The organism is Cobetia sp. SIMBA_158, from assembly GCF_046566945.1.
Classification (GTDB): domain Bacteria; phylum Pseudomonadota; class Gammaproteobacteria; order Pseudomonadales; family Halomonadaceae; genus Cobetia; species Cobetia amphilecti.
In genome coordinates, this window is sequence record NZ_JAWJYL010000004.1 from 57,672 (window position 1) to 115,342 (window position 57,671).

General features: G+C 61.0%; 45 protein-coding genes and 5 tRNA genes (1 of these 50 only partly in view). 23 read left to right on the forward strand and 27 right to left on the reverse strand.

Going from position 1 to position 57,671, the window contains the following annotated elements; translation table 11 throughout:
- Positions 1-221 precede the first annotated feature (221 nt).
- Both R2R70_RS08010 and R2R70_RS08015 read right to left on the reverse strand, forming a co-directional pair.
- The gene (locus tag R2R70_RS08010) at positions 222-1,289 is read right to left on the reverse strand and encodes a YeiH family protein (RefSeq protein ID WP_225347067.1); all 1,068 of its coding nucleotides are present in this window, start codon (positions 1,287-1,289) and stop codon (positions 222-224) included.
- A gap of 79 nt (positions 1,290-1,368) precedes the next feature.
- Positions 1,369-3,012: a GMC family oxidoreductase gene (locus R2R70_RS08015; protein WP_153636308.1), complete on the reverse strand. Its 1,644-nt coding sequence runs from the start codon at positions 3,010-3,012 to the stop codon at positions 1,369-1,371.
- 655 nt (positions 3,013-3,667) lie between these two features.
- Here R2R70_RS08015 and R2R70_RS08020 point away from each other — a divergent pair.
- The 4 genes from R2R70_RS08020 to R2R70_RS08035 all read left to right on the forward strand — a co-directional run bounded on the left by R2R70_RS08020 (position 3,668) and on the right by R2R70_RS08035 (position 7,693).
- On the forward strand, positions 3,668-4,894 hold the full coding sequence (locus R2R70_RS08020) for a TRAP transporter substrate-binding protein (RefSeq protein ID WP_172978708.1): 1,227 nt from the start codon (positions 3,668-3,670) through the stop codon (positions 4,892-4,894).
- Positions 4,894-5,475 (forward strand): TRAP transporter small permease, encoded by a 582-nt coding sequence (locus R2R70_RS08025; protein ID WP_410977760.1) that lies wholly within the window; start codon positions 4,894-4,896, stop codon positions 5,473-5,475. The genes R2R70_RS08020 and R2R70_RS08025 overlap by 1 nt, the downstream gene beginning before the upstream one ends.
- A gap of 10 nt (positions 5,476-5,485) precedes the next feature.
- Positions 5,486-6,763, forward strand: coding sequence for a TRAP transporter large permease (locus tag R2R70_RS08030; RefSeq protein WP_054555518.1), 1,278 nt, complete (start codon positions 5,486-5,488; stop codon positions 6,761-6,763).
- Positions 6,764-6,934: 171 nt separating this feature from the next.
- Positions 6,935-7,693 carry an IclR family transcriptional regulator gene (locus R2R70_RS08035; RefSeq protein ID WP_043331346.1) on the forward strand — a complete coding sequence of 253 codons (759 nt, stop codon included), beginning with the start codon at positions 6,935-6,937 and terminating at the stop codon, positions 7,691-7,693.
- 192 nt (positions 7,694-7,885) lie between these two features.
- Here R2R70_RS08035 and R2R70_RS08040 read toward each other — a convergent pair whose 3' ends face one another.
- The 4 genes from R2R70_RS08040 to R2R70_RS08055 all read right to left on the reverse strand — a co-directional run bounded on the left by R2R70_RS08040 (position 7,886) and on the right by R2R70_RS08055 (position 11,609).
- Entirely contained in the window at positions 7,886-8,362 is a 477-nt protein-coding gene (locus R2R70_RS08040) for a universal stress protein (protein ID WP_043331347.1), read from the reverse strand.
- A 45-nt stretch (positions 8,363-8,407) separates the two neighbouring features.
- The gene (locus R2R70_RS08045) at positions 8,408-9,751 is read right to left on the reverse strand and encodes a TRAP transporter large permease (protein ID WP_410977761.1); all 1,344 of its coding nucleotides are present in this window, start codon (positions 9,749-9,751) and stop codon (positions 8,408-8,410) included.
- Positions 9,748-10,356: a TRAP transporter small permease gene (locus R2R70_RS08050; protein WP_410977762.1), complete on the reverse strand. Its 609-nt coding sequence runs from the start codon at positions 10,354-10,356 to the stop codon at positions 9,748-9,750. Before R2R70_RS08050 ends, R2R70_RS08045 begins: the two co-directional genes overlap by 4 nt.
- Positions 10,357-10,517: 161 nt before the next feature.
- Positions 10,518-11,609, reverse strand: coding sequence for a TRAP transporter substrate-binding protein (locus R2R70_RS08055; RefSeq protein ID WP_410977763.1), 1,092 nt, complete (start codon positions 11,607-11,609; stop codon positions 10,518-10,520).
- Between the two features lie 487 nt (positions 11,610-12,096).
- Between R2R70_RS08055 and R2R70_RS08060 the strand changes: the two genes are divergently transcribed.
- Positions 12,097-13,746 carry a PLP-dependent aminotransferase family protein gene (locus R2R70_RS08060; RefSeq protein WP_410977764.1) on the forward strand — a complete coding sequence of 550 codons (1,650 nt, stop codon included), beginning with the start codon at positions 12,097-12,099 and terminating at the stop codon, positions 13,744-13,746.
- A gap of 225 nt (positions 13,747-13,971) precedes the next feature.
- On the opposite strand, the gene R2R70_RS08065 is transcribed toward R2R70_RS08060, so the two are convergent.
- From R2R70_RS08065 to thiO, 3 genes are all read right to left on the reverse strand, one after another.
- On the reverse strand, positions 13,972-15,435 hold the full coding sequence (locus R2R70_RS08065; protein ID WP_225347074.1) for an NAD(P)/FAD-dependent oxidoreductase: 1,464 nt from the start codon (positions 15,433-15,435) through the stop codon (positions 13,972-13,974).
- A gap of 116 nt (positions 15,436-15,551) precedes the next feature.
- A complete protein-coding gene (locus R2R70_RS08070; protein ID WP_410977765.1) occupies positions 15,552-15,938 on the reverse strand; it encodes a nuclear transport factor 2 family protein in 387 nt (128 codons plus the stop codon).
- A gap of 219 nt (positions 15,939-16,157) precedes the next feature.
- The gene (thiO, locus tag R2R70_RS08075; protein WP_410977766.1) at positions 16,158-17,297 is read right to left on the reverse strand and encodes a glycine oxidase ThiO; all 1,140 of its coding nucleotides are present in this window, start codon (positions 17,295-17,297) and stop codon (positions 16,158-16,160) included.
- 171 nt (positions 17,298-17,468) lie between these two features.
- Here thiO and R2R70_RS08080 point away from each other — a divergent pair, with 171 nt between their 5' ends.
- Positions 17,469-18,584: an AAA family ATPase gene (locus R2R70_RS08080; RefSeq protein WP_410977767.1), complete on the forward strand. Its 1,116-nt coding sequence runs from the start codon at positions 17,469-17,471 to the stop codon at positions 18,582-18,584.
- Entirely contained in the window at positions 18,581-20,344 is a 1,764-nt protein-coding gene (locus R2R70_RS08085) for a cobaltochelatase CobT-related protein (protein ID WP_410977768.1), read from the forward strand. Before R2R70_RS08080 ends, R2R70_RS08085 begins: the two co-directional genes overlap by 4 nt.
- 3 nt (positions 20,345-20,347) lie before the next feature.
- On the opposite strand, the gene R2R70_RS08090 is transcribed toward R2R70_RS08085, so the two are convergent.
- The 4 genes from R2R70_RS08090 to xsc all read right to left on the reverse strand — a co-directional run bounded on the left by R2R70_RS08090 (position 20,348) and on the right by xsc (position 27,500).
- Positions 20,348-22,132, reverse strand: coding sequence for a UvrD-helicase domain-containing protein (locus R2R70_RS08090; protein WP_410977769.1), 1,785 nt, complete (start codon positions 22,130-22,132; stop codon positions 20,348-20,350).
- Positions 22,132-24,270 carry an ATP-dependent nuclease gene (locus tag R2R70_RS08095; RefSeq protein WP_410977770.1) on the reverse strand — a complete coding sequence of 713 codons (2,139 nt, stop codon included), beginning with the start codon at positions 24,268-24,270 and terminating at the stop codon, positions 22,132-22,134. Before R2R70_RS08095 ends, R2R70_RS08090 begins: the two co-directional genes overlap by 1 nt.
- 225 nt (positions 24,271-24,495) lie before the next feature.
- On the reverse strand, positions 24,496-25,515 hold the full coding sequence (gene pta / locus R2R70_RS08100; RefSeq protein ID WP_410977771.1) for a phosphate acetyltransferase: 1,020 nt from the start codon (positions 25,513-25,515) through the stop codon (positions 24,496-24,498).
- Positions 25,516-25,679: 164 nt separating this feature from the next.
- Positions 25,680-27,500 carry a sulfoacetaldehyde acetyltransferase gene (gene xsc / locus R2R70_RS08105; protein ID WP_249330494.1) on the reverse strand — a complete coding sequence of 607 codons (1,821 nt, stop codon included), beginning with the start codon at positions 27,498-27,500 and terminating at the stop codon, positions 25,680-25,682.
- 253 nt (positions 27,501-27,753) lie between these two features.
- Between xsc and R2R70_RS08110 the strand changes: the two genes are divergently transcribed.
- Positions 27,754-28,605: an IclR family transcriptional regulator gene (locus tag R2R70_RS08110; RefSeq protein ID WP_084589193.1), complete on the forward strand. Its 852-nt coding sequence runs from the start codon at positions 27,754-27,756 to the stop codon at positions 28,603-28,605.
- Positions 28,606-28,726: 121 nt separating this feature from the next.
- Positions 28,727-29,611: a DMT family transporter gene (locus tag R2R70_RS08115; protein ID WP_410977772.1), complete on the forward strand. Its 885-nt coding sequence runs from the start codon at positions 28,727-28,729 to the stop codon at positions 29,609-29,611.
- Positions 29,612-29,764: 153 nt separating this feature from the next.
- On the opposite strand, the gene R2R70_RS08120 is transcribed toward R2R70_RS08115, so the two are convergent.
- The 5 genes from R2R70_RS08120 to R2R70_RS08140 form a co-directional block, all read right to left on the reverse strand.
- The gene (locus R2R70_RS08120) at positions 29,765-31,702 is read right to left on the reverse strand and encodes a dihydroxyacetone kinase subunit DhaK (protein ID WP_410977773.1); all 1,938 of its coding nucleotides are present in this window, start codon (positions 31,700-31,702) and stop codon (positions 29,765-29,767) included.
- 315 nt (positions 31,703-32,017) lie between these two features.
- A complete protein-coding gene (locus R2R70_RS08125; protein ID WP_410977774.1) occupies positions 32,018-33,253 on the reverse strand; it encodes a GGDEF domain-containing protein in 1,236 nt (411 codons plus the stop codon).
- 480 nt (positions 33,254-33,733) lie between these two features.
- Positions 33,734-34,438 carry a glutathione S-transferase gene (locus R2R70_RS08130; protein WP_410977775.1) on the reverse strand — a complete coding sequence of 235 codons (705 nt, stop codon included), beginning with the start codon at positions 34,436-34,438 and terminating at the stop codon, positions 33,734-33,736.
- A 52-nt stretch (positions 34,439-34,490) separates the two neighbouring features.
- Positions 34,491-34,778: an HlyU family transcriptional regulator gene (locus R2R70_RS08135; protein ID WP_306424366.1), complete on the reverse strand. Its 288-nt coding sequence runs from the start codon at positions 34,776-34,778 to the stop codon at positions 34,491-34,493.
- Positions 34,779-35,106: 328 nt separating this feature from the next.
- A complete protein-coding gene (locus R2R70_RS08140; protein WP_225348161.1) occupies positions 35,107-36,372 on the reverse strand; it encodes an argininosuccinate synthase in 1,266 nt (421 codons plus the stop codon).
- Between the two features lie 267 nt (positions 36,373-36,639).
- Here R2R70_RS08140 and rnt point away from each other — a divergent pair, with 267 nt between their 5' ends.
- On the forward strand, positions 36,640-37,335 hold the full coding sequence (gene rnt, locus R2R70_RS08145) for a ribonuclease T (RefSeq protein WP_410977776.1): 696 nt from the start codon (positions 36,640-36,642) through the stop codon (positions 37,333-37,335).
- Between the two features lie 168 nt (positions 37,336-37,503).
- Here the strand turns inward: rnt and grxD are convergent, their stop codons facing one another.
- Complete coding sequence (gene grxD / locus R2R70_RS08150; RefSeq protein ID WP_043331357.1) at positions 37,504-37,836, reverse strand: Grx4 family monothiol glutaredoxin; 333 nt, start codon at positions 37,834-37,836, stop codon at positions 37,504-37,506.
- 316 nt (positions 37,837-38,152) lie between these two features.
- Between grxD and argF the strand changes: the two genes are divergently transcribed.
- Both argF and R2R70_RS08160 read left to right on the forward strand, forming a co-directional pair.
- Entirely contained in the window at positions 38,153-39,070 is a 918-nt protein-coding gene (gene argF, locus R2R70_RS08155) for an ornithine carbamoyltransferase (protein WP_410977777.1), read from the forward strand.
- A gap of 146 nt (positions 39,071-39,216) precedes the next feature.
- Positions 39,217-40,296: an ABC transporter ATP-binding protein gene (locus R2R70_RS08160; protein WP_054555527.1), complete on the forward strand. Its 1,080-nt coding sequence runs from the start codon at positions 39,217-39,219 to the stop codon at positions 40,294-40,296.
- Positions 40,297-40,383: 87 nt separating this feature from the next.
- Here R2R70_RS08160 and R2R70_RS08165 read toward each other — a convergent pair whose 3' ends face one another.
- The 3 genes from R2R70_RS08165 to R2R70_RS08175 all read right to left on the reverse strand — a co-directional run bounded on the left by R2R70_RS08165 (position 40,384) and on the right by R2R70_RS08175 (position 41,744).
- Complete coding sequence (locus R2R70_RS08165) at positions 40,384-41,256, reverse strand: AraC family transcriptional regulator N-terminal domain-containing protein (RefSeq protein ID WP_410977778.1); 873 nt, start codon at positions 41,254-41,256, stop codon at positions 40,384-40,386.
- Between the two features lie 262 nt (positions 41,257-41,518).
- Positions 41,519-41,594: transfer RNA gene (locus R2R70_RS08170), tRNA-Ala, on the reverse strand.
- A gap of 74 nt (positions 41,595-41,668) precedes the next feature.
- Positions 41,669-41,744 (reverse strand) — tRNA-Ala (locus tag R2R70_RS08175).
- Between the two features lie 300 nt (positions 41,745-42,044).
- Here R2R70_RS08175 and uvrY point away from each other — a divergent pair.
- The 8 genes from uvrY to R2R70_RS08215 all read left to right on the forward strand — a co-directional run bounded on the left by uvrY (position 42,045) and on the right by R2R70_RS08215 (position 48,485).
- On the forward strand, positions 42,045-42,707 hold the full coding sequence (gene uvrY, locus R2R70_RS08180; RefSeq protein ID WP_043331360.1) for a UvrY/SirA/GacA family response regulator transcription factor: 663 nt from the start codon (positions 42,045-42,047) through the stop codon (positions 42,705-42,707).
- A 270-nt stretch (positions 42,708-42,977) separates the two neighbouring features.
- Positions 42,978-45,011 carry an excinuclease ABC subunit UvrC gene (uvrC, locus tag R2R70_RS08185; RefSeq protein ID WP_267895296.1) on the forward strand — a complete coding sequence of 678 codons (2,034 nt, stop codon included), beginning with the start codon at positions 42,978-42,980 and terminating at the stop codon, positions 45,009-45,011.
- A gap of 249 nt (positions 45,012-45,260) precedes the next feature.
- Complete coding sequence (gene pgsA / locus R2R70_RS08190; protein ID WP_410977779.1) at positions 45,261-45,809, forward strand: CDP-diacylglycerol--glycerol-3-phosphate 3-phosphatidyltransferase; 549 nt, start codon at positions 45,261-45,263, stop codon at positions 45,807-45,809.
- A 156-nt stretch (positions 45,810-45,965) separates the two neighbouring features.
- A tRNA-Gly gene (locus R2R70_RS08195) sits at positions 45,966-46,040 on the forward strand.
- Between the two features lie 112 nt (positions 46,041-46,152).
- Positions 46,153-46,226: transfer RNA gene (locus R2R70_RS08200), tRNA-Cys, on the forward strand.
- A 329-nt stretch (positions 46,227-46,555) separates the two neighbouring features.
- Positions 46,556-46,640: transfer RNA gene (locus R2R70_RS08205), tRNA-Leu, on the forward strand.
- A 481-nt stretch (positions 46,641-47,121) separates the two neighbouring features.
- Positions 47,122-47,949 carry a formate/nitrite transporter family protein gene (locus R2R70_RS08210; RefSeq protein WP_054555529.1) on the forward strand — a complete coding sequence of 276 codons (828 nt, stop codon included), beginning with the start codon at positions 47,122-47,124 and terminating at the stop codon, positions 47,947-47,949.
- Between the two features lie 83 nt (positions 47,950-48,032).
- Positions 48,033-48,485 (forward strand): STAS/SEC14 domain-containing protein, encoded by a 453-nt coding sequence (locus R2R70_RS08215; RefSeq protein WP_410977780.1) that lies wholly within the window; start codon positions 48,033-48,035, stop codon positions 48,483-48,485.
- A gap of 44 nt (positions 48,486-48,529) precedes the next feature.
- Here the strand turns inward: R2R70_RS08215 and R2R70_RS08220 are convergent, their stop codons facing one another.
- Complete coding sequence (locus R2R70_RS08220; RefSeq protein WP_410977781.1) at positions 48,530-49,963, reverse strand: hypothetical protein; 1,434 nt, start codon at positions 49,961-49,963, stop codon at positions 48,530-48,532.
- Positions 49,964-50,228: 265 nt separating this feature from the next.
- Here R2R70_RS08220 and R2R70_RS08225 point away from each other — a divergent pair, with 265 nt between their 5' ends.
- Positions 50,229-51,959 carry a proline--tRNA ligase gene (locus R2R70_RS08225; RefSeq protein ID WP_284892837.1) on the forward strand — a complete coding sequence of 577 codons (1,731 nt, stop codon included), beginning with the start codon at positions 50,229-50,231 and terminating at the stop codon, positions 51,957-51,959.
- Positions 51,960-52,134: 175 nt separating this feature from the next.
- On the forward strand, positions 52,135-52,977 hold the full coding sequence (locus R2R70_RS08230; RefSeq protein ID WP_410977782.1) for a lytic transglycosylase domain-containing protein: 843 nt from the start codon (positions 52,135-52,137) through the stop codon (positions 52,975-52,977).
- Positions 52,978-53,118: 141 nt separating this feature from the next.
- Here R2R70_RS08230 and R2R70_RS08235 read toward each other — a convergent pair whose 3' ends face one another.
- The 4 genes from R2R70_RS08235 to yrfG form a co-directional block, all read right to left on the reverse strand.
- The gene (locus tag R2R70_RS08235) at positions 53,119-54,678 is read right to left on the reverse strand and encodes a phosphoenolpyruvate carboxykinase (RefSeq protein ID WP_410977783.1); all 1,560 of its coding nucleotides are present in this window, start codon (positions 54,676-54,678) and stop codon (positions 53,119-53,121) included.
- A 309-nt stretch (positions 54,679-54,987) separates the two neighbouring features.
- Entirely contained in the window at positions 54,988-55,902 is a 915-nt protein-coding gene (gene hslO, locus R2R70_RS08240) for an Hsp33 family molecular chaperone HslO (RefSeq protein ID WP_052384283.1), read from the reverse strand.
- Between the two features lie 154 nt (positions 55,903-56,056).
- Positions 56,057-56,449, reverse strand: coding sequence for an RNA-binding S4 domain-containing protein (locus R2R70_RS08245; RefSeq protein WP_043331366.1), 393 nt, complete (start codon positions 56,447-56,449; stop codon positions 56,057-56,059).
- Complete coding sequence (yrfG, locus tag R2R70_RS08250; RefSeq protein ID WP_410977784.1) at positions 56,446-57,156, reverse strand: GMP/IMP nucleotidase; 711 nt, start codon at positions 57,154-57,156, stop codon at positions 56,446-56,448. Before yrfG ends, R2R70_RS08245 begins: the two co-directional genes overlap by 4 nt.
- A gap of 201 nt (positions 57,157-57,357) precedes the next feature.
- Here yrfG and nudE point away from each other — a divergent pair, with 201 nt between their 5' ends.
- Positions 57,358-57,671, forward strand: partial view of an ADP compounds hydrolase NudE gene (gene nudE / locus R2R70_RS08255; RefSeq protein ID WP_410977883.1) — the 5' portion only. The gene runs 283 nt beyond the window's last position; the window shows 314 of its 597 coding nt (coding positions 1-314); it begins with the start codon at positions 57,358-57,360; the stop codon falls past the right edge of the window.

A 57,671-nucleotide genomic window follows, 5' to 3' on the forward strand; every position in this document is an offset into this window, starting at 1 on the left:
CGCCACGTGACGGTCAACCGTCAGACGCGTACCGATAAGCGCAGATCATACGACTCGTGGGCCAGGAAGCAATTGAGCCACCTTATCGCCCTGATTGGCTGGCTGTATGAGCCCGCCTGATCTGAACGAACTGAACGAATTGAACGCCCGCCTGCCCTCAACCTGAAGGGCCCCACCAGTCACGGCGGGGCCCTTCGCGCTTGAGCACACCCAAGCGTCGCTCAGATGCTGGCCAGCCCGAACTTGATGCACAGCGTCACCAGCACCAGCAGGAAGAGGGTTTCCACCACCATCAGGATCACCGGCTTCCAGCCCACCACCGCCAGCTTCTGGAACGACGTCTTGACGCCCAGCGCGGCAATCGCCGCCACCAGACACCAGCGCGACAGGTCGGTGAAGCCTTCCACGGCGACGCTTGGCACCCAGCCGAGACTGTTGATCAGCACCAGTGCCACGAAGGCGATCAGGAAGGTGGGGAACATCGGCACCTTGCCGCCTTCATCGCCATTGGCCTGGCGCGCACTGCGGAACAGCAGCATGAAGACCATCACCGCCGGCACCAGCATCGCCACGCGCAGCAACTTGACGAAGGTCGAGACATCCCCGGTGTGCTCGGAAATGATGTAGCCCGCGCCCACCACCTGAGCCACATCATGGATGGTGCCGCCGAGGAAGATGCCGGCCTCGGCATCATCCAGCCCCAGCAGCCTGACGATCAGCGGATAGGTGATCATCGCCACGGTCGAGAGGGTCGTCACCCCGACCACGGTCATGATGGTGTGCCGCTCGCTGGTGGCGTTGCGCGGCATCACCGCCGACAGCGCCAGTGCCGCCGAGGCACCGCAGATGGCCACCGAGCCACCGGTCAGCAGCCCCATGTCGCGGTCCAGCCCCATCACGCGGGCCAGCAGCGCTCCGAACAGGATGGTCGCCACCACCCCGAGCACCACCGTGATCACCGGGCCGAGGCCGAGACTCGCGACCTGCTCCAGCGTGATGCGCACGCCCAGCAGAGCCACGCCGAGGCGCAGTACCGTCTTGGAGGCGAACTCGATGCCCGCCTTGCACGGCCCCTCCTCGGAGAGAAAGTGCAGCGACATGCCGAACAGCAGCGCATAGAGCAGCGTCGGGCCGCCGTAATGGTCGGCGATGAAGGTGGTCGCCAGCGCGATGATGATGCAGATCAACAGGCCCGGCATGATGGTGCGCACGCGCCCTTCCAGGGTCCGCCACAGGCTGGTGGGCGGGGTGGGTGTGTCGTGCAGTGATGAACTGTTGTCAGTGGCCACGCGGATTCCTCATCAAGACCAGCAAGCGGTGACGGGCAAGCAGCCCCGCCGCGATGTGTCGTTCAGGCACGAAGGCCTGCTAGCTGGCCTGGGCCATGTTCACCTGGGCGGCCTTGATCATGTCGGCGGCCTTTTCGGCGATCATGATGGTCGGCGCATTGGTATTGCCGGACACGATCACCGGCATGATCGAGGCATCCACCACGCGCAAGCCGTGCAGGCCATGGACACGCAGCTCGTCATCCACTACCGCCAGCGCATCGTGACCCATCTTGCAGGTGCCCGCCGGGTGATAGATGGTCTGGCTGAACTGACGCGCGGCTTCCAGCAACTCCTCATCGCTCTGGTAGTGCGCGCCCGGCACGTACTCCTCGCTGATCACCGAAGCCAGCGGCGCTGCCTGGGCGATGCGCCGCGCCACCTTGATGGCATCGACCACCACGCGGCGGTCTTCCTCGGCGCTCAGATAGTTGGGCTGGATGGAAGGATAGATGCTGGCGTCGGCGCTGGTGATGCGCACCTGGCCGCGACTGTGCGGGCGCAGCTGACACACCGAGGACGTGAACGCCGAGAACGGATGTACGCCATCGGCGGGCTTGTCGGCACTCAACGGCTGCATGTGGAACTGGATATCGGGGCGCGTCAGCCCCTCGCGCGACTGGGTAAAGGCACACACCTGACTGGCCGCCAGCGTCAGCGGACCGGTACGCGTGAAGAGGTACTGGGTGCCGACCGCCAGCTTCTTGAGCGGATGACGCACCTCGTCATTGAGGGTGCGGCACTGGGTCTTGAACACCAGCCGTACCTGCAGGTGGTCCTGCAGGTTTTCCCCGACTCCCGGCAGCGCGTGCAGGCATTCGACGCCGACACTGGCCAGATGCTCGGGCTCACCGATACCGGAGCACTGCAGAATCTGCGGGCTGCCGATGGCGCCGCTGGACAGCAGCACCTCGCGCTCGGCGCGCGCCGTGTGGATCGTGCCCTTCACCTCGTATTCCACTCCCACCGCACGCTTGCCTTCCAGCAACACGCGGCGACAGTGCGCATGCTTGACCAGCGTCAGATTGCTGCGCGTGAGCGCCGGACGCAGGAAAGCCCTGGCCGTGCTGCAGCGCAGGCCCTTGTAGGTGGTCTGCTGGAAATAGCCGACCCCTTCCTGGCGCTCGCCATTGACGTCCTGGTTGAGCGGAATCCCCGCCTCCACCGCCGCCTCGATGAAGCGCTCGGCGATCTCGCGCTTGAGGCGCAGGTCAGAGACATGCAGCGGCCCATCGGTGCCGTGCCATTGGTTGGCGCCACGCGCCTGACACTCCGACTTGCGGAAGTACGGCAGCACTGACGCGTAGTCCCAACCCTGATTGCCCGCGGCCGCCCAGTCGTCGTAGTCCTCGTGCTGGCCACGGATATACAGCAGCCCATTGAGCGAGCTGGAACCGCCCAGCACCTTGCCCCGCGGCCACTGCAGCCGACGACCATTGATGCCCTTGTCAGGGTCGGTGAGATAGCACCAGTCGGTGGCAGGGTTATGCATCGTCTTGAAATAACCGACCGGCACATGAATCCACGGATTCCAGTCCGAGCCGCCGGCCTCCAGCAGCAAGACCTTGATGGAGGGGTCTTCGGTTAGACGATTGGCTAGCACGCAACCGGCTGACCCCGCTCCGATCACGATGTAGTCATAGGCGGCTGATGCGTCGGCATTGGCGTAACGTGTTGTTTTCATTATTTTATATACCATATCGAGACATATTGTCTCATAATCATGGTATCAAAATCTGGATTCGTCAAATACGAAACGTATTGTCTCAATATCTTTGCCAAAGCTGAAAAAGTGCCCTACATTGAGATTTGAAACGCCGGTAACGGTACTTTTCGTCTCGTTATACGACCAACTATGTAAGACGAACTAGCGAGAACGACACAGACTGCCATCAATGGCAGCCACTAGAGAGGCCAGAAGCAGGGCTCATGGGCTCCGGAGAGGTGTTTGAGGAGAGCCTGAAGAGGGCTTGAAGAGACTCTGAAAAGACTTTGGAGTGGCTTTGAAGAAATAGCGGATATGTCTGACAAGCGCCCCGACCCGCTCTAAAAAGACACTCTCTAAAAAGACACTCTCTAAAAAGACACGCTCTGAACAAGCACTGCGAAAACGCCTGACAAATAAAGATGGGCAAATCAGTACAGCAAATAAGGACGGATAAACAAGCACTTGGCTAAAGAAGTAATCAACGAACGGCTTGCCAGACAAACAGCGGAAGCAAGCCCCGCACCGCAAGACCCATAACAACGCCAACACAGGGCGAGTGATACGACATCACTTCCCGGCCGCCAGGCCTGCATCCCACCACAAAAGCAAACACAATACCGGGAGCACTACCATGCCATCGCCACTCAGCAAGCTGTCACGCCGTGACTTCCTCGACATCTCGGGTCGCTTCGGTCTGACCTCGACCCTGCTGGCCGCCACCGGCCTCGGCGCAGGTCTCACCGCGTCCACGCTGGCGCGCGCCGCCGACCAGGAGCAGCAGAAACGCTACAAGACAGCGCCCAAGTTCCAGCTGCGCTTCGGTGCTTCGGGCTTCAATGAGCGCAATCTCGATATCCAGAAATCCGGTCAGCTGTTCTTCGCGCGCGACCTGGAAGAGCGCACCAACGGCGCGATTCGCGTCGAGTTCATGGGCAGCAACGAGGTCTGCAACCAGCTGGACTGCGTCGGCAAGACCCAGCAGGGCATCGTCGATATCTACTCGGCCTCCACCCAGAATTCCTCGGGCAGCGCGCCGTATCTGAACGTGCTCGATTTCGCCTACCTGTTCCCCACCGTCGCCTCGATGTTCCACTTCTTCTATCACAAGAAGAGTGAGCAGCTGCTGCGCGAACCGCTGCGCCAGCGCCACAACCTGCAGTTCCTGTTCACCCACTGTGACCTGCGCGGCATCATGCTCGGCCTCAAGTGGCAGGACAAACCGCTGGTCACCAGCATCGATGATCTCAAGGGCACCAAGAATCGCGTCACCGGCACCCAGATGGGACGCATCGCGATGGAGCAGCTGGGCCTGAACCCGGTGCCGGTCGCCTGGGAAGAGACCCTCGATGGCCTGCGTCAGGGCCTGCTGGATGGCGCCGAGACCTGGATGAGCGCCGTGGCCTACGCCGGCATGGCACCAGTGGTGTCCCAGGCGGTCGACCTGCGCTTCTTCGCCGGTACCGAACACACCGGCATGAGCCTGCCCAAGTTCGACAGCCTCGGTTCCGAGCTGCAGGACCAGGTGATGGAGTCCGCCTACTGCGCGCAGATCTTCACCCAGGGCATGAACGAGGCCGGGCGCTTCGAGATCGTCGGTGCCACCGAGCACCCCGCCGCCGGTACCGTCTTCGCCGAGAACAACGTGCGCGTGGCGCCGCTGTCGGACGCCGAACGCTCACGCGCCGAGCAGATGTGCTCGCCGGAATTCAATCCCGAGCCGTGGGAGCAGTGGCGCGAACGCCTCAACAAGTGGTCCGGCGGTCTCGATATCTATCAGGAAATCCATGATGTCGCGCGCGAGATTCCGCGTGATGTCGCCGCCGTCAACGTCAAGCCGCAGCGCTGGTGGAGGGGGTAATGGGCGATACCACCATCTTCAGCCAACCGTCGAAGCAACCTGCCCTCAAGAAGGCTGCGCCCTGGGCGCGTCCCTTCCTGTGGCTGGACGCCCATCTGGAACAGGTCGTCATTCTGATCGCCTATTCCGGCATGGCCGGCATCATCTTCGTCGAAGTCATCCGGCGCTTCTTCTTCGGCCTGCAGGCCCCCTGGAGCACCAGCATTCCCGTGCTGCTGTTTCTGTGGCTGACCTGGTTCGGAGCCTCGCTCAACGTCAAGAAGCGCACCCATCTGAGCCTCAACGAGATACGCATGAAGCTGCCGCGCGGCGGCCAGTTCGCCTGCCTGATCCTCGATGCCGTGCTATGGATCGGCTTCGGGCTGATGGTGATCTACTTCACCACCACCCAGGTGACGCTGGCCTACGACAACTACGCCATCGTGCCGGGCACCGACAACGTCATGCAGTGGTGGTTCTACCTCGCCACGCCGCTGGCGTGGGTGATGATCATCTATCGCGTACTGCAGAACCTCTACGCCGACTGGGCGCGCTATCGCCGCGGCGATTCCTTCAACCTGCAACCGTCCATCATGGACTGAGGAGGTCAGCATGACAGACGGTATCTGGATCTCCCTGATCACGGCGGGCGTGACCGCCTTCTTCCTGCTCGGCGTGCCCATCTTCCTCGTCATCGGCCTGTGGGTGGTCGGCACCAGTCTGGTGATCGACTTCACGCTGGCCAATGTCGGCGTCACCCTCTTCCAGGGGCTGAGCTTCTTCGGCCTGCTGGCGTTGCCGCTGTTCATCCTCACGGGGGACCTGATCAACGCGGCGGGCATCGCCAAGCGACTCTCCGACTTCGCCTACTCGACGCTGAGCTGGATGCGCGGCGGGATGGGCATGTCGACCCTCGGCGCCTGCGGGCTGTTCGCGGCGATTTCCGGCTCCAACGCCGGTACCACCGCCACCATCGGTTCGATCATGCAGCCCGAGATGGTTAAGAACGGCTATGACGAACGCTTCGCCGCCGCCACGGCGGCCTCCGGCGGCACCGTGGGCATCATCATTCCGCCCAGCATCATCTTCATCGTCTACGGCTTCATGATGAACCTGTCGATCAGTGACCTGTTCATCGCCGGCATGGTGCCGGGCGCCTTGATGGTGGTCGCGATGATGGGGGCCTGCTATCTGGTGGCGCGCAAGAATGGCTGGGGTCAGCTGCAGCCCTTCAAGGCCGGTGTCAGCGCCAGGCTGGCGCGCAAGGCCTATCTGGGCTTCGCGACCATCGGCGTGGTGGTCTACGGCATCTACTCGGGCAAGTTCTCACCGACCGAAGCCGCCGCCATCACCGTGGGCTTCACCATGATCGCGGGGCTGTTGATCACCCGCGAGATCAGTCTCAGGAAGCTGCCGACCATCATGCTGCGCTCGGGTCAGATCGCCGGCATGCTGGCACCGCTGATCGCCATCTCGGTGGTCATGCAGCAGCTGCTGTCGGTGTTGGGTGCCGGTCAGGCGCTGAGCGAGATGCTCAGCGGCATCGACAACTACTACCTGACGCTGGGCACCTGCATGCTGATCATCCTGCTGGCGGGCATGATTCTGGAAAGCCTGCCGGTGACGATCATCCTGGCGCCGATTCTCGCGCCCATCGCCCAGCAGGCCGGGGTCGATCCGATCCACTTCTCGGTCATCTTCCTGGTCGGTGCCGCCATCGGCTTCGTCACGCCACCCTTCGGGCTCAACCTGTATGTGGCCAGCAGCATCACCGGCATTTCCTACGTCAGACTGGTCAAGTACGTGATTCCCTACTTCATCGCGCTGATCGCCTGCTGGCTGGCCATCTGCCTGGTGCCTTCCCTTTCCCTGTTCCTGGTAAACCTGTAACACTAGCCTCATCGACAGCCCCGCGAGGGGCTGTCTTCGTCTCATCATGGCAGCCTTCGCCAAGGGGCCCACTGCCGTGATGAATCGATGCACTGACGCCTTGCCACCCTGCCCCTGTCGGCCCCGGTCATCCCGAGTGACATGCGCCCGACAGCAGGATGAGGACACTAGATGAGCAAAGACACGCCCACCAATTCGACGCTCTTTCGCGCACTCGGCCTGCTGGAAGAAATCGTCACCACCCAGCACGCCGTCAGCGCTGCCGACCTCGAGAAGCGCTTCGACATCCCCAAGCCGACCGTCCATCGCCTGCTCAAGCAGCTGGAAGAACAGCAACTGATCAGCCGTGATCTGGATGGCCGTCACCTGCTGCCCGGCCCGCGCTTTCGGCGCATGTCGCTGGGTGCACTGGCCAATGAAGGCCTCAAGGTGCCGCGCCGCGTCCTGCTGGAACGGCTGGCGAAGGAAGTCGGCGAGACCTGCAACCTGACGCTGCTCGATGGCCACGAGGTGATGTATTACGACCGCGTGGAAACCAACTGGCCGGTGCGCATCCAGCTGGCGCCCGGTTCACGCCTGCCGCTGCACTGCACCGCGAGCGGCAAGCTGTTTCTGGCGCTGATGCCGCTGCATCGCCGCCGCGCCCTGCTCGCCCATCTGGCGCTGGAAGCGCACACGCCCTGCACCCTGACCTCGCGGGCCACGCTGGAAGAGGCACTCGACACCGTGGCGCGCAATCAGTTGAGCACCGATGATGAGGAGTTCATCCAGGGCATGGTCGCCATCGCGGTGCCGGTCTTCGATGAGGTCGGCCAGATCCAGGCGACATTGGCGATCCACGCGCCGCGCCTGCGCCACTCCATCGACTCCCTCTTGGAGTGGGCACCGTTGATGCGCCAGATCGCCACTGAGCTGGAAGGCACGCTCTGAGGCGCGCGCCTTGTGCGCACATGACGCATGAGGTGATCCCGTCCAGCCCCGGGTGACACCTGAGCCACGCTGACGATGGGCCATGATCCAAAACGCTCGCCCCCGCAGACAGTGATTGTCTGCGGGGGCGAGCGTTTTTCATGTGCCAACTTGCTGAGTACCGCTATCCCTCAAGCGTTTCTCTCCACCGGCTCAGGGCGTCGGTACCACCACCACCGGAATGCTGGCGCGCTTGATCACCCCCTTGGTGACCTTGCCCGCATAGGAGGCCACGAAGCCGCGCTTGTTGGTGGCCATGATGATCATGTCGCAGTCATGGCGCGTGGCGTAGCGGATGATCTCCGAGGCCGGATAGCCCTCCACCACATTCAGTCCGGCGATCACCGGGCGCGGGTCGCCGTTGTCATGGGTGCTCCAGAAGTCCTCCAGCATCTTTTCCAGGCTCTCTTTCGCCTGATCGAGCCGCTGCTGCATCAGGCCCTCCAGCGTCGGCTTGTGGCGGATGTTGACCTTGAGGGTGTTCATCACGTCATCCGACAATGACTTGACGGTGTGCAGCACATGCAACTCGGCACCCGTCGCGCCCGCCAACCACACCGAGCGCGCCAGTACCCGCTCACAGTCTCCGCGCAGGCCTACACAACACAGAATTCGTTTGACTGCCGGCATCGTCCTTCTCCTCGTTCATTGCAGAGCTAGCGTTCAGATGGCGCTTCAGTACCCCATCACCCTGGGTAGCCACAGCGAGATTTCAGGCACATAGGCGATCAGGAAGATGGCCGCCACCGAGCCCGCCGCGAACGGCAATGCCTTCAGGGAAATCTCCTCGATCGAGGCCCCGCCTATCCCCGAGGCCACGAAGAGGTTCTCCCCCAATGGCGGCGTCTGGAAGCCGATGGCCAGCGCGCAGACCACCACGATGCCGACGTGCACCGGGTCCATGCCCAACATGTACATGATCGGCAGCAGCACCGGGGTGAGAATCATGATCGCGGCCAGCGTCTCCATGAACATGCCGACGAACAGCAGGAAGAAGATGATCATCGCCCAGATCAGGTAGAGGTTGTCGGTCATCGCCAGCATACCCTCGGCGATATGGGCCGGCACGCGTTGCTCAACCAGCAGCCGCCCAAAGACCGTCGCCGTGAACAGGATCAGCAGCACGCGACCGGTGATCCAGGTGGTGGTCTCCAGGGTGCGCAGCGTCGGCTTCCACTTGAGTTCCTTGTGCAGGAAGATGCCGACGATCAGGGTGTAGACGATGGCGACGATGGCGGATTCGGTCGGCGTGAAGAGGCCGCTGTAGATGCCGCCCAGGATGATGAAGGGTGCCAGCATCGACCAGATACCCTTCTTCAAGGTGGCGCGAATATGGGGCCACGACCAGCTGTTGGTCAGCCCGCGATAGCCGCGTTTCTTCGAGATCACGTAGTTGATCATCAGCAGGAAGCCGGCGATCACCACGCCGGGCATGACGCCAGCGATGAACAGTTTCGGGATCGACAGTGTCTGGAAGTCACCGTGCATGGCCACCGCTTCGGGCGGCGGCTGCAGACCCATGCCGGAAATCCCGAAGATCACCATCGGGATCGATGGTGGAATCACCACCCCCAGCCCACCGGAAGAGGCCGTGATCGCCGAGGCATATCCACGGTCGTAACCGCGCTTGGCCATCGCCGGAATCATCAGCATGCCGACCGCCGCCGTGGTGGCCGGCCCTGAGCCGGAAATCGCACCGAAGAACATGCAGGCAAATACCGTAGCGGCGGCAAGTCCGCCCGTCACCGGCCCGGCGAAGGCCTCGGCGATATCGACCAGCCTTCGCGAGATGCCGGCTGCCTCCATCAGCGCCCCGGCCAGAATGAAGGCCGGCAAGGCCATCAGCGGGAAGGAGCCCACCGAGGTAAAGGCGATCTGCACGAACGCCATCGGGTTTTCATCGATGCTCAGATAGGTCGCCAGCGCCGCGACACCCAGCGAGACGGTGATCGGTGCGCCCAGTACCAACAGTAGGAAGAAGACGCCAAACAGGATGTAGATGATGGTGGAATCGATCATGACTTGCCGCCCTCCTGTCTGTCACTGGGCTGTCCATCACTGCCCTGTGCGTCACTGGCCTGTGGATCACTGGCCTGGCCGTCACCGCCCTGCTTCAATTCCTCCATTGCCTGGGAATCCGGGTCCACGATGTCTTCCTTGCGCACGAACTTGAGATAATTGGTCTGGATGATGCGCACCGTCATGGCGGTAAAGGCCAGCGGCAGAATCAGATAGAAGTACTTCATCGGCACACCCAGCGTCTGTGACTTCCAGAACAGATTCATCTTGTTGAACACGAAGTCGTAGCTGTAATAGATGAACACCGCATTGAAGGCGATCCAGATGATATCGGTCAGCACTCCGCAGAGGGTTTCCACCCAACGCGGCAGGAATCGAAACTGGAAGGTCACGCGGTTATGCGCCGACATGCGTGTGGCGTAGACGGCGCCTAGATAGGCAAACCACACGAAGGCATAGGTCGCCAACTCGTCTCCCCAGGGAATCGAGTAGCTGAAAAGGTTACGCAGCATGATCTGCGTGAAGAGAATGATGACGAACACCACCAGCAGAAACTGGCAGAGATAGTTCTCGATATTATCCAGAAACTTCAACAATACCCGCATGGATACACATCCCCCGACATCGCCAGCGATGACCACTTGACGCCACGTCTCCCCTGCCAGCGATCACATGTCGACGACATGCTCTTGGCATGCTCATGACAGGTGCCGGCAGGCAGGGGAATCCGGGCGGGCCTTGAAAGCCTCAGCCGTTCAGGAGGTCTTCAGGGCGCCGTGGACGGATCACGTCCGAGGGTCTCGAGCACCTCGACCAGCTTGTCGCGGCCGCCGATGCTGTCATAGAAATCCGGCCAGATGCTGGAGGCCTTGGCGATCCATTCCTTCTCGTCATTGGCGGGCTGGGTGATGGTCATGCCGTGCTCTTCCACCAGTGATTTCTTGATGGAATCCTCGGTGGCCAGCAGGTAGTCATAGCTGTGGGACGTCGCTTCTTCACCGGCCGCCAGCACCAGTTGCTGGTTCTCTTCGCTGAGGCTCTGGAAGGTGCCTTCGCCCATGATCAGCGGTTCCATCGAGAACACGTAACAGCTGTCGGTGACGTGGTTCTGCACCTCATAGAACTTCATGGCATCGATGGTGATGTAGGGATTGTCCTGACCATCGACGACGCCCTGTTGCAGGGCGGTGAAGGTCTCGGACCACGCCAGCGGGTTGGGGTTGACGCCCCAGGACTGGTAGGAGGAGATCATGATCTCGTTCTTGGGCACGCGAATGACCATGCCTTCCAGGTCTGCCGGTGATGCCACCGCCTGCTTGGAATTGGTCAGACGACGACAGCCGGAATAGGCCCAGCCCAGAATGCGGATACCGGAATCGCGCAGGGTGTTCTCGCGCAGCTCATCGCCGATCTTGCCTTGCGTCAGCGCCTTGGCATCGTCCGGGCCGTGGATGACATACGGCAGGGTCAGCACGCCGACGGTCGGCGAGAATGGCGTCAGGTTGTTGATCGCCACCACGGACAGGTCAACGAGGCCCATGCTGGCGTTGTTGACGGTATCCTGCTCGCTGCCCAGCTGGCCGTTGGGGAACAAGTCCACCTTGATGTCGCCACCGGATTTCTCTTCCACCAGGCTTGCGAAGGTCTTGCCCAGTTCATACTGGGTGCCACCGGCGGCATCGCCCAGGGCCATCTTCCAGGTCGCGGCATTGGCGCCAGCGGCCATGCCCAGACTCGCGGCAGTCACCACGATGGCCAGCGAGGACTTGAAGGCGCTGGCGCGAGATACGCTGGTGTGAGATACGCCAGTGCGAGTCAGCAAGCGGAGGTCTGAAAGGGTCTGTGTCGAGTCGATCATCTTGTCTGTCCCGTCGTTATTGTTGTTGCGGGCTCCTGACGGCTGCGCGTGATAGCGAGCGGGGTACTGCACCTCATATCGTCAATGACTTCGCGTCTGCACCACTATCTTGCAGCGCCTCATGTCATTCACGATTGCCATCACCTGCTCATCTACAGCCCCAGGAAAGGGAGTGTGAAGTCGCGTCGTGCTTGAACTGTGCTTTCGTTGTACCTGCCAGATCACTTTCTCCCCGTGCGCCATTCCTCGATAGAACCAGTCCGTCGGCATCGATGGGGCCAGTCCCGGCTGGCTATTGCTCTCCCGACGGGGGTCTGCCTCAATGAAGCCGTACCGGTGGCTGCCACCTCAGGGCAGGCAGCGCCCCGCGCGCCACTCACTGACGGCGCACCGCAGGGCAATCAGGTACAGAAAATGCATATAAAACGGGCACTTCCGCTGGAAAGTCCTCGTGACGACACGCTCGCGAAAACAATAGAGAACACGCATGAGCCACCCGCTGTTTCACCTCGATTCCTCGCGCAAGGAAAGCCTGCAATTCCAGATTCGCGAGCAGATTTCCCAGGCGATTCTCGAAGGCCATCTGCCACGTGATGTCGCGCTGCCCTCCAGTCGCAAGCTGGCCCGCGAGCTGAATGTCGCGCGCAATACCGTGATGCTGGCCTATGAGCAGCTGCTGGAAGACGGCTTTCTGATCGCCCGCGAGCGCAGCGGTTACTTCATCAATCCCGAGATTCTCAAGGGCCGCGCCGACACGCCGGTGCGCCTCAATGATATCGATGCCGACAGCCTCGACTGGGATGAGCGGCTGGCCTTCAAGCCCTCTGTGCAGCGCGCCATCGAGAAGCCCGGCGACTGGCACAAGTACGACTACCCCTTCCTCTATGGCCAGCTGGACCCGGAATTCTTCCCCACCCAGCACTGGCGCGAGTGCAGCCGCGACTCGATGAGCGTGCCGTCGATTCGCAGCTGGTCGGTGGACCATCTCAACAATGACGACCCGCTGCTGATCGAGCAGATCCACCAGCGGTTGCTGCCCCGTCGCGGCGTCTGGGCAAGCCCGGAGGAAATCCTTATCACCGTGGGCACGCAGCAGGCGCTGTGGATCAGCTGCATGCTGCTGCTCAAGCAGGGCCAGCGTTTCGCGATGGAGAACCCCGGCTATGTCGACATGTACAACATCGCCAGCACCTTCACCGATGACATCCAGCTGCTGCCCATCGACGACAAGGGCATGCAGCCGCTGGAATCGCTCAAGGACTGCCGCCTGGTGTATGTCACGCCCAGCCACCAGTCGCCGACGACCATCACCCTGCCGCTGGAGCGTCGCCGCCAGCTGCTGGACATGGCCGAGACCGGCAACTTCCTGATCATCGAGGACGACTACGAGAGCGAGAGCAACTACGCCGACAACCCGACACCCGCGCTCAAGAGCCTCGACCGCCACAAGCGCGTCATCTATGTCGGCAGCCTCTCCAAGACCCTCGCCCCCGGTCTGCGCCTGGGCTACATGGTCGCGCACCCGACCCTGATTCGAGAGGCCCGCGCCCTGCGCCGCCTGATGCTGCGCCATCCGCCGACCAACAATCAGCGTGCGGTAGGACTCTTCATCGCGCGGGGCTATCACGACAGCCTGATCAATCAGATGCACCAGGTGATGCAGCGGCGCTTCCTGCTGATGCGTGACGCCATCCAGCGCCATCTGCCGATGATGAGCACGCCGGCCACCTACGGCGGCTCCTGCTTCTGGATGCACGGCCCGAAGAATCTGAATGCCCACCGCCTGGCCGCCCTCGCCCGCGAGCAGAGCATCCTGATCGAGGTCGGTGACCTGCACTTCTTCTGCGATCGCGACAGCCACCGCCACTACTTCCGGCTTGGCTTCTCGGCGATTCCGGAAGCGCGCATCGAGGCCGGCATCCTCAAGCTGGCCGCGCTGGTGCCGCTGGCGATGGAGGAGGCGCCGTCAGTTGCGGTTGCAGAGACTGAAGCACCGGAGACAGAAGCACCGGAGACAGAAGCACCGGAGACGGACGCAACGAAGACGGACGCACCGGAAGCACAAGCACAGCCGTTACCCCCTCAGCCCGCCCTGCCTACGCCCCACGGCGCATCACGTCGGCAGCGCGCCAGCTAGCCTGATCCTTGCGAGGAGATGAAAGGCGAGGAGATGAAAGGCAAGGAGAAAAAAGGCGAGGCGAGCCGCCGTATCGGCCATGGCTGAGGCAAACCCTCACCCCTCCCAAGCAACGACATCCCGAAATAATTATCTTCCGGATAACAAAGATGCTCCCGAACTGATCATGAAATCGATCAATGCGGGAGCATCCGGGTCATCGTGGCATCAGTGGCGAGTCACATTCTATTGCGCTTCATCCTTCATCGCGTACCAGCGATACAGGCAACGCTGGCCGGTGCGGCGGAACGGTGCGAACAGCGGGGATTCGACCTTGTTGAGCACATTGGGATACGGCAGGCGTGACTGGAAGATCGGCAGCACGAGATCCGCCGCGTCCTTGGCGATCCACTGGGCTAGGCGCTTGCCCGCCTGGGCGGAATACATCACGCCGTTGCCGCCATAGCCCATGGCGTAATAGATGCTCTGCTTCGGGTCCGGCTGATGGATGCGCGGCATCATGTCGTGGCTGACATCCACCCAGCCCCACCAGGAGTAATCGACCTCGATGCCGCTCAGCGCGGGGAACTTGCGATGCATGTCGGCGATCAGCAGCTGCTCGTATTGCGCCTTGGGCGCGTCACGCCCCGAGACGGCACTGCGACTGCCGATCTGCAGGCGGTTGTCCGGCAGCAGGCGATAGTAGTGGCGCAGCACGCGGGTGTCGGTGAGCACCTGATGGGTATGGAAGCGGGTCGCCTCGATTTCCTGCGCCGTCAGCGGGCGCGTCACCAGCGAGTTGGAGAGCACCGGCATCAGGCGCTTGTCGAGCTCCGGATGCAGCTTGCCGGAGGTGTAGCCGCCAGTCGCCATGCCCACCGAGCGCGCCTTGACCACGCCACCCGGCGTCGTCAGGTAGTGCACGCCATCGCGGGTCTCCCAGCTCTCCACCGGACTTGCCGGGTGCACCTTGACGCCCAGGCGGCGCGCCTTGCGCAGATAGCCGAAGGCCAACTTGCCCGGGTGCACGCCGATGCCTTCCGGTTCGTGCATCGCGCCGCAGGCCTCTTCATCACCGACCCACTCATTGCGCACCGTGGCGCCATCGATGATGCGGGCATCGTAGTTGAAGGTCTCGCGCAACAGGCGCGCTTCCTTCTCCAGCCCCGGCATCATGCGCTCGCGGTGGGCGATATACAGATGGCCGCCCGGCTGCGGATCGCAGTCGATGTCCTTGATCAGCTCCTTGAAATTCTCCATGCCCTCGACGCACTCGCGGTGCAGGCCGTGGGCGGCCTCGAGGCCGTAACGCTCGATCCACTGCGAGCGCTTGAGGCGACCGGTGGCACACTGCGCCTGCCCGCCATTGCGGGTCGAACAGCCCCAGCTGACCCGATTGGCCTCCAGCACGGTGGCCTTGATGCCGTACTTCTCGGCCAGCACGATGGCGGCGGTCAGCCCCGTAAAGCCGGAGCCGACGATCACCACATCGGCGTCGATATCGCCCATCACCGGGCCATCGTCTGCCGGCGGCTCGCCGGCGGTGGCGACCCAGTAGGTCGGCGCGTAGTCGCGCCCTTCGCCGGGGGTGGCGCTCACCAGCGGGTCATAGGCCGGGTCATACGGCCGCGAGGCCTGAGTGGCCGGGCGCTGCTCTGATTCGTTGCCCATGTCCGACGGCCGGGCGCCGTGCTGCACGATAGTTTCCATCTCGATCACCTCCTCTCACCCACGGGGCGCACGCCATGACCTGACGCCATGACGTGCTGCCCCCGAGGCAAAGACAGCTTCAGAAACCTCTTCCCTGATCGGTGCGCCGCTGGCGCTCAGACGTTGACGGGCGGACGGTTCTTGCGGAAGGCGTTCTTGATCGCGATCTTGCCGTCACGCAGCGTGAAGGCGTCGATCATGCGCGCTTCGCTGCGCGCGCCATCGGCGGTGGCACCGGTGTAGGTGCTGATGACGAAGCCACGCTCGCCATCGGCGAAGATTTCCGCGTCGATCCACTGGGCATCCGGCGCGTTCTGCCAGGCGGCGGAGAGGCCCGCACGCACGGCGTCCTGACCGGCGAAGGTCTTGCCTTCGAGTTCCAGCCCGGCGATGGCGAGGAATTCGCAGTCATCGGTCATCATCGACAGGCAGTCGTCGATGTCGTGACGGTTGAGGGCGTCGCAGAAGGCGGTCAGCAGTTCGATGGTGGCTTGGTGAGTCATGGGTCGGGCTCCGCAGTCTTGTTGTTGGGCTTGTTGTTGAGCTTTTGGCTGAGCTTGTTGTTGAGCTGATGAGCGGCAGCAAGCGCTGCGCCATGACCCGAGACTACGCCGACACTCGCACCGCCCTTTAGCACCAGTTGGCAGCCACCGATTGGGCCAGTTGGCACCAGCGGGGCTGCCTTGGTACCAACTGGTCCCATTGCGCCGCCTTGGGACGACTCAAACTGCAAGGGCCGTGGGCGCTGCCACACCCGGTGGCATGAAGGCCTCCGCTGACATGAAGCTCTCGCGCCCGAGCAGGATGTCACTGAGCAGGCGCGTGGCGGCGGGCGCCAGCACCAGGCCATTGCGGTAGTGACCGGCATTCACGTAGAGGCCATCAAGCCCCGGCACCGCGCCGATGAAGGGCGTGCCATCCGGCGTGCCCGGACGCAGGCCGGCCCAGTGATGCTCCGGCGCCAGCTCACCCAGCGCCGGCAGAATGCTCGCGGCGCTGGCATGCAGCGACTCGCGCGCCTGCGCGGTGGTGGACTTGTCGAAATCCTGATGCTCCAGGGTCGAGCCGATCAGAATCCGCCCATCGGCGCGCGGAATCACGTAGCGGCCATCGCACAGCACCACCCGCGACAGCAGCGGCGCATCCACACTGCAAAGCCCCGCCGCCACCGGATTGAACACCATCATCTGACCCTTCACCGGGCGCACCGGCAGCAGCACACCGGCGGCGGCGAGCAACTTGCCACTCCAGGCGCCGCCACACACCACGACGTTATCTGCGCTGACGGTCTCATCAACAAGCCGAACGCCTGTGACACGCGACGGCGTGGCAAACACCAGCTGGGTGACCTCGCACTCTTCACGCACCCGGATACGCGGATGCGCCAGCAGACGCGCACGCAGCGCCTGACCGAGACGCGGATTGCGGATGCTGCCGAGCGTCGGCATCCACAGCGCCTGTTGATGGCCACTGGCCAGATGCGGCTCGCGCGCGTAGAGCGCCTCACGCTCGATCACCTCCAGCGGCTTGTGCTGGGTGCGTGCCCAGTCCAGCGCCAGCGCCTCATCCTCGACCCGCAGGTAGATCAGGCCCTTCTGGCGGTATTCGGGGTCGATGCCGGTGGCGTCCTTGAGCGCCTCGGCAAGCCTGGGGTATTCGCCTTCTGACCAGCGTGACAGTGACGAGATGGCGCTCGAATAGCGCCACGGATACAGCGGCGAGACGATGCCGCCACCGGCCCACGATGCCTCGCGTCCGCACTGACCGCGCTCCAGCAGCGTGACCGTCTGGCCGGCCTCGGCCAGCTGCCACGCCATCATCATGCCCATCACGCCGCCACCAATGATCAGGGTATCGCTCATCTGCCTTGCTCCTGCGGGGAATGAACAATCACAAATCTCATATTTCGATACGATTTGCATTATTTTTAGAAACAAAGCTATATTCACAGCATTGCCGCCGCCCGGCCTGCCTGTCTCCCCGCGACAGGTCCACCGGGCAGCCACCAACAAGAATGACGAGGGAGACACCCCGTGAGCGACGCCACCTTGACGCCTTCCAGCAGTGATGAAAGCTCTGCCAATGATGCAAGCCCTGCCAGCGATGCAGGCCCCGCCGCCTCTGCCGAGCAGCCGCTGCCCGCCGGTCAGTTGCAGCCCACTGAGCTGCGCGGCGTGCGCGAGCTGTTCGGCATCGACAGTGACCTCAAGGTGCCGGTATTTGTGGAGCGCGACGCCCACGTGCCGGAAATCGATCACGCCTATCGCTTCAATCCCGATGTCACCCTCGCCATTCTCGCCGGCTTCACCAACAACCGCCGCGTGATGGTTCAGGGCCTGCACGGCACCGGCAAATCGACCCATATCGAGCAGATCGCCGCGCGCCTCAACTGGCCGTGCCTGCGCGTCAATCTCGATGGCCATGTCAGCCGGCTGGACCTGGTCGGCAAGGACGCCATCGTGATTCGCGACGGCGTGCAGGTCACCGAATTCCAGGAAGGCATCGTGCCCTGGTCGCTGACCCGCCCCATCGCGCTGATCTTCGATGAGTACGATGCCGGCCGTCCGGACGTGATGTTCGTCATCCAGCGCATTCTGGAGCGCGACGGCCACTTCACGCTGCTCGACCAGAACCGCGTGATTCGCCCGCATCCGCAGTTCCGGCTGTTCGCTACCGCCAATACCGTCGGGCTTGGCAATCAGGATGGGCTCTATCACGGCACCCAGCTGCTCAACCATGCGCAGATCGACCGCTGGAACATCGTCGCCAAGCTGGATTACCTGCCGCGTGAGGAAGAGGTGAAGATCGTGCTGGCGCGTGTGCCCGCCAAGGACAACGAGCGTGGCCGCGCCCTGATTCGCGCGATGGTCGCGGTGGCCGACCTCACCCGCAAGGGCTTCGCCAATGGCGACCTGTCGAGCCTGATGTCGCCGCGTACCGTGATCACCTGGGCGGAGAACTGCGAGATCTTCCGCAACCCGGCGCTGGCCTTCCGTCTCTCCTATCTCAACAAGTGCGATGAGCATGAGCGCCCGCTGGTCGCCGAGTTCTATCAGCGCTGTTTCGCCAAGGAACTGGAGGAATCCGCGGCGCTGATGGAAAGCGACCTGATGGATGAACAGGACAGCGACAAGGGAGCCCGGGCATGAGTGCGGCCCAGCAGGTACGCCGTCGTCAGCAGTATCTCGAGGAGCTTTCGGCGGCGAGTCTCGGGGCGCTCAGCGGTCAGGCCGGCTGGGCCTATCGGGGGCGGCGTCTGAGTCGGCATGCTCAGGCGTTGCCATTGCGCACGCCGCATCTGCGCCTTGAGGAAGATGACTGCACGCTCGACAACTATCGCGCGGTCAGCGATGCCATCGCGCTGCGCTTGATCCACACCGACGAGGCGCTGCATCTGGCGGCGCGTCCGGCGTTGCCGGAAACCCGCCTGATCTATGACCTGCTGGAGCAGCTGCGCGTCGAGGCGCTGGTCGACCCCGACATGCCCGGCGTGAAGGAGAATCTGGCGCGGCGCTTCACCGACTGGTGCCTGGCCTTCTATCACGCGGGCCTGACCGAGACGAGCAGCGGCATCCTCATCTATAGCGTCATCCAGTCGTGCTGGTCGCGCCTGATGGCCTGTGCGGTGATCCACGAGACGGAGGATTACATCGAGACGACGCGCGCCTCCTTCTATCAGGCGCTGGGCGCTGACATGGCGGGGCTGAGACGCACACGTTTCGATCAGGCGGCCTATCAGCAGCATGCGCTGAACATCAGCCTGTGGCTGGAGCAGGAACTGGCCGAGTCGCTTGAGGAGCAGGACGGCGAAGAGGATGACGAGTCTGAGGCCAGCCAGCGCTTCGCGCTGTTTCTGGAAAACGAGGATGAAGAAGCGAGTCTGCTCGAGGAGCAGGCGGCGTCGCAGCTGCCGAGCCATCGGCGTGGCGCGCCGGAGGAATTGCTGCCCTATCAGGTGTTCACCACGGCCTATGACCGCGAGCTGGAACCGGCCAGGCGCATGCGCGCGGCCCTGCTCGATGAGTATCGGCAGGCGCTGGATACGCGTCTGGCGGAGCAGAAGATCAACGTGCGGCGCCTGGCACGTCAGCTGGCGCGCCATTTCAGCTCGCCGCAGCGTGAGGGCTGGCACTTCGGGGAGGAGGAAGGGATTATCGATGGGCGGCGGCTGAGTCAGGTGATTTCCTCGCCGGCCGAGCGGCGGGTCTTCCAGCGCGAGCGCTGGGTGCCCGAGGCCAGTGCCCAGGTCAGTTTCCTGATCGACTGCTCCGGTTCGATGAAGGTGCATGGCGAGGCGGTGGCGATGCTGATCGAGATACTCACCCGCGCGCTCGACATGGCCGGTGTGCCCACCGAGGTGCTCGGCTTCACCACTGGCGCCTGGAATGGCGGCCGTGCCCTGAAGGACTGGCGACGCGCCGGCAAGCCCGCGCGTCCGGGTCGCCTGAATGAAGTGCAGTATCTGATCTTCAAGCCCGCCTCACTGGCGTGGCGACGTGCGCGCCGCAACTTCGGCGCCCTGCTCAAGGCCGATCTCTACCGCGAAGGCGTGGATGGCGAAGCCGTGCAATGGGCCTGCTCACGTCTGGCCGATAACACTACTGCCGACGAAGGCGCGCGCCGTCTGCTGATCGTCATCTCCGATGGCAGCCCCTGTGACAGCGCCACCAACATGGCCAATGATGAACAGTACCTCGACAGCCACCTCAAGCAGGTGGTCGCGCAACAGACCCGCTCCGGCCGCCAGGCCATCCTCGGCCTCGGCGTCGGGCTGGACCTCAGCGCCTACTACCCCAACCAGCTGATCATCGATCTTGAACGCACCCTCGACAACGCCCTCGCCGATGAAATCGTGTATCACATGGCGCTGGCGTGTCGGCATCAGGCTCGAAATAAAACATCAAAATAATCATTAATTGTATTCATAATTAATTTTCTTCAAAACTTCTGTTGGAGGGTAAAATCCAAATTTTCTTTTACGCCCAGCCTCAGAATACAAATATAAATATTTGCGAGCGCGTGAACCTATAACATATAGCAACTTCTTTGAACTTAAATCTTTTTCCTTTTCAGTAAAATGAGGAACCATTCCATCTAATAAACCAAAGGCTATAACCACATCATACTCTCCACCTTTTACACCATGGATTGTAGAGACATTGATGCCTTTATTGGCATCAAAGAAGCTCTTAAAGTATTCAATACCATCTGCACCCTCTATATCCTCTTTTTGCAAACGCTCTATACGTAACCAAGAGCTTTCTAAGAAATATTTTTTCTTGTCAAGAAGGTATTGAAAATCAGCTATATCGATATCGCAAGCACTGAGCGCTTTATCAAAGAAATCTTGCAGATATTCCAGTCCATTAGTTTGCATTATATTTAGCGCATTACAACAACGCAAAAACTTTCTCTCGTTTATTTCTCCTAAATATACACCACACTCGCTTAATTCCGCTAGGATTTCTTTAGCCCATCTCATTCTACGCATATACATTTGGGGTGAAGGATTAGTTAAGGCAATCCTTGACAATTTGTACCAAAAGTTTTCTACATCTCTGGCAATTGGAGACAAACCAGGCCCATTAAACTTATACATTGGCAATTTAGAGGCTAGCTTTCGTGTTATTGATGCTAGATAAAACCACTGTGGGGCAATGATACAAATTTGATCCGGTGAAATATTATGGTCGTCTACACTAGCAACAACTTTTGATGCTATTTCATCCACGATATTATCACTATCTATCTCCTTATTATATCGAACTACACTAGGATATTCCTTGTTATGTCCTTTAGGTATAATATTTGAGCCAAAAACTTTAAAGCATTGATAATAATCAATAATCCTAGAAGAAGATCTATAATTAAAGTCGAGTGAAAATTGTTCGATTTCCATATCCGTAATATGTCGTAATTCTTCAATGGTAATTGGGTACCCCCCCAAAGAACCATATATCGCCTGATTAGGGTCTCCCACTAAAAAAAGTCGTGTTTTATCTTTAGCAGAGCTCAATATTGTCGCTATTATAGAATATTGAATTTCCTTTGTATCTTGAAATTCATCTATCAAAACTATTTCAAATAGTGATGAAAGATGACGAGGTATTTTAGAGTTACTTGCAATAAGATCGTGTGATATCTTAAGCAGCAACTCAAAATCAATCAAATTGCAAGACCTTAAATAATCAAAATATCTTTCTAGAGCTAGTGAGATATTGTCATGTTTCTTTTCATCCTTACATGCTAGAATTATTTCTTTGCTTGTATAGTAATAATCACAATCAAAATTATTTATTTTGGGTGCTTTGAGTTCATTGCACAAACGCTTTAGCAGCTCCTCACGCTGATGCATATCGATAATATTGCAACCGCTACTTATTCTTTCATCATAAATACAATAAGGCTTGAGAATCCACTCCAAACAAAAAGCATGAATTGTACCTATCCATAACCTTACTGTATTAATGCCTAACCCTTCAATACGTTCGCGAATTTCATCTGCGGCTCTATGTGTATAAGTTATAGCAACAACTTTTCTGTTATTTATCGAAGGGCATGACAGCTCGTAAGCAATTTTGTATGTTAACGTTTTTGTTTTACCACTCCCTGGACATGCAACAAGGAAAATATTCCTATTATCTTTTACTGCTCTTGATTGAGCTTCATTTAAATCTTCATCTGACCAAGTGAACATCAATTAATCTCCTCGAGAATTTCATTTATTTGGTCATCTTTTAAATAAAACCTCATTAACTCCTTAAGATTTTTTAAAGTTATACGTCTAGACTTGTAGCTTTCTATATAACTCATTGCTTCACAATATTTATCTTCCTCAACAATGTGGTCAGCATGAAGCTTTTTTAATCTGTAATTATAAATGCTTGCGTATTGCTCAATTGTTAAGCTTTTCTGAGAAGCTAGAATAGCTTTCCAGATATACGCTGGAATTACTGTTCTATAATCAATTTTGCTTCCAAGCAAAATTGCAAACCAACCTTTACCTAAATTTTCTGCCATTGTTAATACTCTCTGCCCGTACAGTTCAATATTGCCTGAAGATATCTCCTGCCTAGATGAGTCAATGGTTGCCTGACTTGTATAAACATCTTCAATAATTTTATCAATATACCTATCATTGCCAGATTTAATGAAATCAACTTCAAAAGTATGTTCAGCATAAAACACTGACAACCAATTGTTACCAGAAACAAAGCCATCTAAATCCTCTTGCCTGCTGGCCCCCTTAGACTGAGAACCTGCATATTTTGATTTTCTTTTTCTTAACGAAGACGTATCGCTTCCACTATACGTAGTATCAATAAAAGCAGCATCTAAATCTGTAACAATACTGCAATATTTTTTTATTCTACAATCATTAAACAGTATAGCAACATTTTTAAATCCAGTACTCCTAATATTTATCAAGCTTATCCCGAGTTCATCCAATGATAAACCAGTGACCTGTTTAAACATTATAGGTATTAAAATCTCTTCTGCATCACCTTCAATAAGAATTGTGCTTTTTGCAAATAACAAGTTGCTGCGCACAGCATCTAGATATCGTTGTAAGTTACGTATTTCACTAGCACTGAGATCATTCGCAGGTTGGTATACCTCACACCCCTTATTTCCTTTGGCTATAATGTTAATATTTTTTATATTAGAGACTTCAGATAGATGTGTAGAATGTGTAGAATATATAATTTGAGTATTATGGTAACCAATTCGATCAAAAAGAGTTTTCTGGATATGTGTATGTATATGTGCTTCAGGTTCTTCAATAATTAAAAATTTGGCTATCGCATCTTCCTCTTTCTTATACTTAAACTCTAACAACTTAAGTGTTAGGAAGATTAAGTTAGCTCCACCAAGACTTAACTCACTAATATTATCTTCGTAGTCGTCTTCTGATTCACCAACAAAGAGCTTTAGCGACTTAAACAACTTGTCAGCTTCTTCAGGTAAATCAGATTTAACAGATAGTGATCGAGGAGCATAAGTTTCTCCTGCAGCATCTTTTATTGTACTAAGTATGTCAGACCTTACTGATTGCACCTCATCCAGCGATTCAATTGATTCATTTAGCTCAAGTACCTTATCAACTATAGGTTGCATAGTTACTTCTGAAATATCACCACTTTTCACCTTCAAAAGTGCTAACAAGGGATTAGTCCTATTGTTTCTGAATTCAGAAACCACATCCCTGAGTGCTTGTATGTATGTGAAAGATATATCTCTCGAAAGGGATAGGTAGCGGGGTAATTTAACACCAGCTAACGAATTTTCAACAACTCCCTTGAACTTACAATTATTAAAGTCTCCTACAAGCATTTTGTAATTAAGTGGATTTGTGAAGTCAATCGAACTTCTCCCTGTATATTCTGTCTCATAATCTTCTATCGTTATACTTTCACGTATTCTTTTTAGTTCTTCAAAATCCCCATCATCGATTTTTGCTAACTTATCTCTGATTGATGCTTTAGGCCTAAAGATCAGATTATATACGGCAGTGTCAGAATCATCCTGGTCTATAACTGCGGCAGAATGATTAAATAGAGCCTGAATAGGCTCATCGTTGGACAACTCACTAAATTCCGCACTGATAATAATCCAATGACCTCTCCAATCTCCTAATCCACGATAGAAGTCTGTGTCATTGAGTTTATGAGCTGCTCGAATAAGGTTATCGTCTAATAACAACCTAATAGCTCGAAATAAATTGGTTTTACCACCGCCGTTCTCGCCAATAATAGTATTAACCCCTTTATGAAAGGTAAAGCTTGAACTATTAAAATTCCGATAATTGACTATTTTTAATGAAGATATATACAATTCAGTCCCCTTAACCTAATACTAGCCAGCATATAAAATAACATGCTAACATTTAGCATGCATATTATTTTCAGTATCTAAATTTTCAACTCAATATTAGATAAAAAATAACTAATCTGTCCAGATAAAAGGGCATAACTGTGCTGGTAATTGTCTTTTATAAGGCAGGCATGCGCCTGCCTAGACATTAATTCATATAAAAACCATAAAAAAGAATTACCAAAATCAGCATTTCAAGATGCGCTGTTGTGCCTGAACAACAGTCACCGCAATGACATTGAGGATGTCGGCGGTGGAGCAGCCGCGCGAGAGGTCGTTGGCGGGTTTGGCGAGGCCCTGGAGCAGCGGGCCGATGGCTTCTGCGCCGCCGATGCGTTCGGCGAGCTTGTAGCCGATATTGCCGGCTTCCAGATTGGGGAACACCAGCACGTTGGAGGTGCCTTTGACGCGGGAGGTGGGCAGCTTGCGCTCGGCGATTTCCGCCACGATGGCGGCGTCGAGCTGCACGTCTTCATCGATGGCAATATCCGGACGTTGCTCGCGTACCCGATGCGCGGCCTGCACCACCTTGTCCACCGAGGCGTGATGCGCGCTGCCATTGGTGGAGAACGACAGCATCGCCACCCGTGGGTCTTCCCCGAGCAGAGCCTGGGCGCTGTCGGCGGCGGCCAGCGCGATCTGCGACAGCTCCTCGGCATCGGGGTCGATCACCAGCCCGCAGTCCGAGAAGATCATGCCGCCCTTCAGATTGTGGAACGGCTTGCACAGCATCATCAGAAAGAAGCTGGAGACCAGCTTGCTGCCCGGCGCCAGCCCCAGCAGTTGAATGGCGGTGCGCACCACATCGGCAGTGGTGAGCACGGCGCCGGCCACCGAGCCATCCGCCAGCCCTTCGCGCACCAGCATGTTGGCGAACGTCAGCGGATCACGAATCTTCTCGGCAGCCTGCTCCGCCGTCATGCCCTTGGCCGCGCGATGCGCGTGCAGCGCCTCGGCAAGCCTGGCGGTGTGCTCGGAGGTGGCGGGGTCGATCAGCTCGAGCCGTGCCAGCGCCTGATCCTCAAGCCCGACTTCTCTGGCGGTGGCGGCGATGACGATGGGGTCACCGACCACCATCACCTGCGCCAGGCCCTGCTCCGCCGCGCTGACCGCCGCCTGCACCACCCGCATGTCCTGCCCTTCACAGAGCACGATACGACGCGGGTCTGCCTTGGCCCGCGCCAGAATGTTGTTGAGTGCCTTCATGTCTGTCTCCTCGCTGCCCTTGCAGGCAGCCGACACATCCAAAAAGCCCCGGACATCTGAAATGGCCGGGGCAAGGGAGAGTTCCAGTCCTGCTTGCGCGTCGCGCTACACCCGCTTCATCGCGCTGCCATCCATGACCTGCACAGCGCGATCAGCGATGGGCGTTACACGTAATCCTGATACTTCTCGAGCAGACGCACCGGCTTCTTGAGGGCGTCGCGGCGGAACGGGTCGCCCAGTTCACGAGTACACATCACCTCGATGACGCAGGTCTTGCCTTCGTTCATCTGCATGTCGATGGCCTTCTTGAGGGCCGGGCCCACGTCTTCCAGACGGTCGACGGTGATGCCTTCGGCCCCCATGGAGCGCGCGATCTCGGCGAAGCTTTCGTTGTCCAGCTCACCGGCGACGAAGCGACGGTTGTAGAACTCGACCTGGTTCTTCTTCTCGGCGCCCCACTGACGGTTGTGGAAGACGACGGCCGTGACCGGAATGTCGTGACGCACGGCGGTCATGATTTCCATCAGACTCATGCCCCAGGCGCCGTCACCGGCGTAGGCGATGGCCGGACGTTCCGGCGCGGCAGTCTTGGCACCCATGATGGTCGGCAGCGCGTAGCCGCAGTTGCCGAAGCTCATCGGGGCGAAGAAGCTGCGCGGACGATCGAAGCGCAGGTAGCTGTGGGCCACGGAATTGATGTTGCCGATGTCGGTGGACACCATGACATCTTCCGGCATGGCCTTTTCCAGCTCGCGCAGTACCTGACGCGGGTGCAGGTATTCGCCGCCGGAGAACGGCTTCTCGTCCTTGGCTTCTTCGATGGCGTCGAGGCTGAAGGCGTCCTTCTCGTGGGTCCAGGCATCCAGCTCGGCTTCCCAGGCGGCCTTCTCTTCACGAATCTGGGTCAGACGCGAATCCTTGGAGGCATCGCATTCCAGATTGCGACCGGACAGGCGCTCGGTCAGGGCGATGGCCGCTTCACGCGCATCGCCGCAGATGCCGACGGAGATCTTCTTCACCAGGCCCAGCATCTTGTGGTCGGCGTCGATCTGGATGATCTTCGCGTCCTTCGGCCAGTAGTCCATGCCGTGCTGCGGCAGGGTACCGAACGGCCCGAGGCGCGTGCCCAGCGCGATGACGACATCGGCCTGGGAGATCAGCTTCATGCCCGCCTTGGAGCCCTGATAACCGAGCGGACCACACCACAGCGGGTGGCTGGCCGGGAAGGAATCGTTGTGCTGGTAGCTGTTGACCACCGGCGCGCCGAGACGCTCTGCCAGTGCCTTGCACTCCTCGACGCCATCGGCCATCACCACACCGCCACCGGAAACGATGACCGGGAACCTGGCGCTGGCCAGCAGCTCGGCTGCCTCATCCAGGCTCTTGCTGCCACCCGGGCCGCGGTCGACACGTGCCGGCAGCGGAATCTCGCATTCGATCTCGCCGTAGAAGTAGTCACGCGGAATGTTGAGCTGGGTCGGGCCCATCTCGGACATGGCGCGGTCGAAGCAGCGACCGGTGTATTCCGCCATGCGCGACGGGTGGGTCACGTGACCCTGGTACTTGGTGAATTCCTGGAACATCGGCAGCTGCTTGCATTCCTGGAAGCCGCCCAGGCCGATGCCGGTGGTGCCGGCTTCCGGCGTGACGATGACCACCGGGCTGTGCGCCCAGTAAGCGGCCGCGATGCCGGTGACGCAGTTGGAGATGCCCGGGCCGTTCTGGCCGATGACCATGCCGTGACGGCCGGAGACGCGAGCATAGCCGTCGGCCATGTGGGCAGCGCCCTGCTCATGCACCACCGGAATGAGGCGAATGCCGGCCGGGGCGAAGATGTCCATCGCATCCATGAAGGCGGAGCCCATGATGCCGAACATGTCGGTGACGCCATTGGCGACCATGGTTTCCACGAAGGCCTCGGAAGGGGTCATCTTCTGCTTGCCCTGCACGACCTTGCGATTGTCTGCGCTGTCTTGAGTGCTCATGGCGTCTCCAACTCTAAATTTTATGTTTATTGATACATTTAGTTCCGATTACCGAAACATGTGACCAAAATTAGCCCTCGCCGCGCGGTCCGTCAAGCCCGATTTCGAAAAATGATCAAAAACACTCCTTTTTTAGAAACTTCTTTCGATGAATGGAGTACTGTTAAAGTAGGCACAGCAACGCAAGGCACTGACGGGCCGAGCGTTTCGGCGCCACACTGCCCAGCGCACGGATTGAAGGAGGGAATAGCCCATGAACAGTGCCACCCAGCCCCAGGCAAGCCTGCCGCGTGACCGCAAGGACGCCGACAGGGACACCGGCAAGGAAGGCAGCAAGATAGAAGGCGATACGCCCGCCCAGCGTCTGCTGGCGCTGCTGGAAGTGATCGCCGCCAAGGACCAGTTCTTCACCCTGCAGGGACTGGTGGAAGAGACCGGCCTACCCAAGCCGACGCTGCACCGCATGCTGCAGCAGCTGGAAGGCAGCGGCATGCTGCAGCGCGAGGCGGACAACCGTCATTACAGCAAGGGCAGTCGCCTGCGCCGTCTGGCGGAGAACCTGCTGCTCAACGACACCGTGCAGGGCGCACGCCACGGCGTGCTCAACCGGCTGATGGAAGAGGTCGGCGAGAGCTGCAACATCACGGCGCTGTCCGGCAGCGAGGTGCTGTATCTGGACCGCGTCGAGACCCAGGCCCCGCTGCGCTTCTATCTGCACCCCGGTTCACGGGTGCCGGTGCATTGCTCCGCCAGCGGCAAGCTGTTTCTGGCCCAGATGCCGCCCGCCCAGCGCCGCCGCCTGCTGACAGGCACGCCGCTGAACGCGATGACGCGCAATACCCTGACTGACATCGAGTCCGTCGAGGCCGAGATCGAGCAGGTCCGCCAGCAGGGCTTCGCGCTGGATGATGAGGAATTCCTGCCCGGCCTGGTGTGCATCGCGGTGCTGGCGCCCAATCCCGATGGGCCTTCCAACATCGGCGTGGCGATCCAGGCACCGGTGATGCGCCAGTCGCGCGAGGACATGCTCAAGCATCTGCCGGCACTCGAGCGCGCCGCGCGCGATATCGCCGCCATCCAGCGCGGTGCGATACCCTCCGCCTGAGGCCAGCGGGCCGGGGCTGGGACTGGGAAAGAAGAGCGACAGGCACAAGGTCGTGCTTCCCGTGACGCGCATGAGGGGCTAGCCTAGCGGACTGCCTTTCACACGCCACGTCGAGAACACCATGTCCGCCAGCGATGCCTTGCGTCTTGTCCTGCTATCCACCCTGTGGGGCATGTCTTTCATCTTCATGCGCGTGGCCGCGCCGGAATTCGGCCCGACCACGCTGATACTGCTGCGCATGGGCATCGGTGCGCTGGTACTCGCCCCGCTGCTGCTGGGCGCGGGACGCCTCAGGATGCTATGGGAGCACAAGGGCCCGCTTGCGGTGCTGGGGCTGACCAGTCAGGCGCTGCCCTTCTGCCTGCTGGCGCTGGCCACCACCCAGCTGGAGGCCGGTTTCACCTCGCTGATCAATGCCACCACGCCGCTGTTCACCGCCTTGCTGGGCATGGCGCTGTTCGCCACGCCGATCCAGAAGCAGCAGTATCTCGGCCTGGCCATAGCCTTCAGCGGTGTTTATGTGCTGTCGAGTGATCGCCTCGACTTCCAGCTCGGCGGTGACGGCTGGTTCATTCTCGCCGCCCTCGGCGCGACCTTCTGCTACGGCTTCGCCTCCAACTTCTCGCGCCAGCGCCTGAATCACCTGCCGGCGCCGGTACTGGCCGCGGGCAGCTCGCTGATGTCGTCCCTGCTGTTGCTGATTCCGGGCCTGTGGATGTGGCCGACGACCAGCGTCAGCCTGGAAGCCTGGGGCAGCGCCATCGCGCTGGCGGTGCTCAGCACCAGCCTCGCCTTCCTGATCTTCTTCCGCCTGCTGGCCAGTGCCGGCGCCACCGCGACCACCTCGGTGACCTTCCTGGTACCGGTCAGCGCGCTGCTGTGGGGCAACATGCTGCTCGATGAGGTGATCGATGCGCGCATCCTCACCGGCATGGGCATCACCCTGCTGGGCACCGCCATCGCCACCCGTCTGATTCGCCTGCCGACACATCAGAAAGTCGCCTGACCGCTTGCCGCATGATGCAAAAAGGCCCGCCCCTGAACACGAGGTTCATGGGGCGGGCCTTTTGCTTTATGGGGCTTTGGTTTTAGAGCTTTTTGGGGCTGGAAAGCTCAGACACGAGTCATTCGGGTCAACCAGCTCAGCCGGTCAATCACATCAACCCGCCGCTTCCTCGGCGGCATCGGCCAGCGCTTCGAAGACACGCGCCACGGCTTCCGCGCCCGGGTCGCTGTTGCCGACCAGATGGGCGGAAGGCACGTAGGCGGAGCGTCCGGCCCGCGCCTTGGCCATCTCGGCGGTGGCATCCGCGCCCTGACGGGCGGCGCGCGCCATCGCGGCCCAGTCGACCCGCCCGGCGCGTATCTCCTGCTGGCTCTGGGCTGCCGAGGTTTTCTGATCAGGCTGCTTCTCACCCTGCTGATCAGGCTGCACCGATGCCTGCTTTTCAGACTGCACCGATTCCTGCAACGCCTCCAGTGCCGGCAACAGCGCATCCAGCAGGCTGCGGTCGCCGCGTGAGGCGCCACCGTAGTGCTGCATGCGGGCGACACCGTGACTCAGGGCGTCGTGCCAGCGCTGGCCCAGCGGTGCCTGGCCATGCGCGTCCGACTGCTCCTTCCAGCGGGTGGCGGCGGCGGTGAACAGCGTCGAGAGCAGCACACCACTGGAGCCGCCCATGCCGTGGGCCAGCTGCTTGCCGATGGTAGACATCAGCTCACCGGAATCGCCACACGCCAGCTCGCAGTCTTCCAGCGCCTCGATCACCGCGCGCGCACCGCTGGCGAAGGTGCTGCCGGTATCGCCGTCACCGCTGATGGCATCGAGACGGTCAAGGTCCGCCTCACTGGCGAGCAGGATTTCCAGCGCCGCGCGCAGGCGTTGCTCGACCTGCGGATCGCCCGGCAGGCCGGCACGCGATTTCACGCCACGGGCGGCACGCTCCTGGCAGTCAGCCTTGGCCTGAGCACGTCTCGCATCCGAGGCCTCATCACTGGCCGTTCTGACGGCGTCCTGACTCGGCGTGAAGTGCGTCAGTGGCGTCACCGGCTGCACGCCCGGCCAGGCGACCGGCGCGCAGCTGGCGCTGAGCGCCTCTTCCAGCAGGCTATCCAGCGGCAGCAGCGTCAGCGAGAAACCGTGCATGTCCAGCGAGGTCATCAGCGGTTGCGGGCCGACCACGGCATGGATGCCCAGCGCCTGCAGCGACGGATGGGTCAGCGCTTCTTCCAGCAGCAGGCTGCGTTCCAGCGCCGAGCAACCGCCCAGATCATTGATCAACAGCAGATGGCCGCTGGCCGGCAGGTCGCCGCCGACATCCTTGCGCGAATGGCCCTGCACCAGCGCCGTGACCACGGTGTCCATGACCGCATGCACGCCGTGGGTGTCCGAGTCGCTGCCAAGCTCCAGCGCCATGGCGCCGGGCTCGCCGTGAATGCCCAGCCCCAGTTCCGGTGCGCGCTGCTCACGCGGCTTGCCGGGATGGCGGCCGACATTGAAGGCCACGCCCAGGGTCGAGCAGCTGTCGGCGACGCGACGCGCGATGGCGGTGATTTCCTTGAGGCCCGCCCCACGTGCCGCCAGCGCACCGGTGACCTTGTGCACCAGCAGCGTGCCGGCCAGCCCGCGCGGCTGCGGGTTGTCGGGCAGCGCCACATCATCGGCGACGATGACCATCTCGACCTTGAAGCCTTCCTGGCGCGCCCGCTCGGCCGCCAGCCCGAAGTTGAGGCGATCGCCGGTGTAGTTCTTGACGATCAGCAAGGCCCCGGCCTCACCGGTCACTTCGCGGATCGCCGCCAGCACGGCATCCACCGTCGGAGAGGCGAACAGCTCACCACACACGGCGGCCGTCAGCATACCCGCGCCGACGAAACCTGCGTGCGCGGGTTCGTGCCCCGAGCCACCACCGGAAATCAGCGCGACCTGATCACGCGCCCAGTCATCGCGTACCACCAGGCGCATGCCACTGGCGGGGTCTGACAGCCGCACGCCACTGCCATCCGGGTGGCGCAGTCGTGCGCAGCCTTCCAGCGCCTCGCCGACGACCTGGCGTGGCTGATTGATGAACTGTCGGCCAGACTCGCTGCTACTCATCCTTCTCTCCTTGAGGACACTCGCCCTGCTGATAAAGGCGGCACTTGAAGCCGCCGTTCATGCCTGTCTTGTGCCACGACGCTTCCCTGACGCTCGGGGGCCTCGACTCATCCTGCCTTGCCGTTCCTCCCCAGCGTCGTTCGCGACTTTGCCGGATGCAATAGTCATATCAGAAAATGATGGCATTCGCGCTGCAGCGTTGTGCCACGCCCATCAGTCGAGTGGCCTGAAAGACAAAAGCCCCCCGACGCCTGCGCGTGCGGGGGGCTTGGAATGTCGGGAGCCAGGAGGAAGCGGGCTTGCTTGTCATGCGAGTCACTTTTCCTCCTTGGCCCTGGCATCGGCAGACTCGGAATCAGCAGACACGCTATCGCCACGCTCGGTATCGGCAGGCTCGGTACCGGCAGACTCAGCACTGGCAGGCTCGGTACCGGCAGAAGCTGCCTGCTGCCTCGGCGGCGACTGGGAGGCTGGCGCGGGCTTTGATGTCGGCGCGGGCTGTGGGTGCAGCCAGGAAGGCAGGCGACTGGCCGAGGCTTCCAGATTCGAGGCCTGGTATTCGCAGGAAGAGTACTCCACCGGCGCGTGCACCCTGAAGCCGTGCTTGCCGTGGTGCTTGACCCGGTACATCGCCTGATCGGCCCGTTCCAGCGCCAGCCCGAAGCGATTGTCGGCATCGCGCCCGAAGCAGATGCCGATGCTCAGACCGATGCGGCCGAGGCCACCGCTGATCTCGAGGGGATGCGCGAAGCGCTCCAGCCAGCGACGGGCGATATGTTCGACACGCGGCAGTGACATGCGGGGCAGCTGAAAGAGGAATTCGTCGCCGCCGAAACGCGCCGAGAGATGATGGTGGATGCCCAGTCGATGCAGCTCATCGTTCAGGCCATGCGCGACCAGCACCAGCACTTCGTCGCCGGCACGATGGCCGAACTGGTCATTGACCTGCTTGAAGCCGTCGAGGTCGATGAAGATCAAGGCACTATCGTCGGCCAGCGGTCGCTGATGCCAGCTGTTGATGGCCTGACGATTGGCAAGCCCCGTCAGCGCATCGGTGCTGGCCAGCGCATTGAGGCGCGATTCGTAGTCCTTCTCATGACTGATGTCGGTATGCGTGCCCAGCAGCCGCAGGGCATTGCCGTGCTCATCGCGTTCGACCACCCGCCCGCGGTCGGCGACCCAGGTGATGCTGCCGTCGCGGGCCAGCATGCGATGCACGACCTGATAGACCTCGGTGCGCCCCTCAAGGTGATCATTGAGGTTGGCGAGCACTTCGTCGCGGTCTTCCGGGTGCAGGTGCTCACGCCAGACATCGAAATGGGCGTTCAGCTCGCCGGGCTGATAGCCCAGCATGCGCCCCCAGCGATAGTTGAAGATGGTGAGCTTGCCGCTGGGCACTTCGAGCTGCCAGAGGCGCAGGCCGGTACCGTCGAGCGTCGTCGACAGTTTCTCTTCCAGCCCCGCTAGTCGGCGTTCAAGGCGAGCCTTGTCGCGTTCCATCTGCTGGAGTGCTTGTTCCAGTGATTGTTCACGCAGACTCTTGCGTGCCATGCCAGGCCCCCGGTCGACTCCTTGTCCTGCATCCTGTTTATCCATCGACACCACGGTGGACTCCCCACTCGCTTGCCGATGCATCGCTCACGGTCTTCTGTTCTGTCTTGTTGTTATGCCATGCCGCTCTGTCTTGACGTTCAGTCTTGACGTTCAGTCTTGACGTTCAGTCTTGACGTTCTGTCTTGACGCTCTGGCTTGCGGTGTTTTTCCGCCTGTCGTGCCTGGCGTCCTTGGCGCTTCGCTGCCCAGCCTGGTGACTGGGCGGTTGTCACCCGACTGCAATCAATAAGCACTAGCTGTAGCTTAGATACCTAAAACAGAACCTATCGATATAACGTCCAGATGTGACAGCCCGAATGCCGAAAGAATCCCGACGAAAGTCTCAATCACATCAATAGCGCAAAAATGCGCAAGCCATATGATGTTTGCGCAGCGCGCCCGGGCATCAGGTCATCAGGGCGCAAAAGCATCAGCGCGTCAGAGCGCCAGCTCGCCGCCCTTGACCACGGCACGCTGAAAGGCTTCGCGCTGACGGATGCGGGCCAGCCATTCCTGGATATTCGGGTGATTCTTGAGCCCCTGGCGCGCATCGAGCGCCTGGATCGGGAAGCTCATCTGGATATCGGCACCGGTCAGCGAGTCCCCGGCAAGCCACTGGCGATGCTCGAGACAGGTATCCATGTAGGCGAGATGCGCCTTGATCTCCGGGCTGATGAAGCTGTCGTTCACCCCCTTGGCCAGCTTGCGCGCGATCGGGCGCACCAGCCACGGCACCGGCGGCTTGTCGAGGCGCGAGAACACCAGTCTGAGCATCAGCGGCAGCATCGCCGAGCCTTCGGCGAAGTGCAGCCAGAAGCGGTAGTCACGCTCGGCCTGGCTGCCGGCGGGCGGGCGCAGATGGCCAGTGCTGCCGCTGCCCTGGCCGGCGTACAGATCGATCAGGTATTCGATGATCGCGCCGGACTCGGCGACCACCACCGGCTCGGCATTCTCCCCCGCCAGCGTGGTGTCGGTGATGATCGGCGCCTTGCCCAGCGGGTGAATCTCCTTCAGCGCCTTGGGCGCGCGCATGCTGTTGCTGTCGCGGGCATAGGTCTGCAGGCGGTATTCAAGATTCAACTCTTCCAGCAGCCACAGGATGCGCTGCGAGCGCGAGTTTTCCAGATGGTGAACCGTGATCATGGGCGTGCTCCTGAAGGTGGGGGCGAGTGCGCAGCGGTCAGCTCCGGGGCGATCAGCGTTCGAAGATGCTGTCACCCAGGTCATCGATGGTGCGCTTCGCCTTGAGCAGGGTCAGCTCCACGGCGCCCTCTTCGCCCGGCACGGTGTCGGAGCGCTCAAAGCGGTGCTCCAGCATCTCGCCGCCTTCCACCGGCTTGCGGATCACGCCCGACACCCGGTATTGACCATCGTGCTTCTGCGGCATCGCCACGATCAGATAGCCCTTGTATTCGGTGGCTTCCGGTTCCTTGACCGGCGCAGGCTCGCCTGCGGCAAACAGTTTCTTCAGCATACCCAGCATGAGACATCTTCCTTGGCCGGCCGCCATGACAGACGCCGACTATCTACGTGCAGAAATGACAATGAAAAGGGGCTTCTGTCAGCATCGCATGCACCCACGGGGGAGAAAAGCACCCAGCAACGCCCCTGAGCGCCATGCGTGCCTTGGATGAGCAGCACCTCATCAGACGAAAGCGCGCCTGACCCTGGTAGCCGACAGCGCGCCTGACTCTGGGCGCCTAAAGCGCGATACGACAGCCGGATAGCACGACGCCGACCCCTATGGCAGCGAATGGCTGCAGCAGGGGCCGGCGTCATGGTGTTCCGAGATCAGGCTATCGGATCAGAGATTACTCGATGCCACGTCCCTTGCTGGCCGCGATACGCAGGCGCAGGGAGTTCAGCTTGATGAAGCCGGCAGCATCTTTCTGGTCGTAGGCGCCAGCATCGTCTTCGAAGGTCGCGATGGACGCATCGAACAGCGAGTCTTCGGACTGACGGCCGACGACGATCACGTTACCCTTGTAGAGCTTGAGACGCACGACGCCGTTGACGACCTTCTGGGACTCATCGATGGCCGCCTGCAGCATGCGACGCTCCGGGCTCCACCAGTAGCCGTTGTACACCAGCTCGGCGTACTTGGGCATCATCTCGTCCTTCAGATGGGCCGCTTCGCGGTCCAGAGTGATGGATTCGATGGCACGGTGAGCACGCATCATGATGGTGCCGCCCGGTGTTTCGTAGCAGCCACGCGACTTCATGCCGACGTAACGGTTCTCGACGATGTCGAGACGGCCGATGCCGTTGGCGCCACCGACCTTGTTCAGGTACTCGAGCACTTCGTGAGCGGCCATTTCCTTGCCGTCGATGGCAGTGATGTCGCCCTTGGTGTAGGTCAGATCGATGTAGGTCGCGTCATTCGGCGCCTGCTCCGGGCTGACGCTCCAGCGCCACATCTCTTCTTCGCACTCGGTCCACGGGTCTTCCAGCACGCCACCTTCATAGGAGATGTGCAGAAGGTTCGCGTCCATGGAGTACGGAGACTTCTTCTTGTTCTTGGCGTAGTCGACTTCGATACCGTGCTGCTCGCAGTATTCCATCAACTTCTCGCGGGAGTTCAGGTCCCACTCACGCCACGGCGCGATGACCTGGATGCCCGGCTTCAGCGCGTAGGCGCCCAGCTCGAAACGCACCTGGTCGTTGCCCTTGCCGGTCGCGCCGTGAGAGATGGCGTCGGCGCCGGTCTCGTTGGCGATCTCGACCAGACGACGCGCGATCAGCGGACGTGCGATGGAGGTGCCCAGCAGGTACTCGCCTTCATAGATGGCGTTGGCACGGAACATCGGGAAGACGTAGTCGCGGACGAAGGTCTCGCGCAGGTCTTCGATGTAGATCTCCTTCACGCCGAGGGCTTCTGCCTTGGCACGCGCCGGCTCGACTTCCTCGCCCTGACCGAGGTCAGCTGTGAAAGTCACGACTTCACAGTTGTAGGTTTCCTGCAGCCACTTGACGATGACTGAAGTGTCCAGGCCGCCGGAGTAGGCGAGAACGACCTTTTGCACGTCGGACATGCTTGACTCCTGAGTTGATGCTTGTAGTTCCCGCGTACCACTGATGAACGCCGTGGCCGCAGGTGGGGTTGGATCGCCCGGTCCAGACGAGCGAAGGCCGCGCAAGCGCAGCCGCTCATCTACCCGAATCACGATGTGACGCCGATTATAGCGAGGCTGGCACCTCACCGATACTGCCAGGAGGGCCAGAGACACCCCGGCACGCGGCCAGCGCCGCGACGCGCCCTTTTCGCCCTGCTACAATTGGCCACCTTGAGCGTCGGCAATACGCACGACGCAGCACGAGATGCTATGACGGGATTGGAGATCTTGATGACCCAGGCGAGCGAGCGCACGCAGATGGCACAGCGCTTCCGTGGCTTTCTGCCAGTGGTGGTCGACCTCGAGACGGGTGGTTTCAATGCCGCCGGTGATGCACTGCTCGAGATCGCTGCCGTCACGCTGACCATGGACGACGATGGCAACATGGTGCCGGATGCGACCTATGCCTTCCACGTGGCCCCCTTCGAGGGCGCCAACATCGAACAGTCGGCACTGGATTTCACCGGTATCGATATCGACAACCCGGTGCGCAAGCAGGTCGCGGTGGCCGAGAATCAGGCGCTGGGCGAGATCTTCAGCCCGGTGCGCAAGGCCATCAAGGCGCACGGCTGCACGCGTGCGGTGCTGGTCGGCCACAATGCGGCCTTCGATCAGGGCTTCCTGAACGCGGCGGTCGAGCGTTGCGGTATCAAGCGCAATCCGTTCCACCCGTTCTCGTGCTTCGATACCGCTTCGCTTGCGGGTCTGGTCTATGGCCAGACGGTACTGGCGCGCGCCTGCCGCGCCGCCGGCATCGAGTTCGACAACGCCTCCGCCCACTCGGCGCGTTATGACACCGAACGCACCGCGGAGCTGTTCTGCGCGATGGTCAACCGCTTCAAGGACCTGGGCGGCTGGGACCTGGCGATGAAGGAACAGGGCATGAATGATGAGGTGCCGGCCTCGCTCGACGCGCCCGCGCCCTGACTGGCAGAGCTATTGCCCCCCTCCGGCTGACAGACTCTCCGAGAGCCAGACATGAAAACGCCCCCGCAGCCAGGCTGCGGGGGCGTTTTTTCTGCTCGGCACTGCTTGGGTCAAGGCGAGCCCGATCAGAGCGACTCCTATCAGAAGACGCCGATCAGAAGGTGCCGATCACTCGGCAGACGCTTCCTGAGCGGCCTGCTTGATCAGCGGCTCCAGTTCGCCGCTCTGATACATCTCGACCACGATGTCGCAACCGCCGACCAGCTCGCCGTTGACCCACAGCTGCGGGAAGGTCGGCCAGTTGGCGTATTTCGGCAGCTCGGCGCGGATGTCCGGGTTGTCGAGAATGTTGACGAAGGCGAAACGCTCGCCGCAGGACATGACGGCCTGCACGGTCTGCGCAGAGAAACCACACTGCGGCAGCTGCGGGGTGCCCTTCATGTACAGGAGGATCGGGTTCTCGCCAATCTGTTTTTCGATCGATTCGATGGTAGTGCTCATGTGCAATCCTCGGACGGTGGGCGCAAGGCCCGTGAGTGTCATTCCCTCATTCTACTGGGGGTAAGCCATGAATTCAGCCCCCGATAGTGCCCGAGTTGTGGATTGCTGTCTGCAGCAGCGCGCATCTGCCCTGCAGCGCGCGTCATGGCCGCCCTGATAACGGCGCGAGCGTTGCACGCTCGAGCCGAGCTGGCTAGGATGGCTCTTTTGACAGGCAGCGCCATCCGGGCGCCGTGATCGTCGGCGACTTCCTTCCCTCCGACGCATGGCGCCCTTTTCGATGGTGCTGCCCGAGACCCTGACAGGAGCCCGCTCGATGGCCACCCGGCACTTTCTGACCCTGCTTGACCTTTCTCCGGAAGAACTCGACTACCTCATCCAGCGCGCCATCACCATCAAGGATGGGCTGAAGAAGGAAGGTCCGGTCTATACGCCGTTCGCCAACCGCACCCTGGCGATGATCTTCGAGAAGTCCTCCACGCGTACCCGCGTGTCCTTCGAGACGGCCATGGCGCAATTCGGTGGCCATGCGCTGTTCCTGTCGCCGCGCGACACCCAGCTGGGCCGTGGCGAGCCGATCGGCGACACCGCACGCGTACTGTCCGAGATGGTCGATGGCGTGATGATCCGCACCTTCGCCCACTCCGACATCGAAGCCTTCGCCGACGCCTCCAGCGTGCCGGTCATCAATGCGCTGACCGACGACTATCATCCGTGCCAGCTGCTGGCCGACGTGATGACCTGGACCGAATGCCGTGGCTCCGTGAAGGGCAAGACAGCGGTCTGGATCGGCGATGGCAACAACATGTGCCACTCCTGGATCAACGCCGCGCGTCAATTCGATTTCAATCTGCGCATCTGCTGCCCGGAAGGCTACGAGCCGGACAGCGAGATCGTCGCGGCGGCTGGCCAGCGCGTCAGCATCCATCGTGACCCGCAGCAAGCCGTGCAGGGCGCGGACCTGGTGACCACCGATGTCTGGGCCTCCATGGGCCAGGAAGAAGAGCAGCTCAAGCGTGAAGCCGACTTCGCCGGTTTCCAGGTCGATGAAGCCATGCTCGACAAGGCCGCCGACGATGTCATCTTCCTGCACTGCCTGCCGGCACACCGCGGCGAAGAGATCAGCATGGGTCTGCTGGATGACCCGCGCGCCGTCGTCTGGCAGGAAGCGGGCAATCGCCTGCACGCCCAGAAGGCACTGCTCGAGTTCCTGATGCTGGGTCGCCACGACTGAGCCTCAAGGCTTAGCCGCCGCCCAGCAAGCCGAAGGGGTGCCCTGCCGCCGCCTGCATCCACGCAGGCGGCGCTCGCGTATGCTCAAGCGAGACGGACACTCCCCTGCTCCGCTGCCTTCATCGCCATCCGGACTGACCTGCCATCATGCAACCGCTCCTTCAGATCGATTCGCTGGAATGTCGCTACGACACCACCGTCGTGACTCGCGACATCAATTTCTCCCTCAACAAGGGTGACATTGCCTGCCTGCTCGGCCCCTCCGGCTGCGGCAAGACCACGCTGCTGCGCGCGATTGCCGGCTTCGAACCGGTAGCGATGGGCGAGATTCGTCTCGAAGGCGAGGTGCTGTCCAGCGCGACTCATCTGACCGCGCCGGAGCAGCGCCATGTCGGCATGGTCTTTCAGGATTACGCGCTGTTCCCCCACCTGAGCGTGGCGGACAACGTGGCCTTCGGCGTACGCCGCATGACGCGTGAAGCGCGCAATGACAAGGTGACGGAGCTGCTGACGCTGGTCGGCCTCGCCCATCTCGGTGAGCGTTTCCCGCATGAGCTGTCCGGTGGCCAGCAGCAGCGCGTGGCCCTGGCCCGCGCGCTGGCACCGGAGCCGCGCATTCTGCTGCTCGATGAGCCGTTCTCGAATCTGGACGTGGAGCTGCGCCGTCAGCTGAGTCAGGAGGTGCGGCGGATTCTCAAGCACCTCGGCATCAGCGCGGTGCTGGTCACGCATGATCAGAATGAGGCCTTCGCGATGGCCGACCAGATCGGCGTGATCCACGGCGGTCATCTGCAGCAGTGGGACACGCCGTTCAATCTGTATCACGAACCCGCCACGCGCTTCGTCGCCAACTTCATCGGCCAGGGCTATTTCATCCCCGGCACGCTGAAGGACAACGAATGCGTGAGCACGGAGCTGGGCGTGATTCGCGGCAATCGTGCCTATCCGTATGCACCCGGCACGCCGGTGGATGTGCTGCTGCGCCCGGATGACCTGGTGCTGGCCGAAGGGGACTCGGAAGCCACCGACCTCAAGGCGCGCGTGCTCAGCGCGACCTTCGCCGGCACCAGCACCCTCTATAGGCTGGCGCTGCCTTCCGGGCGGGAAGTCGAGGCGGCCTTCAACAGCCATCACGACTATCAGCCCGGCGAGCAGGTCATGCTGCGTATCCAGGCCGACCACCTGATCCTCTTCGAGCGTGTCGAAGAGAGTGAAGCAGTGCTCTAGTGCCCCACGCGCAGGATGATCGCCAGCCATGAAAAAACGGCCTCCTTTCGGATGGCCGTTTTTTCTTGCCCCACTGGTGGCGTGTCGCTATTTGAACTGACTCCATTGCTTGGGCGACTGCCCGTACAGACGCTTGAATTCGCGACTGAATTGCGAGGAGCTGACATAGCCCACGGCCATGGCCGCCTCGCTGACAGTCTTGCCATTGGCGATCTGCATGGCGGCGGTATTGAGGCGCATGGACTTCACGAACTGGATCGGCGACATCGTGGTCGCCTGCTTGAACTTGCGGTGGAAGACGGCGCGACTCATGCCGACCCGCCCGGCCATGTCTTCAATGCTGACCGGCTCATCCAGTCGGCTGGAGAGGTAATCGATTGTCCGCGCGATCTCATTGCCCACACCGAAGGCACGTCGCGCCGACTCCCCCGCCTCGCCCTTCAGGACGGCGTAATAAAGCTCCCGCAGCCGCCCTTCTCCCAATATCGCCGCATCGGCGGGGGTCTGCGCCACCTGCAGCAGTCGCAACAAGGCATCGCTGAAGGCGGCATCCCAATGCGCCAGGGCAAGCCCCGGCGGCAGCGGGCCACTGCCCGGCTTGCGCACGAGACCCGCAGCGCTTTCCATCTCGATGGCAAGCTCCGTCATCACCCGCGTATCCAGCGAGAGGTAGACGCCCAGCAGCGGTGTCTCTGGCGAGGCCGTGGGGGCGCCCGCCTCGACCGGCATCGAGATGGGACAGCACAGATACTGGCGGCTGTCGTAGACATGCCGCTCGCCGTCCAGTATCGCCTCCTTGGCACCGCTGACGATCACCACCACGGCGGGTTCATAGACGGCCGGTGCGCAACGCACGGGCTCCGTCATGCGAAAGAGCTGTACACCCTTCACTGCGGTCTCTCGAATGCCTTCCTCGTGGGCGAGGCTCGCCACGAGTCGTGTAATCTCTTGTCTGCTCATGTCGCCAATCTAGCGCCAGGCCTGCCTTTCATCAACAACTTGAGACGATCAGGCAACGATTGACGGCAATTTCAGCCGATCACGAGCCAGGATGAGATTTCTCGCCCATCTCCCTCAGTATTGGCAGACCCGGGCACTGGCGGCTATATATGTGAAGCAGACAGGGTCGAGCTGCAGACAGGGGCATGCTGACAGGAACGAGCTGAAAGCCGGGCACAAAAAAAGCGGCCACCCCGAAGGATGACCGCTTTTTCAAGAATTCTGGTGGAGCCTAGCGGGATCGAACCGCTGACCTCAACACTGCCAGTGTTGCGCTCTCCCAGCTGAGCTAAGGCCCCGAATCAGACTGTCATTTCGCATGTCACTTGCAGGCAAGAGGCACATGAAATCTGGACAGGCTTGTCGTGAATCATGGTGGAGCCTAGCGGGATCGAACCGCTGACCTCAACACTGCCAGTGTTGCGCTCTCCCAGCTGAGCTAAGGCCCCGTCTTCACGATGGAGCGCATGTTACAGAGCGACGAATACGTCGTCAACCTCTTATTTTTGCTGCGCTTTGTGGAGTGCGCGAAGTCTGCGGATCGCATCGCGAGGCACGGTTTCCCTAAGAGGCTCGCTCACGGACTCACGGCCGACGGCAAGGAGCAGGAATCACGCTAGCACTATATCAGTAGTGGTTATCCTGAACGCGACGCACTGGATAACAGGGCATCGACAAGCCCTTGTCCAATGGGTACATTGGATCCCGCATTCACTTCACTGCTTATTGACATCTTTACTGGAGCCGCCTTGATCAAGGTTCTTGTCGCTGACGACCACCACCTGGTGCGTACCAGCATCGTCCGTACCATTGAGCTAGAGGATGGGCTCAAGGTGATTGCAGAAGCCTCGGATGGCGAAACCGCGATCAAACTCTGCCGTGAGCACAGCCCGGATATCGTGCTCATGGACATTCGCATGCCCGGCGTCGATGGCCTGGAAGCCACACAGAAGATCGTGCGCAGCCTGCCCGACGTCAGAGTCATCGTGCTGACCGCCTATCTGGAAGAGTCCTTCGCCAAACGCCTGCTGGAAGCGGGAGCCTTCGGCTTCATCTCCAAGGGCACGCCCTTTGACGAGATGATTCGCGCCATCCATCAGGTGGCCGCTGGCGAACGCTATCTATCCCCGGAAATCGCCCAGCGCCTGGTGTTCTCGGGCATGGACACCCAGCGCAGCAATCCCTTCGATCAGCTGTCGAGCCGAGAACTGCAGGTGGCGACCATGATCGTCAATTGCCATCGCGTCAGCGAGATCTCGGACCGTCTGCACCTGAGCCCGAAGACGGTCAACACCTACCGTTACCGCATCTTCGACAAGCTTGGCGTGACCAGCGACGTGGAGATGACGCATCTGGCCATGCGTCACCAGTTGCTGGATGACTACGTGCTGGACCGTCCTGACGAGGCCTGAACAAGCACACCTTGCTAGCCCGTCACACACTGCAGGCCCGCGCTGCTCGTGACACTCCCGAGCAGCGCCGATAACGCCTCATGCAACAACGCCACCTTCCCCGGGTGGCGTTGTTGTATGAGGCGTTTCTGTCTGAGACGTTCTTGAATGGCACGCCCTGACAGGCGCCGGTCATGACAGCAGGCATTGCAGCATGGCGCCGTCGCCCCCATGCCTGCGAGCAATCGCCCTTGTTTGATAGACTCGAGGCATCTCTGGACGAGGAACCTCATGGCCAAGCAGCACACTGATCCCACGATGACGGACACCACTTCTCAGTCGCCCGAGAATGAGGAGCCGGCAGGCACCGCCAGCCAGCCTGATGCCCAACCTGCGTCCTCAGCGAGCGCGCAGGCTGACAGCCGCGCACGCAGCGACGCCGCGCGTGTCTCCAGCCGTCTGATCACCAGTGACGCAAGCGGTGACTTGCTGCAGGGCAGCGAGGCGACCGGCTTCGATGCCCGCCATTTCCTCAAGCATGTCAGCGACGCGCCCGGCATCTATCGCATGCTGGATAGCGCCGGTGACGTGCTGTACGTGGGCAAGGCCAAGCGCCTCAAGGCGCGCCTCTCCAGCTATTTTCGCAATACCGGCCTGAATGCCAAGACCCAGGCACTGGTCGGGCGCATCGCCGATGTGCAGGTCACCATCACGCGCAGCGAGACCGAGGCCCTGCTGCTGGAGCAGACCCTGATCAAGGAGCTGCGCCCGCCCTACAACATCCTGCTGCGCGACGACAAATCCTACCCTTACGTCTTCATCAGCCAGCATCACGACTATCCGGCGCTGGAGTTCAAGCGCGTGCGCCATAAGCGCAACGATGGACGCTACTTCGGCCCCTACCCGAGCAGCGTCGCGGTGCGCGAATCACTGACCCTGATGCAGAAGATCTTCCGCCTGCGCAATTGCGAGGATTCGGTGTTCGCCCACCGCGAGCGCCCGTGCCTGCAATATCAGATCAACCGCTGCACCGCGCCGTGTGTCGACTACATCAGCAAGCAGGATTATCGCCGCGACATGGAACATGCGGTGATGTGCCTGAACGGCCAGAGCGACAAGGTCACCGACGAGCTCAGCCAGGCGATGGAAGACGCGGCCATGCGGCTGGAATTCGAGGAGGCGGCTCGTCTGCGTGATCAGGTCGCCCAGCTGCGCCGCATGCAGGAGAAGCAATACGTCGACACCGGCACCGGCAACGCCGACATCCTGGCGCTGGCCGAGCGCCCCGGCGGGCTCTGCATCAGCGTGGTCTCGGTCCGTCAGGGTCGCATGCTCGGCGCACGCCACTTCTCGCCCGGCAATGGCCTGGACCTGACCAGCAGCGAACTGCTGACCAGCTTCGTCAGCCAGTACTATCTCGGTCAGGACAGGGAGATGCCCGATGAGGTATTGACCTCGCTGGCCCTCGATGACGCCAACCTGCTGGAAGGCGCCTTGAGCGAGAAGGCCGAACGTCGGGTACGGGTCGCGCATCAGGTGCGCGGCCATCGCGCCCAGTGGCTGACACTGGCGCAGACCAACGCCGAGCAACATCTGGCCACCCAGCTGGCCAGCCGCCAGCAACTGTCCAATCGCTTCCTGTCACTGCGCGATGCGCTGGGCCTCGATGAGGTGCCCAAGCGCCTGGAATGCTTCGACATTTCCCACAGTCATGGCGAGGCGACCGTGGCCAGCTGCGTGGTCTTCGATCATGACGGGCCGATCAAGTCGGATTACCGCCGCTTCAATATCGAAGGCGTGACAGCCGGCGATGACTACGCCGCCATGCAACAGGCACTGACGCGGCGCTTCAAGCGCCTGCAGGAAGGCGAAGGCAAGCGCCCGGACATCCTGCTGGTCGATGGCGGAAAGGGGCAGCTCAACATGGCGCGCGGGGTGTTCGAGTCACTCGGCGTGACCGATATCATCCTGCTCGGGGTGGCCAAGGGCACCACGCGCAAGGCAGGGCTCGAGACGCTGTTCATCGAGACGGTGCATGACACCCTGGACCTCGACAGTCACTCGCCGGCGCTGCACTTGATCCAGCATGTGCGCGATGAATCGCACCGCTTCGCCATCGCCGGTCACCGCGCCAAGCGTGACAAGGCGCGGCGCACCTCAAGCCTGGAGGGCATCGCGGGAGTCGGCCCCAAGCGGCGCCGAGAGCTGCTCAAGTTCTTCGGCGGCCTGCAGGGGGTGAAACAGGCCTCCAAGCCGGAACTGGCGCGCGTGCCCGGCATCAGCGAATCACTCGCCGAGCTGATCCACCAGGCGCTGCATGGCTGATCCACCAGACGCTGCATGGCTGCCCCCGTGCACGACATGGCTGCCTCTGGCACCATCGACTCAACGCTCAAGGAAGAGTGACAGAGCGTTGGCTTGAATAACCTGCCGTTTGGCATGGCTGAATGCGCCGCCGGCAGGCTAGAATAGACGACTTGTGCGGCGCCAATCGATCGGCTTTCTTCAGGGTCTCGACTCGCCCTCGATTGCGCCCAGCCACCTACGCTTCATGCAAGGACTCGTGCCGTCACGATGAGCATCCCCAATATCCTGACTCTGATCCGCATCCTGTTCATTCCGCTGCTGGTGGTATGTTTCTATCTGCCTTATGCATGGAGCCTGCCGCTGACGGCGCTGCTCTTCGCACTGGCCGCCATCACCGACTGGTTCGATGGCTATCTGGCCCGCCTGTGGAATCAGACCACGCCCTTCGGCGCCTTCCTTGACCCCGTCGCCGACAAGCTGATGGTCGCGGTGGCACTGGGCCTGCTGATCGAACGCTACGACAGCCTGTGGATGACCATCCCGAGCCTGGTCATCATCGGTCGCGAGATCGTCATCTCGGCGCTGCGTGAGTGGATGGCCGAGATCGGCAAGCGCGGCAGCGTCGCGGTGTCCTGGGTCGGCAAACTGAAGACGGCCGCCCAGATGCTGGCCCTGTTCATGCTGCTGTTCTTCGCTCCGGGCAGTGTCGGGGGGGATGCCGGGCTGGCCCTGCTGTATATCTCGGCAGTTCTGACGCTGTGGTCGATGATCAGCTACCTGCGTGCCGCCTGGCCGGAACTGGTGCGCTCGGTCTGACACCCCGTTCAGCCACGAGATGCTGCGAATGCCTCAACGCCCACCGCCCCTATGGCCTGTGGGCGTTTTCGTTTCCAGTGACCTGACTCACGAGACAATTTTTCATTAACTGTTTGACAGCATGGGAATTATCCGTATAATTCGACCTCGAGTTCAGCGGGAATAGCTCAGTGGTAGAGCACAACCTTGCCAAGGTTGGGGTCGCGAGTTCGAATCTCGTTTCCCGCTCCAGTAACGCAGGTAGCGCAACATTCACCTGATTTACTGACTCATGTATCTGCAGCAGCATCAGTGGATACTCCTCGGATCAGACATCAGTTGCGACTGACATCTCGATCATTGAGGCTGGATGGCAGAGTGGTCATGCAGCGGACTGCAACTCCGTGTACGCCGGTTCGATTCCGACTCCAGCCTCCATTTCAGATACCGAAACATCCCCTGTTTCCTTCTGGAATGGATATGACACCCACCCCCTTCGGGTCGTCAGATTTTTCCCTTATTGCTCTATCCTCAATCTTCCATTGCGTTTCTCCCCCTATCTTGTCGTCTGCAAGCTTATCGTTTTAAAGTGCTGCTTTACATCTCATCTCTGCACAGCCACTGCCTTTCTCCCCTGGCGACTCAGTCATCTCGATATCGCCATAAAGCTATTGCATAACAATCAGTTGAATCATGCACTCGACATCATTTCACGTGCATTAAAGTTGACCTTGATCTGAAATATGGTAGATTATCGGCCAGTCTGCGCGGCCATGGTGGAATCGGTAGACACCGGAGACTTAAAATCTCCTGCCTTCGGGCGTGCCGGTTCGAGTCCGGCTGGCCGTACCAGATGATGCAAGATCGTATTGAATTCCAAAGCGTCGCTTCTCTCACGAGGGGCGGCGCTTTTTCATGCTCTGCATTACTTTCATACGGACTTTTCTGTGCGCGGACTTTCCTCCCGAAAACCCTTTCTCCCTGATATTCCCATGCTCACCTGCCACCTTTCTTTCTCGCCACCCTTCTTTCTCGCAACCCTCCTCATCTATCGTCTTGTCCGGCTGGGGACCATTTCTAGATCCTTAGCCTACATTTCTAGATCCTCAGCCTACTTTGCCTGATCACTCCCACCAACTTCTCCGTATTGATTGCTGTGCCCCGGCAGGGAAAAAACCCATTGACAGTCGCACTCCGGGTTTTCCTGTAGCCAACAAACCAGTTTGATTGAAACCAGTGCCATCCCCCCAATGTCCATATCTTGTTGAAGGCCGAATTCGCGGTCCTTGACACGTGCTCGGCCCCTTGCACAGACCATCAACAGGAAATGTCCATGTCCAATGACTCTCCCCACCCTGCCGCCCAATTCATCGCATCACGTGATGTGGCGCAGGAGATCTGTCGCGAGACATGCGAGCATATTCACACCCTCTCGGCGCCGCGAATACTGGTATTGGCGACCTTGGGTGGTGCCTTCATCACCATGGGGGCGCTGTTCTCGATCCTGCTTTCCACTGGTGTCGAGACACATGGATTGCAATTGCTGCTGCAAGGTATCGGCTTCTCGGTAGGCTTCTTTCTCGTCATCCTGACCGGTGCGGCACTGTTCACCGAGGCCAATGTCATCCTGCCGGTGAGTGCGCTCAACTGCTCGCGGGGCGACATGCTGCGCCGCGGCCTCAAGTTCTGGGTACTGGCCTGGGTCGGCAATCTGATCGGCACACTGCTGACAGGCTGGGTCATCTCGCTGGCACAAGTCTATTCGGCGGAACACTACCAACTACTGGAAAGCGTGGTGGCCAAGAAGATGCACTATCAGCAGGTGGGTGGCGCCGAAGGCTGGTTCTCATTGGTGCTGTCAGGAATGCTGGGCAACTGGATGGTCGGCATGGCAGCGTTTCTGGCCGTAATGGGCAGAACCATCATCGACAAGTTCGTGCCCATCGTACTGGCGGTCAGTCTGTTCGTGGCAGGCAACTTCCAGCATAGCCCGGCCAACATGGCCTATTTCTCGATGATCATGCCGACAGGGGCTGGCCCCGGCTGGTGGGATGCCATGCGCTGGAACATCATTCCCGCCGGCATCGGCAACCTGCTTGGCGGCAGTCTGCTGGTCGCCCTTCCGCTATGGTACGGCCTGCGACCTCAGCGCAATGCCTGACTGGCTGATATCGCGATAGGCAGCCACACTGGTACGGAGTGATGGAATATCGCTCTCCCTACATCAACCGCCAGGAGCCCATCATGCTGACATTGCTCAAGAGCCCCGCGGATCATGTCGTGGCATTGCACCTGGACGGCGGTATCGACCAGGCAGCTCTGACTCCCATCATCAAGGAATGCGACGAACGCCTGGCGCGCCATGAGCGAATCTCGCTACTGGTGGAAATCGAGCGCTTTGGCCTGATCACACCCGCTGCCCTGCTCAACGATATCGGCTATGCCCTGCGCCACCTGGGAGACTTCGAGCGCGAAGCCATCATCAGCAAGGCCGACTGGCTGCGCCATGTCACCGAGTTCAGCAAGCATCTGGTGCGCTCCATCGAGGTGCGTCACTTCTCGCCCGACGAGCGCGAGGCTGCCTATGCCTGGGTTGCCGAGCCACCGCGTGGTGGCTCTGGCATCGGTGCTGGTGCCAATAAAGCCCCCGCCGGCCGTGATGCCCAGACCCCAGCGGCGAAACACCAACAGGCCTGAAGCACCCGCCATCGAATGAGCCTCCAAAGCGCCCTGCCACCGCCTCATGGCAGGGTGCGCGTCAGCACCAATCCCGCCAGCAGTAGCGCCCCCATCGCCATCGCCCAGAGCGTCATCGCGCGCTCCACTTGCGGACGCTCTGTACAGCGCAGCAGCTGGAAGACCGTGATCAAGGGCAGCATGTAGCGCGTCTCGATCAGCTCCCGCGTGCAGATCATCAAGGCGAGCATCACCAACAGCAAACCACCATGGCCGAGCCGCAGCGGTGCCCTCAGCCACCAGAGCGCCATGCTGGTGGTCAGCAACATGGTGACCCACAGCCCCACCGGGTGCTCATTGAGCCATAACAGCCAGGTATTGCGGATCGTCCAGCGCTGGAAATTGTAGTCATGCGTCACCTCAAAGCTCATCACCAGCATGACCCACACGCCCGCCAGCGCCCCCAGCAGCAGAATGCCCCGCCATGGCCAAGTGCCCCGAGTGCACAGACGCCACAGCAGATGCCACTGCCTCGGCAGGTCGGCCAGCCACAACGGCAGAAACACCACGCCGATCACGCCCAGGTAATAGCCGAGATTGCCGGCGTGCCAACCGGCCTGATGACGGGTGGTATCGCCCATGGCAATGCCGTCGTTCCAGAGAACAAACCCGATGAAGGCGGCCACCGGAATCACGGCAACCCACCACCAACGCACGATCAGCCCCCACCAGACAGAAAGCTGGCACAGCGGCGAGCGCAGCGGTGGCGCCATGCCGACAGCCTGCGACCGAGCCCCTGCCTGCGCATGCGTCATGAACAGCAACAGACCGCCCCACAACCCGAGCAGCACGATGCTGTCCTGTCGCAAGCCGAGACCGGCCAGGATCAACACCAGCAACAGCAGACGCCGCTCACGCACCAGCGCAACGAGCTGCAGCGCGACCAGCACGATGATCCACGGGTCGGTATACACCAGCGCCAGATAGGGAAAGATGATCGGCAGCCATAGCCACTGCCAGCTCTGGCGATTCGCCTGTTGCTGGGCGCCTCTCTCATCGAGCATGGGGTCCAGGCGCCGATAGACGCTCGGCAGCGCCCGCCAGACCATGCACGCCATGACACTGAAGCCGAGCAGCGACAGGCCCCGCACCCAGTTCACCGAGGGCATCTCAGGCCAGCGTCCGGCCAGGGTGTCAGCCGCGAGAGGAAGATTGAGCCACTCCCCCAACGTCTGGAGTGTCATCAGCGCCACCGCCATGGTGGCGTGATACAGGGTCAGGGTGGTCAGCTTGGGGTGCTGACTCCAGTCACCGGCGAGAAACTGGCGAATCTGCGCGAAATGCACTCCTTCATCGACGAAAGGGATCGGCAGGAAAAGACTCACCAGCCACAGGGAAACGCACAGGCACGCCCCAAGTGCGAGCAACACAAGCCCCACCTTCAAGGGCCAGCGATGTCTGGCGCGCGCGTATCCCATGCGCTGATCGAGTGACGACATATCCTTGTCTCCTTGTCAGACCTCCCAGAGAAAGCCGTTCACGGCCCTCTCCAAAGAGAAATCCCGTGTCACCAGTATCGGCAGGCCGGCGCGGATTTTTCCAGTCTGGCCATGCACTTTGCCCCTCCAAGGCTCGCGGCAGTACAATGCGCTCAGTCTGCTTCGTTGATACGCCTGTAAAAGGCGTGCCGAAGACCTGCCTGTTCATGCTTCGCGACTGCGAAGCGTACCGATCAAAGCGACAAGTCGAGGGATCGCTGAGCCCATGCGTGCCAGTCAACTGCTGATTTCCACTCTCAAGGAAACCCCGTCCGACGCCGAAGTCGTCAGCCACCAGCTGATGCTGCGGGCCGGTTTCATCCGTCGCCTGACCTCCGGCCTCTACACCTGGATGCCACTGGGCCTGCGCACGCTGCGCAAGGTCGAGCGCATCGTGCGTGAAGAGATGGACCGCTCCGGTGCCCAGGAACTGCTGATGCCAGCCGTGCAGCCAGCCGAGCTGTGGCAGGAGTCCGGTCGCTGGGAGCAGTACGGCCCCGAGCTGCTGCGCGTCGTTGACCGTCACCAGCGCGACTACTGTGTCGGCCCGACCCACGAGGAAGTCATCACCGACCTCGCGCGTCGTGAGCTGAACAGCTACAAGCAGCTGCCGGCCAACTTCTACCAGGTCCAGACCAAGTTCCGCGACGAGATTCGTCCGCGCTTCGGTGTGATGCGCTCACGCGAGTTCGTGATGAAGGATGGTTACTCCTTCCATCTGGGCGAAGAATCCCTGAAAGAGACCTATCAGGTGATGTACGACACCTACGTGCGCATCTTCACGCGCCTGGGTCTCGACTTCCGTCCCGTCATCGCCGACAACGGCTCCATCGGTGGCACCGGCTCCCACGAATTCCACGTGCTGGCCGCCTCCGGTGAAGACGCCATCGCCTTCTCCACCGGCTCCGACTTCGCCGCCAACATCGAGAAGTGTGAAGCGCTGCCGGCACCGCTGGGCGAGACGCCTGAGCGCGCGGCACCGACCCAGGAGATGCAGCTGGTCGACACGCCGAACGCCAAGACCATCGCCGCACTGGTCGAACAGCACGGTCTGGACATCAAGAAGACCGTCAAGACGCTGATCGTCAAGGCGGCCGAAGGCGTCGAAGGTGGTCTGATCGCGCTGATGGTGCGCGGCGACCACGAGCTGAACGAGATCAAGGCCGAGCACCTGCCGCAGGTCGCCGAGCCGCTGACCATGGCCAGCGACGAGGAAGTGCGCGCCGCCGTCGGTGCCGGTTTCGGCTCCCTCGGTCCGGTCGGTCTCGAGATGCCGATCATCATCGACCGCAGCGTCGCGCTGATGAGCGATTTCGGTGCCGGTGCCAACATCGAAGGCAAGCACCACTTCGGCCTCAACTGGGAGCGCGATCTGCCGCTGCCGGAAATCGCCGATATCCGCAACGTCGTCGCCGGTGATCCGTCACCGGACGGCCAGGGCGTGATCGACATCGCACGCGGTATCGAGGTGGGTCACATCTTCCAGCTCGGCACCAAGTACTCCGAAGCCATGAACGCCACCGTGCTCGACGAGAACGGCAAGGCACAGCCGCTGTCCATGGGCTGCTACGGCATCGGCGTGACCCGCGTGGTCGCCGCTGCCATCGAGCAGGGCAACGACAAGGGCGGCATCGTGCTGCCGGAAGCCATCGCGCCCTTCCAGGTCGCCATCGTGCCGATGAACGCCCACAAGTCCGTGCGCGTCAGCGAGACCGCCGAGCGCGTCTATCAGGAGCTGACCGCCGCCGGTTACGACGTGCTGCTGGATGATCGTGATCTGCGCCCGGGCAACAAGTTCGCCGACGGCGAGCTGCTGGGCATTCCGCATCGCCTGGTGATCGGTGATCGCGGTCTCGACAATGGCGAGTACGAGTACAAGGGTCGCACCGACGCCGAAGCGACCATGATCGCCGTCGACAGCCTGCTGGACTTCCTGGCCGAGCGCAGCGCGAGCTGAACTCGAGCAGCCTGAGCCACTCGCTCCCGGCTGACGCTATCGCAGCACCCAAGACAGCCCGCTCCTCTTCTCGAGGGGCGGGCTGTCTCGTTATGTGCCTTCCTTGAACATCCCATTACCGTCAACGCCGCGGTAACGGCATAATGGCGCCATGACTGATACGCAGGGACTGCGCATGACCATCTCATCGATTTGCCCTTCAGCGCCGCCCGTAAAAGGCGCTGCAGGCGACACCCCACACCGCCGCCTGCGCCCGTGGCTGGCCGCTGTCCTGCTGACGTTGAGCGCCGCGTCTACCGGACTGACAAGCCCCCCGGTGCAGGCCGCCGCCGCGATCCCCGAGCATGGGCTGTCGCCGGGGCTGCGTGACAGCCTGCGCGAGGCCTTGGCCGAGCCCGAGGCCTTCGAGGACCCCATCGATGCCCTGCATTGGGTATTGAGCATGCAGCAGCGTCTGGAGCGCTACATGCCCGACCGTGCCGCGCGCATCGACCTGCTGCGCAAGGTGCGCCGCGAAGCGACGCGCACAGGCCTGGCACCGGAGTTGATCCTGTCCGTCATCCAGGTCGAGAGCGCCTTCAAACCCACCGCGGTCTCCCACGCAGGTGCCCGCGGCCTGATGCAGGTCATGCCGTTCTGGAAGCGTGAGATCGGCGAGCCCGACGACAACCTGCTAGATCAGGACACCAGCCTGCGTTACGGCGCGACCATCCTTGCCCACTATCTCAAACGCGAGAAAGGCGACATCACCGATGCGCTGGCACGCTACAACGGCAGCCTCGGCAAGACCTGGTACCCGGAGCGAGTGATGCGCGCCTGGACCACCCGCTGGTGGTATCAGGCGCCGGCGCCCTTCGTCGCCGAACGCTCGCCCGAAGGCCTTGTCGACACCGCCGACGAAGACGCGTCACGACGCGCCGAGACCAGCAGCACTGAGCCCGGCCAGGAACCGCTCGCCGCCGAGGATACTTTCGACGGCCCTGCCAACCGCTCGCTGGCCGCCGGCGGCAGCCCCTGACACGCCCGACAGCGCCTGACAGGCCCGACAGCAGGTGATGACAGCAGCTGTTGACGAGAAAAGCAGCAGACACGAAAAAGCCTCGCCCGGAACACCGGGCGAGGCTTTTTGCTTACCGCTTGCGATCAATCCCGCTGATCGTCAGACCAGTGTCGGGCCTGCCGCGATGATCGCCTCATCCACGCCGGCGAACTTCTTGAAGTTCTCGACGAACTTGGCTGACAGGTCACGCGCCTTGCTGTCGTAGGCAGCGCGGTCTTCCCAGGTCTCACGCGGGTCGAGCAGGCTGGAATCGACGCCCGGCACGCGTACCGGCACATCCAGGTTGAGCACGTCGATATGACGCGTCTCGATGTCCGCCAGCGCACCGTTCTGGATCGCGCTGATGATGCCGCGCGTGGTCGGGATGGAGAAGCGTGAGCCGCCCTCACCGTAGGAGCCACCGGTCCAGCCGGTGTTGACCAGGTAGACGCGTGAGCCGAAGGCATCGATGCGCTTGATCAGCAGGTCGGCGTATTCACGTGCCGGACGCGGGAAGAACGGCGCGCCGAAGCAGGTGGAGAAGGTGGCTTCGAGACCGGCGGTGGAGCCCATCTCGGTGGAGCCGACCTTGGCGGTGTAGCCGGACAGGAAGTGGTAGGCAGCGGCCTGCTTGCTGAGCACGGACACCGGCGGCAGCACGCCGGACATGTCGCAGGTCAGGAAGACGATGGCATTCGGCTCGCCGGCACGGTTTTCCGGCACGCGCTTCTCGATGTGCTCCAGCGGGTAGGCGGCACGCGAGTTCTGGCTCAGACGGTCATCACCGTAATCCGCGCCACGACGATCATCCAGCACCACGTTTTCCAGCACGGCACCGAACTTGATCGCGCTCCAGATCACCGGCTCGTTCTTCTCGGAAAGGTCGATGCACTTGGCGTAGCAGCCGCCTTCGATGTTGAAGACGGTGCCTTCGCCCCAGCCATGCTCGTCGTCACCGATCAGGTAACGTGCCGGGTCGGCGGACAGGGTGGTCTTGCCGGTGCCGGACAGGCCGAAGAACAGCGTGGTCTCGCCGTCGTCACCGACGTTGGCGGAGCAGTGCATCGGCAGCACGTCCTTTTCCGGCAGCAGGAAGTTCTGCACCGAGAACATGGCCTTCTTCATCTCACCGGCGTAACGCATGCCCGCCAGCAGGACGCGACGACGCGCGAAGTTGATCAGCACGACGCCGTCGGAGTTGGTGCCATCACGCTGTGGCTCGCAGGTGAAGTGCGGCGCGTTGAGGATGGTCCACTCGCTCTTGTCCTTGGCATTGAAGCTGTCCGGACGCACGAACATGGTACGCGCGAACAGGTTGTGCCAGGCCGTCTCGGTGGTCACGCGGATCGGCAGGTAGTGCTCGAGGTCAGCGCCGACATGCAGCTCGGAGACGAAGCTGTCGCGCTCGCCGAGGTAGTCCTCGACGCGCTCCCACAGGGCGTCGAAACGCTCCGGGCTGAACGGGCGATTGACGCTGCCCCAGTCGATGGCGTCCGAGGTGGACGGCTCGTCGACGATGAAACGGTCGTTCGGGGAGCGTCCACTACGGGCGCCCGTCTCCACGACCAGCGCGCCGTTGTCGGCCAGACGTCCTTCGCCGCGAGCCACTGCCAGCTCGATCAGCTCTGCGCTGCTGAGATTGGTGTGAGTGGTCACCGCACTGTCTTGATGCTTGCTCATTCGCGTCTCCGCGGCTCAGGGCCGCCCTCTCTCTTGATGGCTGAAGCCAGATGCCCGAGGTACATGCCACAGGCTTATTTTGTGATCGATCGTTGCTGCCCGATCGCGCATGACGGCATGCCATGACACCGTCGATACCACCAGCACAGGGCATCCGGCCCTGTGCTGGCAAGGCATTATGGCAAAAAGGGTGTCGGGCGGAAACGCCCATTGTTGCAACACTTTGGCGCAGTCGCCGTCGCCTGACGGACGACGATATGTCAGACAATCATCATCCCCGTGGCCAGCCGCCGGCGCGTCGGGAAATGCTCAATGCACGACGGGGCTTTCGGCGTCAGGATCTTCGATGATCGCTTCCACTTCCGCGGCACTGAAGGAATAGCGGGTATGGCAGAAGTGACACTGGGTGGCCAGCTCGCCCTGCTCGGCGACGATCTGACGCAGCTCGTCGGCGGCGATGCTGTGCAGGGCAGCGCCCAGACGCTCGCGCGAACAGGTGCAGCCGAAGCGCAGCGCCTTGGGCTCATAGATGCGCACGGTTTCTTCGTGATAGAGACGATGCAGCACTTCCTGCTGGTCCAGCGTCAGCAGCTCCTCGGCCTTGAGGGTCTCGGCCAGATGCACGACGCGCTCCCAGGCATCCGGGTCCTTGTTGGCGTCATCGTTGGGCAGCTGCTGCAGCATCACGCCGCCGGTGCGCTTGCCATCGGCCATCAGCCACAGGCGGGTCGGCAGCTGCTCTGACTGGCTGAAGTAGCTCTCCAGGCAGCCGGCGAGGCTGTCCTGATCGATGGCCACGATGCCCTGATAGCGCTTGCCTTCACGCGGGTCGAGGGTGATCACGATCTGCCCCTGGCCGACCAGCTCCTGAAGGCTGGACTCTTCCGTCGGCAACACCGCTTCATCGCTGAGGCGTGCGATGGCGCGCAGCTCACCGCCGGGGTTCGACTCGGCCATCAGCTGGCGCACGATACCGGTACCGCGCACTTCCAGCGTCATGGTGCCATCGAGCTTGATGGTCTCGGTCAGCAGCGCCACGGCCGCCAGCATCTCGCCCAGCTGGCGCGAGATGGCCTGCGGGTAAGAGTGACGATCGAGCACCTCGGCGTAGGCCTTGTCGAGTGTGACGATCTCGCCACGCACGTTGGTGGCATCGAACAGGAAGCGCTGGATCTGATCGAAGCTCGGCGCGGCCGCATCGTCAGTGGAATGGGAATCTTGCATGTCGTGTTCGCTCATTGAGGGACCTCAAGGCAGGCGTGAAGGGAGAGCGCACAAGCGCTCCCGTATCAGGCCGCCAACAACGATGTGCTGACACACATCGGTATGGAAATTGTGCCGGTCGGTGCCAAGGCACCCGGCGGTGACTCGCGCTGGCTCAGCTATCGGCATCCTGGCGCTGGAAGCGATGGATGTTGCGACGCTGTTTCTTGTCAGGACGGCCGGGAGGCGGCGTCATGCCCTGATTGCCGAGGCGACGCGTCTCGGCCTCACGCTCACGGCGCTCGCGGGACTCCTGCGTCTCCTGATAGAGCTTCTGGGCCTCCGGGGCGCCACGGCGCTGGTCGCTGAGGGCCAGCACCTCGACGACGAGGCGATCCCAGCCCTGCGGCACCTCGATCACGGCGCCGACCTCGACGGTCTTGGAGGTTTTCACCTTGCCGCCGTTGTACTGGATCTTGCCGCCTTCGATGGCTTTCTTGGCCATGCCACGCGTCTTGAAGAAGCGCGCCGCCCACAACCACTTGTCGATACGTACCTGATCGCTCATGACGCCTCCTTGCCCTCCCCGTCGCTCGAGACTCCGGCATTGGCCACCTCGGGGCCCGCGCCCTCGGTCAGCACTGCAAAGCCGTCCAGGCCGTGCACACGCTCGAAATCACGCGCAGGGCGCTTCGAGTCCGGCTGACGCACGCCCAGCAGATGGGCAATGCCATAGGTGTGGGCACTTTCCAGCACCTGCGGATTGTCATCGATGAACAGGGTACGCGCCGGATCGAAAGGCTCGATCTCGTTGAGCTTGTGCCAGAAGGCCTGCTCTTCCTTGGCGTGGCCCAGATCCGCGGATGACACCACGGCGTCGAAGTAGTCGCCCATGCCGGTCAGCGCGAACTTGAGATCGATGCCATGACGGTCGGCGTTGGTCGCCAGCACCACGCGTTGCGGCTGATCGCGCAGCCAGGCGAGGAAGTCCTCGGCCTCATGGCGATAGCCGATCAGATGCTGCACTTCACGCTTCAGGGCGATGACGTCGAGCTCGAGCTCACGGCTCCAGTAATCGAGGCTGTACCAGTTGAGCGTGCCGGACTCGCTGATGATGCGCACCTTGAGATCGGCCTGCAGCGCCTCATCGAGGCGGTGCAGCTCGCAATAGCGCCTGGGCAGGTGTTCGAGCCAGAAGTGGCTGTCGAAGTGAAGGTCAAGCAGAGTGCCGTCCATGTCCAACAGCACGGTGTCGATAGTGTTCCAGTCAAGCATCGGATTCTGTCAGCCAGAGGGAAATTTGGCCTCATAGTGTAAAGCATGGCCCACGGGCGCGCATGTGCAACGAGGGGCGATGGCGGCTTGTGATTGCCCCGCTCGCGGCGGCCTGCCACGATGAGCGACAGTGTTCTCTCTTCTCATACTGCCTCGCGAGGACTTGCGATGGATGATGCGCCAGATACCGTTCACCCGACCATGAATCATTCAGACGCCAGCCACACGCTGACGCCGCCGCGGATCGACTCACGCCGCGAGGTCGCGCGCTCGCGCCTGTTCGCCGTCGAAGCGCTGGAATTGACCTTCTCCAATGGCGCCACCCGCAGCTTCGAGCGCCTCAAGAGCGGCGGTCACGGCGCGGTGATGATCGTCGCCATGCCCGACCCCGACCACGTGCTGCTGATCCGCGAATATGCCGCTGGCCCTGAGCAATATGTGCTGACCCTGCCCAAGGGACTGATCGACCCGGGCGAGGACCCGGTGACCGCCGCCAATCGCGAATTGATGGAAGA

Bases quoted from the DNA above. Each gene is read 5' to 3' on its own strand.
- R2R70_RS08245 (WP_043331366.1), bottom strand. From the start codon at position 56,449: ATGAGCGATCAGGTACGTATCGACAAGTGGTTGTGGGCGGCGCGCTTC.
- hslO (WP_052384283.1), bottom strand. From the start codon at position 55,902: ATGCAAGATTCCCATTCCACTGACGATGCGGCCGCGCCGAGCTTCGAT.
- pgsA (WP_410977779.1), top strand. From the start codon at position 45,261: ATGAGCATCCCCAATATCCTGACTCTGATCCGCATCCTGTTCATTCCG.
- R2R70_RS08070 (WP_410977765.1), bottom strand. From the start codon at position 15,938: ATGACTCACCAAGCCACCATCGAACTGCTGACCGCCTTCTGCGACGCC.
- R2R70_RS08060 (WP_410977764.1), top strand. From the start codon at position 12,097: ATGAGCCACCCGCTGTTTCACCTCGATTCCTCGCGCAAGGAAAGCCTG.
- R2R70_RS08165 (WP_410977778.1), bottom strand. From the start codon at position 41,256: ATGAGCAGACAAGAGATTACACGACTCGTGGCGAGCCTCGCCCACGAG.
- R2R70_RS08235 (WP_410977783.1), bottom strand. From the start codon at position 54,678: ATGAGCAAGCATCAAGACAGTGCGGTGACCACTCACACCAATCTCAGC.
- R2R70_RS08125 (WP_410977774.1), bottom strand. From the start codon at position 33,253: ATGGCACGCAAGAGTCTGCGTGAACAATCACTGGAACAAGCACTCCAG.
- R2R70_RS08220 (WP_410977781.1), bottom strand. From the start codon at position 49,963: ATGTCGTCACTCGATCAGCGCATGGGATACGCGCGCGCCAGACATCGC.
- thiO (WP_410977766.1), bottom strand. From the start codon at position 17,297: ATGAGCGATACCCTGATCATTGGTGGCGGCGTGATGGGCATGATGATG.
- rnt (WP_410977776.1), top strand. From the start codon at position 36,640: ATGACCCAGGCGAGCGAGCGCACGCAGATGGCACAGCGCTTCCGTGGC.
- grxD (WP_043331357.1), bottom strand. From the start codon at position 37,836: ATGAGCACTACCATCGAATCGATCGAAAAACAGATTGGCGAGAACCCG.
- R2R70_RS08015 (WP_153636308.1), bottom strand. From the start codon at position 3,012: ATGAAAACAACACGTTACGCCAATGCCGACGCATCAGCCGCCTATGAC.
- R2R70_RS08160 (WP_054555527.1), top strand. From the start codon at position 39,217: ATGCAACCGCTCCTTCAGATCGATTCGCTGGAATGTCGCTACGACACC.
- R2R70_RS08210 (WP_054555529.1), top strand. From the start codon at position 47,122: ATGTCCAATGACTCTCCCCACCCTGCCGCCCAATTCATCGCATCACGT.
- R2R70_RS08020 (WP_172978708.1), top strand. From the start codon at position 3,668: ATGCCATCGCCACTCAGCAAGCTGTCACGCCGTGACTTCCTCGACATC.
- R2R70_RS08055 (WP_410977763.1), bottom strand. From the start codon at position 11,609: ATGATCGACTCGACACAGACCCTTTCAGACCTCCGCTTGCTGACTCGC.
- R2R70_RS08035 (WP_043331346.1), top strand. From the start codon at position 6,935: ATGAGCAAAGACACGCCCACCAATTCGACGCTCTTTCGCGCACTCGGC.
- R2R70_RS08130 (WP_410977775.1), bottom strand. From the start codon at position 34,438: ATGATCACGGTTCACCATCTGGAAAACTCGCGCTCGCAGCGCATCCTG.
- R2R70_RS08215 (WP_410977780.1), top strand. From the start codon at position 48,033: ATGCTGACATTGCTCAAGAGCCCCGCGGATCATGTCGTGGCATTGCAC.
- R2R70_RS08120 (WP_410977773.1), bottom strand. From the start codon at position 31,702: ATGAGTAGCAGCGAGTCTGGCCGACAGTTCATCAATCAGCCACGCCAG.
- xsc (WP_249330494.1), bottom strand. From the start codon at position 27,500: ATGAGCACTCAAGACAGCGCAGACAATCGCAAGGTCGTGCAGGGCAAG.
- R2R70_RS08085 (WP_410977768.1), top strand. From the start codon at position 18,581: ATGAGTGCGGCCCAGCAGGTACGCCGTCGTCAGCAGTATCTCGAGGAG.
- pta (WP_410977771.1), bottom strand. From the start codon at position 25,515: ATGAAGGCACTCAACAACATTCTGGCGCGGGCCAAGGCAGACCCGCGT.
- R2R70_RS08115 (WP_410977772.1), top strand. From the start codon at position 28,727: ATGTCCGCCAGCGATGCCTTGCGTCTTGTCCTGCTATCCACCCTGTGG.
- R2R70_RS08065 (WP_225347074.1), bottom strand. From the start codon at position 15,435: ATGGAAACTATCGTGCAGCACGGCGCCCGGCCGTCGGACATGGGCAAC.
- R2R70_RS08135 (WP_306424366.1), bottom strand. From the start codon at position 34,778: ATGCTGGGTATGCTGAAGAAACTGTTTGCCGCAGGCGAGCCTGCGCCG.
- R2R70_RS08050 (WP_410977762.1), bottom strand. From the start codon at position 10,356: ATGCGGGTATTGTTGAAGTTTCTGGATAATATCGAGAACTATCTCTGC.
- R2R70_RS08030 (WP_054555518.1), top strand. From the start codon at position 5,486: ATGACAGACGGTATCTGGATCTCCCTGATCACGGCGGGCGTGACCGCC.
- uvrC (WP_267895296.1), top strand. From the start codon at position 42,978: ATGGCCAAGCAGCACACTGATCCCACGATGACGGACACCACTTCTCAG.
- R2R70_RS08090 (WP_410977769.1), bottom strand. From the start codon at position 22,132: ATGTTCACTTGGTCAGATGAAGATTTAAATGAAGCTCAATCAAGAGCA.
- argF (WP_410977777.1), top strand. From the start codon at position 38,153: ATGGCCACCCGGCACTTTCTGACCCTGCTTGACCTTTCTCCGGAAGAA.
- R2R70_RS08045 (WP_410977761.1), bottom strand. From the start codon at position 9,751: ATGATCGATTCCACCATCATCTACATCCTGTTTGGCGTCTTCTTCCTA.
- R2R70_RS08230 (WP_410977782.1), top strand. From the start codon at position 52,135: ATGACCATCTCATCGATTTGCCCTTCAGCGCCGCCCGTAAAAGGCGCT.
- yrfG (WP_410977784.1), bottom strand. From the start codon at position 57,156: ATGCTTGACTGGAACACTATCGACACCGTGCTGTTGGACATGGACGGC.
- R2R70_RS08025 (WP_410977760.1), top strand. From the start codon at position 4,894: ATGGGCGATACCACCATCTTCAGCCAACCGTCGAAGCAACCTGCCCTC.
- R2R70_RS08040 (WP_043331347.1), bottom strand. From the start codon at position 8,362: ATGCCGGCAGTCAAACGAATTCTGTGTTGTGTAGGCCTGCGCGGAGAC.
- R2R70_RS08225 (WP_284892837.1), top strand. From the start codon at position 50,229: ATGCGTGCCAGTCAACTGCTGATTTCCACTCTCAAGGAAACCCCGTCC.
- R2R70_RS08110 (WP_084589193.1), top strand. From the start codon at position 27,754: ATGAACAGTGCCACCCAGCCCCAGGCAAGCCTGCCGCGTGACCGCAAG.